The sequence below is a fragment of the Tychonema sp. LEGE 06208 genome (assembly GCF_015207505.1).
In the GTDB taxonomy this organism is placed as follows: domain Bacteria; phylum Cyanobacteriota; class Cyanobacteriia; order Cyanobacteriales; family Microcoleaceae; genus Microcoleus.
The window spans coordinates 1-57671 of sequence record NZ_JADEWT010000017.1 but is presented as its reverse complement, the minus strand read 5'-3'; the positions used below and the strand labels follow the sequence as shown (position 1 = coordinate 57671).

The 57671-nt window shown below is 46.1% G+C and carries 46 protein-coding genes (1 of these 46 running past the window's edge); 21 read left to right on the top strand and 25 right to left on the bottom strand.

What is annotated here, in order from left to right; all coding sequences use genetic code 11:
* Positions 1-528: the 5' portion of a polysaccharide deacetylase family protein gene (locus tag IQ263_RS07090; RefSeq protein ID WP_194066809.1), read on the bottom strand. Its footprint begins 369 nt before the window's first position; 528 of the gene's 897 nt are visible here — the first part of the coding sequence; it begins with the start codon at positions 526-528; its stop codon lies off the left edge, out of view.
* 101 nt (positions 529-629) lie between these two features.
* Here IQ263_RS07090 and IQ263_RS07085 point away from each other — a divergent pair, with 101 nt between their 5' ends.
* Positions 630-1331: a Uma2 family endonuclease gene (locus IQ263_RS07085; protein ID WP_194066808.1), complete on the top strand. Its 702-nt coding sequence runs from the start codon at positions 630-632 to the stop codon at positions 1329-1331.
* Between the two features lie 108 nt (positions 1332-1439).
* Here IQ263_RS07085 and IQ263_RS07080 read toward each other — a convergent pair whose 3' ends face one another.
* The 3 genes from IQ263_RS07080 to IQ263_RS07070 all read right to left on the bottom strand — a co-directional run bounded on the left by IQ263_RS07080 (position 1440) and on the right by IQ263_RS07070 (position 5299).
* Entirely contained in the window at positions 1440-3089 is a 1650-nt protein-coding gene (locus IQ263_RS07080) for a family 10 glycosylhydrolase (RefSeq protein ID WP_194066807.1), read from the bottom strand.
* 381 nt (positions 3090-3470) lie between these two features.
* Positions 3471-3869 (bottom strand): photosystem II protein Psb27, encoded by a 399-nt coding sequence (gene psb27 / locus IQ263_RS07075; RefSeq protein WP_194066806.1) that lies wholly within the window; start codon positions 3867-3869, stop codon positions 3471-3473.
* 197 nt (positions 3870-4066) lie between these two features.
* Positions 4067-5299: a DNA replication/repair protein RecF gene (locus IQ263_RS07070; protein ID WP_194066805.1), complete on the bottom strand. Its 1233-nt coding sequence runs from the start codon at positions 5297-5299 to the stop codon at positions 4067-4069.
* Between the two features lie 17 nt (positions 5300-5316).
* Between IQ263_RS07070 and IQ263_RS29750 the strand changes: the two genes are divergently transcribed.
* Positions 5317-5499, top strand: coding sequence for a hypothetical protein (locus IQ263_RS29750; protein ID WP_339384792.1), 183 nt, complete (start codon positions 5317-5319; stop codon positions 5497-5499).
* 157 nt (positions 5500-5656) lie between these two features.
* On the opposite strand, the gene IQ263_RS07065 is transcribed toward IQ263_RS29750, so the two are convergent.
* Positions 5657-8482: a cation-translocating P-type ATPase gene (locus IQ263_RS07065; RefSeq protein ID WP_194066804.1), complete on the bottom strand. Its 2826-nt coding sequence runs from the start codon at positions 8480-8482 to the stop codon at positions 5657-5659.
* Between the two features lie 1225 nt (positions 8483-9707).
* On the opposite strand from IQ263_RS07065, the gene cpcB reads away from it, so the two are divergent.
* The 5 genes from cpcB (at position 9708) to cpcD (ending at position 13367) form a co-directional block, all read left to right on the top strand.
* Positions 9708-10226: a C-phycocyanin subunit beta gene (gene cpcB / locus IQ263_RS07060; RefSeq protein ID WP_193972088.1), complete on the top strand. Its 519-nt coding sequence runs from the start codon at positions 9708-9710 to the stop codon at positions 10224-10226.
* Positions 10227-10336: 110 nt separating this feature from the next.
* Positions 10337-10825, top strand: coding sequence for a C-phycocyanin subunit alpha (gene cpcA / locus IQ263_RS07055; RefSeq protein ID WP_194061202.1), 489 nt, complete (start codon positions 10337-10339; stop codon positions 10823-10825).
* A gap of 151 nt (positions 10826-10976) precedes the next feature.
* Complete coding sequence (locus IQ263_RS07050; protein WP_194066803.1) at positions 10977-11792, top strand: phycobilisome linker polypeptide; 816 nt, start codon at positions 10977-10979, stop codon at positions 11790-11792.
* A 238-nt stretch (positions 11793-12030) separates the two neighbouring features.
* Entirely contained in the window at positions 12031-12900 is an 870-nt protein-coding gene (locus IQ263_RS07045; RefSeq protein ID WP_194066802.1) for a phycobilisome rod-core linker polypeptide, read from the top strand.
* A 167-nt stretch (positions 12901-13067) separates the two neighbouring features.
* Positions 13068-13367, top strand: a complete 300-nt coding sequence (gene cpcD / locus IQ263_RS07040) for a rod-capping linker protein CpcD (protein WP_194066801.1) — start codon at positions 13068-13070, stop codon at positions 13365-13367.
* A gap of 249 nt (positions 13368-13616) precedes the next feature.
* On the opposite strand, the gene IQ263_RS07035 is transcribed toward cpcD, so the two are convergent.
* Positions 13617-14093 carry an NUDIX hydrolase gene (locus tag IQ263_RS07035; RefSeq protein WP_228049859.1) on the bottom strand — a complete coding sequence of 159 codons (477 nt, stop codon included), beginning with the start codon at positions 14091-14093 and terminating at the stop codon, positions 13617-13619.
* A gap of 360 nt (positions 14094-14453) precedes the next feature.
* The gene (locus tag IQ263_RS07030) at positions 14454-17072 is read right to left on the bottom strand and encodes a M1 family metallopeptidase (RefSeq protein ID WP_194066800.1); all 2619 of its coding nucleotides are present in this window, start codon (positions 17070-17072) and stop codon (positions 14454-14456) included.
* 1 nt (position 17073) lies between these two features.
* Between IQ263_RS07030 and IQ263_RS07025 the strand changes: the two genes are divergently transcribed.
* The 3 genes from IQ263_RS07025 (at position 17074) to IQ263_RS07015 (ending at position 22427) form a co-directional block, all read left to right on the top strand.
* Entirely contained in the window at positions 17074-17301 is a 228-nt protein-coding gene (locus tag IQ263_RS07025) for a hypothetical protein (protein WP_194066799.1), read from the top strand.
* Positions 17298-18380 (top strand): class I fructose-bisphosphate aldolase, encoded by a 1083-nt coding sequence (locus tag IQ263_RS07020; protein ID WP_194066798.1) that lies wholly within the window; start codon positions 17298-17300, stop codon positions 18378-18380. The genes IQ263_RS07025 and IQ263_RS07020 overlap by 4 nt, the downstream gene beginning before the upstream one ends.
* A gap of 681 nt (positions 18381-19061) precedes the next feature.
* Positions 19062-22427 carry a response regulator gene (locus IQ263_RS07015; protein WP_194066797.1) on the top strand — a complete coding sequence of 1122 codons (3366 nt, stop codon included), beginning with the start codon at positions 19062-19064 and terminating at the stop codon, positions 22425-22427.
* A gap of 440 nt (positions 22428-22867) precedes the next feature.
* On the opposite strand, the gene IQ263_RS07010 is transcribed toward IQ263_RS07015, so the two are convergent.
* Entirely contained in the window at positions 22868-23194 is a 327-nt protein-coding gene (locus IQ263_RS07010) for an antibiotic biosynthesis monooxygenase (RefSeq protein WP_194066796.1), read from the bottom strand.
* Between the two features lie 354 nt (positions 23195-23548).
* On the opposite strand from IQ263_RS07010, the gene IQ263_RS07005 reads away from it, so the two are divergent.
* Together IQ263_RS07005 and IQ263_RS07000 are read left to right on the top strand one after the other, a co-directional pair.
* Entirely contained in the window at positions 23549-24019 is a 471-nt protein-coding gene (locus IQ263_RS07005) for a response regulator (RefSeq protein ID WP_194066795.1), read from the top strand.
* A gap of 100 nt (positions 24020-24119) precedes the next feature.
* Positions 24120-24413 (top strand): DUF2103 domain-containing protein, encoded by a 294-nt coding sequence (locus tag IQ263_RS07000; protein ID WP_194066794.1) that lies wholly within the window; start codon positions 24120-24122, stop codon positions 24411-24413.
* On the opposite strand, the gene cpcF is transcribed toward IQ263_RS07000, so the two are convergent.
* The 10 genes from cpcF to petC form a co-directional block, all read right to left on the bottom strand.
* Positions 24402-25028, bottom strand: coding sequence for a C-phycocyanin alpha-cysteine-84 phycocyanobilin lyase subunit CpcF (gene cpcF / locus IQ263_RS06995; protein WP_194066793.1), 627 nt, complete (start codon positions 25026-25028; stop codon positions 24402-24404). The two genes, IQ263_RS07000 and cpcF, sit on opposite strands and share 12 nt — an antisense overlap.
* Before the next feature lie 270 nt (positions 25029-25298).
* Positions 25299-25898 (bottom strand): hypothetical protein, encoded by a 600-nt coding sequence (locus IQ263_RS06990; RefSeq protein ID WP_194066792.1) that lies wholly within the window; start codon positions 25896-25898, stop codon positions 25299-25301.
* Between the two features lie 619 nt (positions 25899-26517).
* A complete protein-coding gene (cpcE, locus tag IQ263_RS06985; protein WP_194066791.1) occupies positions 26518-27348 on the bottom strand; it encodes a C-phycocyanin alpha-cysteine-84 phycocyanobilin lyase subunit CpcE in 831 nt (276 codons plus the stop codon).
* Positions 27349-27448: 100 nt separating this feature from the next.
* On the bottom strand, positions 27449-27598 hold the full coding sequence (locus IQ263_RS06980) for a hypothetical protein (protein WP_194066790.1): 150 nt from the start codon (positions 27596-27598) through the stop codon (positions 27449-27451).
* A gap of 26 nt (positions 27599-27624) precedes the next feature.
* The gene (locus IQ263_RS06975; protein ID WP_194066789.1) at positions 27625-28107 is read right to left on the bottom strand and encodes a hypothetical protein; all 483 of its coding nucleotides are present in this window, start codon (positions 28105-28107) and stop codon (positions 27625-27627) included.
* A gap of 51 nt (positions 28108-28158) precedes the next feature.
* A complete protein-coding gene (locus tag IQ263_RS06970) occupies positions 28159-29211 on the bottom strand; it encodes an NAD(P)/FAD-dependent oxidoreductase (protein ID WP_194066788.1) in 1053 nt (350 codons plus the stop codon).
* 128 nt (positions 29212-29339) lie between these two features.
* Complete coding sequence (gene psbQ, locus IQ263_RS06965) at positions 29340-29789, bottom strand: photosystem II protein PsbQ (protein ID WP_445286304.1); 450 nt, start codon at positions 29787-29789, stop codon at positions 29340-29342.
* Between the two features lie 82 nt (positions 29790-29871).
* The gene (locus IQ263_RS06960; RefSeq protein WP_194066787.1) at positions 29872-30723 is read right to left on the bottom strand and encodes an alpha/beta fold hydrolase; all 852 of its coding nucleotides are present in this window, start codon (positions 30721-30723) and stop codon (positions 29872-29874) included.
* Between the two features lie 232 nt (positions 30724-30955).
* The gene (gene petA / locus IQ263_RS06955; RefSeq protein ID WP_194066786.1) at positions 30956-31945 is read right to left on the bottom strand and encodes a cytochrome f; all 990 of its coding nucleotides are present in this window, start codon (positions 31943-31945) and stop codon (positions 30956-30958) included.
* 237 nt (positions 31946-32182) lie between these two features.
* Positions 32183-32725, bottom strand: coding sequence for a cytochrome b6-f complex iron-sulfur subunit (petC, locus tag IQ263_RS06950; RefSeq protein ID WP_194066785.1), 543 nt, complete (start codon positions 32723-32725; stop codon positions 32183-32185).
* Between the two features lie 206 nt (positions 32726-32931).
* Between petC and IQ263_RS06945 the strand changes: the two genes are divergently transcribed.
* The gene (locus IQ263_RS06945; RefSeq protein WP_194009313.1) at positions 32932-33249 is read left to right on the top strand and encodes a DUF3067 family protein; all 318 of its coding nucleotides are present in this window, start codon (positions 32932-32934) and stop codon (positions 33247-33249) included.
* Between the two features lie 451 nt (positions 33250-33700).
* Positions 33701-34009: a carbon dioxide-concentrating mechanism protein CcmK gene (locus IQ263_RS06940; protein WP_106149684.1), complete on the top strand. Its 309-nt coding sequence runs from the start codon at positions 33701-33703 to the stop codon at positions 34007-34009.
* A 169-nt stretch (positions 34010-34178) separates the two neighbouring features.
* Here the strand turns inward: IQ263_RS06940 and tatC are convergent, their stop codons facing one another.
* From tatC to IQ263_RS06925, 3 genes are all read right to left on the bottom strand, one after another.
* On the bottom strand, positions 34179-34922 hold the full coding sequence (tatC, locus tag IQ263_RS06935) for a twin-arginine translocase subunit TatC (protein WP_228042157.1): 744 nt from the start codon (positions 34920-34922) through the stop codon (positions 34179-34181).
* Between the two features lie 935 nt (positions 34923-35857).
* On the bottom strand, positions 35858-36805 hold the full coding sequence (locus IQ263_RS06930; RefSeq protein ID WP_194066784.1) for an NAD(P)-dependent alcohol dehydrogenase: 948 nt from the start codon (positions 36803-36805) through the stop codon (positions 35858-35860).
* A gap of 179 nt (positions 36806-36984) precedes the next feature.
* On the bottom strand, positions 36985-39159 hold the full coding sequence (locus IQ263_RS06925; protein WP_194066783.1) for an EAL domain-containing protein: 2175 nt from the start codon (positions 39157-39159) through the stop codon (positions 36985-36987).
* Positions 39160-39404: 245 nt separating this feature from the next.
* Here IQ263_RS06925 and IQ263_RS06920 point away from each other — a divergent pair, with 245 nt between their 5' ends.
* Positions 39405-44093: a PAS domain-containing hybrid sensor histidine kinase/response regulator gene (locus IQ263_RS06920; protein WP_194066782.1), complete on the top strand. Its 4689-nt coding sequence runs from the start codon at positions 39405-39407 to the stop codon at positions 44091-44093.
* 245 nt (positions 44094-44338) lie between these two features.
* Here IQ263_RS06920 and IQ263_RS06915 read toward each other — a convergent pair whose 3' ends face one another.
* Entirely contained in the window at positions 44339-44947 is a 609-nt protein-coding gene (locus IQ263_RS06915) for a hypothetical protein (RefSeq protein ID WP_194066781.1), read from the bottom strand.
* A 463-nt stretch (positions 44948-45410) separates the two neighbouring features.
* Between IQ263_RS06915 and IQ263_RS06910 the strand changes: the two genes are divergently transcribed.
* The 4 genes from IQ263_RS06910 (at position 45411) to IQ263_RS06895 (ending at position 50740) form a co-directional block, all read left to right on the top strand.
* Positions 45411-45590 (top strand): Rossmann-fold NAD(P)-binding domain-containing protein, encoded by a 180-nt coding sequence (locus IQ263_RS06910; RefSeq protein ID WP_228049858.1) that lies wholly within the window; start codon positions 45411-45413, stop codon positions 45588-45590.
* 137 nt (positions 45591-45727) lie between these two features.
* Complete coding sequence (locus IQ263_RS06905; RefSeq protein ID WP_194066780.1) at positions 45728-46825, top strand: DJ-1/PfpI/YhbO family deglycase/protease; 1098 nt, start codon at positions 45728-45730, stop codon at positions 46823-46825.
* A 302-nt stretch (positions 46826-47127) separates the two neighbouring features.
* The gene (locus IQ263_RS06900; protein ID WP_194066779.1) at positions 47128-48564 is read left to right on the top strand and encodes an N-acetylmuramoyl-L-alanine amidase; all 1437 of its coding nucleotides are present in this window, start codon (positions 47128-47130) and stop codon (positions 48562-48564) included.
* A gap of 157 nt (positions 48565-48721) precedes the next feature.
* Positions 48722-50740, top strand: a complete 2019-nt coding sequence (locus tag IQ263_RS06895) for a glycoside hydrolase family 10-like protein (protein ID WP_194066778.1) — start codon at positions 48722-48724, stop codon at positions 50738-50740.
* Here IQ263_RS06895 and IQ263_RS06890 read toward each other — a convergent pair whose 3' ends face one another.
* Positions 50741-51106 (bottom strand): GNAT family N-acetyltransferase, encoded by a 366-nt coding sequence (locus IQ263_RS06890; protein ID WP_228049857.1) that lies wholly within the window; start codon positions 51104-51106, stop codon positions 50741-50743.
* A 114-nt stretch (positions 51107-51220) separates the two neighbouring features.
* Between IQ263_RS06890 and IQ263_RS06885 the strand changes: the two genes are divergently transcribed.
* Positions 51221-51358 carry an MFS transporter gene (locus IQ263_RS06885; RefSeq protein ID WP_228049856.1) on the top strand — a complete coding sequence of 46 codons (138 nt, stop codon included), beginning with the start codon at positions 51221-51223 and terminating at the stop codon, positions 51356-51358.
* A 107-nt stretch (positions 51359-51465) separates the two neighbouring features.
* Entirely contained in the window at positions 51466-52170 is a 705-nt protein-coding gene (locus IQ263_RS06880) for a rhomboid family intramembrane serine protease (RefSeq protein WP_194066775.1), read from the top strand.
* A gap of 346 nt (positions 52171-52516) precedes the next feature.
* On the opposite strand, the gene IQ263_RS06875 is transcribed toward IQ263_RS06880, so the two are convergent.
* Together IQ263_RS06875 and IQ263_RS06870 are read right to left on the bottom strand one after the other, a co-directional pair.
* Entirely contained in the window at positions 52517-55513 is a 2997-nt protein-coding gene (locus tag IQ263_RS06875; protein ID WP_194066774.1) for a calcium-binding protein, read from the bottom strand.
* Between the two features lie 34 nt (positions 55514-55547).
* The coding region (locus IQ263_RS06870) for an Ig-like domain-containing protein (protein ID WP_194066773.1) at positions 55548-57671 on the bottom strand (2124 nt) is incomplete at its 5' end.

Here is a 57671-nt window from a genome sequence, read left to right as displayed (position 1 = left end):
TGTATAATCGATTTCATTTGAGGCTGTTTTCTCAGTGACATTATGATAAAAGTGATGCCATGTATGATTGCCGATCGCATTTCCCGCTTTTACGACTTGCTTCGCAATTTCTGGATTTTCTCGCAAATTTACACCCAAACAAAAAAATGTAGCTACCACATTATGTTTCTGCAAAACTGCTAATATTTTCAAAGTTTCCGCAGTTGGCCCATCGTCAAATGTCAGGGCGATAACTTTGGAGTTGCTGATACTTGCTTTATAAACAATCTGGCTGCGAAATTGCGCCGGCGGTGCGAATACTAAAGGTTGTTCGGCGGGTTGCGGAGTTGGAGTTGTGGCGGGAGAAGGCTGTATTTGGGGTTTTGGCGGTTTGAGGAGGTTTGGCGGGAAATTGTCAAAAGGGGGGATTTGGGCGAGGGAATTTGAATGGCCAGTTTGTCGGTTTTTAGGGAACAGGGAAAAAAGGGCGATCGTTCCAATCAATATAATACTTTTAATCGCTAATTTTTTAGTAAATTTGGTATTCATTAACTGTACTATTTGCTGTTAACGATATAACGATAGCTTACAACTTTGTCTAAAATTAGATAAAATTCAAGATAGCAACGCATCATCACAGGAGAAAAGCCATGATTGCTCCGGCAAATCTCAGCCGCATCACGATTCCCCCTCTGGAAAATGGCGATTTGCTTAGCCGCGCAGAATTCGAGCGGCGCTATACAGCCATGCCCGCACTCAAAAAAGCAGAATTGATTGAAGGAATTGTTTATATGGCTTCACCCTTACGCTTTGAACCCCACGCCGAACCCCATGCTCGCCTAATTACTTGTCTTGGCTTCTATGTTGCTTTTACCGCGCATACTCGGATCGGCGATAATCCCACCGTGCGTCTCGATGTGGATAACGAACCTCAACCCGATGCTGTACTGCTAATTGATGCTCAATGTGGCGGCCAAACTTGCCTTAGCGATGATGGCTATATTGAAGGTGCACCCGAATTTGTTGCCGAAATTTCTGCAAGTACCGCTACGATCGATCTGCGGGACAAAAAACGAGTTTACCGCCGCAATGGAGTCAAAGAATATCTCGTTTGGCAAGTCATGAATCGCCGGATAGATTGGTTTTCGTTGCAGGAAGAAGAATATATTTCTTTGCTTCCCGATGCTGAAGGAATTATCCGCAGCCGAGTTTTTCCGGGGTTGTGGCTGGCAGTCTCAGCACTTATAGATGGGGATATGCCAAGTGCAATCGCCACTCTTCAAGCCGGATTAAACAGTGACGCACATCAAGAATTTGTCCAACAGTTAGCCAGCTTTCCAAATCCCGCTTAAATATCCCCTCAATCTCTTAGTCTGCGGAGGCAGACTTCGTTTGTATAGTCGCGGTTTCAACCGCCGAGCGAGCAATCGGGTAATCAACCCAGATTTGATATCATCCCCCTAAAAGCGACAAGTTTGCCGTGCCCTTTCATCCTCCGGTTCTTGCCAACCCCAAGAAAAATGACTCACCGCATTAATTTGCGGCGTTGCCGAACGAATTGCCTGCATTTGAATCTCCAAAGACGGCCGATTTTTCACAGATTTTCCCCAATCTCCGGCAATGGCAGGAATAATTTTTGCTCCCGGAGGCGCTAAACTCACTACCCGCTCCACCTGCGGCACAATACAGCTTACATTCCCGCAATTTCCGTAAGACATCGCGTGGAATTCTACAGCAGCCGGAAAGCTGTCCCAAGGCTGCAATCTCGAATCATATCCCCCTTGATTTATTTTTTTATTGGCATCAGGAAAAAATACCGCTCCTACAGGAATTCCCAGGCTTTGAGCAGGCCGAGTTGCCACCCCAAAAAAATCTAAAATTCCTTGGACTGCGTGAGCAACGCTCAGTTGCCAGAGGTCTTTTTGTAGAATGCCGGTGTCGGGAAGCGGCGGTTTTGGTGTCGGTTTTGGTGTAGGAGTTGCAGCATTTAGCGATTTTGGGGCGGGAGTTTGTGAAGCTACTTTTGATGCGGTATTCTGTCTTCGAGAAGCGGGAGTTGCTACTGGTACAGGTTGCGGAATTCGCCCCTGCCACAGAGGTTCTCGCTCATTCGGATATTGTTTGACTACTGCTTGAACGTCATTAGTATTGATAAATCCTTTAGTCAAATATCGCTGAATTAAATCTCGCCCTTGCTGATTGTTAGCCCGCTGTAAAAGCATTTGCTGCGATGCGGGGCCGTAAATCCACAAGTCTTGAACTTTGGTAGCAACTGAAGCAGGCCCGAAGCCCCGTAGATAGCGAATGTAGTCGAATAACATTCCTTGCGGTCGGCGCTTGACTATTTGATTTACTAATAAAGTATAGTCTTGCCTCGCTTGCGGACTGTAGGGGTCGATAAAGGCTTGATTACCCGGAACTTCTCCGAAGTCGTCGTTAATTGTTGCGTCTTTAATTATTGTTAAACTTGTCTGGTTTTGGCCGTTTAATGCGAGGTTTTGCTGTCTGTCTGGACGCTGAGAATAGGTATAGCCAAAGTTCATGGTAAACAACCATGTGTATACTTTTAAACCTCGCTGTTTGCCTTTGGCGATCGCCTTTTCCAGCAAATCGTATTTTTCGTAGCCGGGATTTCTCAAAACCGAAGGCCAAACAGTCGGATTGTCTGCTACTGGAAGCAGCACTTGACCGTCGTAAAATGCTTCGATATAGACTTCATTGTAGCCTTTATTGACAATGTTGTCTAATACTCGATCGACTTCTCCTGGCCTGACATCGCAGGGATACAAACGCAGCCAAACTGCTTGGGTTTGAGGCCAAGTTTTTTGGCGGCATTGTGCTATTTCCCGCGCGTGTTTGTTCAAAACGGCAAAATATGCTTGCTGGGATTCTGATTTTCCTGACAGGGCGGCGCGGCGCAAGTCTTCTTTTTGATTTACGTCTTCTTTGGATAATTGGCAATAGGCTGATGTTTCGGCAAAGGCTGGTTGATTTTCGATAAATGGCCACACAAGTTGGCTGATGAAGCTACTTGTTAAAACAGCAGTTACCGCACTTAAAAAGCGTCGCTGGTGTTGAAAGTTCGCGAGGCGAGTTGGTGCAATTTTCATGGGATAGTTGAATCGGGTTTTCTAGTTTAAATTGGCTGGCGATCTGCGGATTTGCGATCGCCCCGACGCACATCTACAAATTTTCTACTTTTTTTCTCGTTAACTCCGCCCAAAAACGGGTACAAGCACCCTACTTATAGTATTTCTCAAAAATCGACTGACTTCAACCCTGCAAGCACAGGTACAAATGTGTGAGATTGTCGATCCTTATTTACGAGTTGTCTATCGCGACGCATCCTACGGCTAAATCCAGCAAAAAAAACGCCTGGGTAAAGTCGGCGCTAAAAACAGTTGATATTTTTACTAAAAATTGTTAACAATCAAATGTTAAGGATGAAAGATGAATTATTAAAATTGATCTTTTATCCTTAAATTTTGAAATTAAGCCCCTCTATTGAGAGCAGATTCTACTTGCTGAAATTCAATCTCTAAACGATTTTTCAACTTTTCAGGAACTGGACGATTTGGATAGGAACTATAATGTCCTGCTAAAGAGTTTAAGGCCGTCCGCATTGTCGTGAAAGATGTCAGCTTGGCAAGAGCGGGATCGCGGCGGTATGCAGCAAAAAAATCGTTGATACTTGTGCGAGCACCAGCTTGAGCGGCTGCTTTTTCCGGTGTGCCCTCTGGTAAAGTGAGCGCTGTTCTCAAGCTGCTGACTAATGCTAATGTGTCTTTGCTGTAGTCTCCACTCAGAGTGGCGGGAACATTGGTACAGCCAGCTACACCGATGACAACAACTAATACGAGGGCTAACAGACGGGAAATGTAATGCTTCATAAGGGTTAGAAAAAAGGAAGCGAAAGCGGCAATCAAATTTAACCTTTATCGTATCTCGAATTGAGCTAATAATGTCAAATAATGTCAAATTTTTATTATTTATTGCAGTAATACCATGAAAAGTAAAATTTGTCAATCTCACAGGGATTGATTTATGAATCTCCAATTTAAAATCAATCCGTCAATCAATCTAAAATCTAAAATCGATCGATTTGTCCGGAAGCAACGGAGAGAATTTGGGTTTGTCGCAGCCACTGACTGTCGAAAGCGCCTAAGTGAGTCGTAGTAATTAGAGTTTGAAATCGTTCTTGAATTGTTTCTAAAAGTTGATTTTGGCGGTTTAAATCGAGTTCTGCAAGTACGTCGTCTAGCAATAGTAAAGGTGCTTCGCCTACGACTTCTTCAATAAGCTGCAATTCGGCTAATTTTAATGCTAATACGAGAGTTCGCTGCTGGCCTTGGGATGCGTATTGACGAGCTGGCGTATTGTTAATTGTAAATATAATGTCGTCGCGATGGGGGCCGACTAATGTGGTTCCTTGAAACTGTTCTGCGATCGCCCTTTTTTGAATTTTTTCTAAAAATGCTTGCCGCACTCCTTCGAGATTGTCTTTACCAATTAATTCTGAGCTTACTTCAATATTAGCATCGTATTTCACATCTAAAACTTCTGCTGAACCGCTAATTGAACGGTGCCAATTGCGAGCTAATGGCATCAAACGCTCCAAAATTCGATCGCGCCTGCGGATCACGCGAGCGCCCGCTGTCGCTAACTGTGCATCCCACAAGGCTAATTCTGAAGTGGAAATGGGGGATTGGGAGTTGGGAATTGGCGAGTATTGAATATTTTCCGGTTCGGGATTTTCGAGTTGCAGAAATCGGTTTTTGTCAAAATTTTCGGAAAATTCGGCTTGTCTGATTGCTTTAGAACGTTTTAACAGAGCGTTGCGCTGGCGCAAAATTTGGTTGTACTGCTGCAAAATGTGAGCGTAAATCGGCTCTAGTTGGATAACTAGCCGATCGATCCAATTGCGCCTTCCTTCGGGCCCGCCGCGCACTAAGTCCAAATCCAAACAGGAAAATTGTACTACATTTAAGACGCTCAAAAAGTCTAAATGGCGGCGCAGCGGTTCGCCGTTGAGCTTCAGGCTGCGGCGCGCTCCCGATCGCAGTGTTAAAGATAGGTCGATCGCTCCGGTTTGACGTTCTAGCGTAGCATCAATTTGGGCGATCGGCTTGGAGTCGAGGATTAAATCGCGATCGCGCGATACTCTGTGGCTTTTTAAGGTGGAAAGCAACTCTACAGCTTCTAACAAGTTAGATTTTCCTTGAGCGTTATTTCCTAATAAAATGGTTTTGGGAGCGTCAAACGTTACCTTTTGATCGAAGTAGTTCCGAAACTGCCGTAGGTGCAGCGTTTTCAAATACATAATATTAGTTATTAGTTATTGGTTATTGGTTATTGGTTATTGGTTATTGGTTATTAGTTATTGGTTATTGGTTATTAGTTATTAGTTATTGGTTATTGGTTATTGGTTATTGGTTATTGGTTATTGGTTATTGGTTATTAGTTATTGGTTATTGGTTATTAGTTATTGGTTATTGGTTATGGGTAATACAGTTATCGTAGGGTGCGCCGAAGAGCACCTTACCTATTCAAGGGCGAATTTCTTCAATTGCTTTTTTGCGGAGCGTTGTGTTCGCAATGTATAGTGTTTAGACTCGCGCCAAATGTGAAGGGTCTAACGAATAATGAAACATCGCTCATTATCCGTCAGCCGTTAACACTATTTACGAGTTTTGTTGTACAAGCGCACGAACAGTTTTTCCATTTCAATCCAGACAAACATTAGGGCGCTGAAACCGAAGCAAACCATCAATTCAAAGGGCGATAAATAGTGAGTGCCGAAAAATTCTCTCAGCGGTGGAACGTAAATCAGCATTAATTGCAAAGCAGTAGTAACAATTACAGCTCCCCAAACAAAGATGTTAGTGAAGGGATTTAACTCGATAGTTAGCCTAGTGTTAGAGCGAATGGCGATCGCGTGACCCATTTGCGCCAAACAAAGAGTTGTAAATACCATTGTTTTCCAAGCCTCTGGATTGCCGTGTCCGGGAGCGTGAGTATAGTCATAAGCCCATTTCATCATGCCGATCGTCAAAATTGCAAAAATAATCCCGATCCGAATTATGTAAGAACCCAAACCCCGCGCAAAAATACTTTCTCGCGGGCTGAAAGGAGGCTTGTTCATCACGTTCGGTTCGGCCGGTTCCACGGCCAAAGCTAAAGCGGGAACGCCGTCTGTGACTAAGTTCATCCACAAAATTTGCAGCGGGGTCAGCGGCACTCCTCCCAAACCAATTAATGGTGCGGCCGCAATTGTCAAAACTTCGCCGATGTTGCTACCCAAAATGTACTTGATAAAGCGGCGAATGTTGGTATAAACAACTCGCCCTTCTTCAGCGGCGGCGACAATAGTGGCGAAGTTGTCGTCTAGCAGCACCATATCGCTAGCTTCTTTGCTGACATCGGTGCCGGTAATTCCCATTGCGATGCCGATATCGGCTTGTTTCAATGCGGGTGCGTCGTTAACGCCGTCGCCTGTCATGGCGACAAATTTGCCCCAACTTTGCAAAGCTTGGACTATTCGCAATTTGTGTTCGGGGGAAACGCGGGCGTAAACGCTAATGTGTTCGACTTGCTGTTTGAGTTCTTCTCGGCTGAGTTTTTCTAATTCTTGACCGGTGAGAACTCGATCGCCCTTTTGTGCAATACCTAAATCACTAGCAATTGCCTTTGCTGTCAACTGGTGGTCTCCTGTAATCATCACCACCCGAATCCCTGCATCGCGGCACTTCGCCACAGCTTCGCGCACTTCCGGGCGCGGGGCGTCTAGCATACTGACGAGTCCCAGCCAAATCATGTCTTGTTCGCTGGTTTCGTCAGAATCTTCGGGCGGCAGGTTTTCCCAAATTTTGTAGGCAAATCCGAGGACTCGCAAACCCTCGCTTGCCATGTTGTTGTTTTCGGCGAGGATGCGATCGCGCATTTCCTGATTTAAAGGTTGTACTCGATCGCCGATTATGATGCCTTTACAGCGCTCCAAAGTCAACTCTGGAGAACCTTTGGTAAACATCAAATAATTCGCCTGCTGTCCGTTTTCGGCTGGAAATCCCGAATGTCCCGATCGACCAGGTACTTGGCAAATCACGCTCATCCGCTTGCGTTCGGAAGAAAAAGGAAATTCGGCCGCGCGCTGCAGCAATTGACACTGTTTTTCTTTATAAATGCCTGCTTTTCCCGCTAAAGACAGCAGAGATCCTTCTGTGGGGTCGCCCAAAATCTTCCATTCTTGCTCTTCGTGCTGCAATACTGCGTCGTTGCAAACGGCACAGGCAATTAATAAAGATTCGAGTTCTGGATATTCTTCTAAATTATTAATTTGGGTCGAGGTATGGCGATCGGTAAAATCTCCGATCGGGGCATAGCCGTCGCCTCCAATGCCGATCGTACAGTCGCCCGTAGACACTCGCTGAACGACCATTTTATTTTGAGTCAGAGTACCTGTTTTGTCGGAACAAATGGTAGTCACCGAACCCAAAGTTTCTACAGCAGGAAGTTTGCGAATCAGGGCGTTCCGCTTCACCATCCGCCTAGTTCCGAGTGCCAAAGTAACTGTCACGACTGCTGCGAGTCCTTCGGGAACTACAGCCACAGCCATGCTGAGAGAAACTTCCAACAAATCTTCAAACCTGCTGGTATCGAACCCGATACTACCGTTGTTGAAGGTAATCATGCCGCCGATGACGACAACTGCGACTAAGCCGAGGGCACCGGAGACTAGAACGTTTCCCAACTGTCCCATCCGCTGTTGCAGGGGAGTTGGTTCGCTTTCTACTGACTGAAGCATGGCGGCAATTTTACCCAGTTCAGTCTGCATTCCGGTGTTGGTGACGATCGCCTTGGCGCGCCCTTGAACAACTTCTGTGCCCTGAAAAATTAGGTTTAGCCGATCGCCCAAGGAAGCATCTTCGGGAAGTTCTAGCTCAGCTTGCTTGGTAACTGCCATTGCTTCTCCCGTCAAAGCAGATTCTCTGACTTGCAGATTTGATGCTTCGATCAACCTGCCATCTGCTGCTATTTTTACCCCAGCCTCTAACAGCATCACGTCTCCGGGTACGAGTTCTTTGGCTGCTATTTCCAAAGTTTTGCCGTTCCGCAGGACTCTGACTAGGGGGGAAGCGAGGTTTTTGAGGGCTGCGAGGGCTTTTTCAGCACTTTGTTCTTGGAAATAGCCGAGAATGCCGTTGAGTATGACGATCGCAAAAATGGCGATCGCATCTTTGGGAAAGTTATCCGACTTGATGTCTAAGAATCCAGAAATCACGGCCACACCCATCAGCATCAACAACATGATGTTGGTGAACTGATCGACAAAAATCGACCACGGACTGCGGCCTCCTGTTTCTTCGAGTTCGTTGGGGCCGTATTGCTGCAAGCGTTCTGACACCTGTTGGCTGCTCAAGCCAGCGTCTTTGTTGCTGTTTAGCTGCTGGAGGGTTTTGTCAATTGCTACGGTGTGCCAAGAAGAGGGAGAATTTAAAGAAGACATAAATTACGATCGAGCGTGGGGCATAAAGGTGGTTGCGGCCGGACAGTTACAGTCGATCGATACTGCATAGGTATTGGTTCGAGATAAGAAGCAGGAAGCTAGACACTTCTCTATCTCTGGTCTATCTCAGGCTCTCTCGATCTGTTGGTATATTTACCCAAAAATTGGCTTTAAAGCCCCGTCGTTCTACGACGGCTTTCCCAAAACTTGTGCTCTAATAACTTCAACAATCAAATTATTTGATTGTAGTCGCCATCGGGCATGGGGAGACTTGAAACGGACGGGGAGCGACAGTCAGACGACAATGGTCGCTCAGGTTGCGATGAACCGTCAAGAATCCCCCTCCTTTCTACGGCGGGGAGTATGTCAACGCTGATAGCACTCATCTACCTTACCAAAAAATTGGGTTTAAAGCCCTGTCGTTCTAAGGCTTTCCCAAAACTTGTGATCTAAATAACTGCAACAATCAAATTCTTTGCATTGTTGTAGTCGCCATCGGGCCTAGGGAGACTTGAAACGGACGGGGAGCGACAGTCAGACGACAACAGTCGCTCAGGTTGCGATGAACCGTCAACAATCTCCGTCCTTTCTACGGCGGGGAGTATGTCAACCACCCAATTCTGAGTGGATCTTGGATTTGGCACTTTTTTGGCTGTTTTCCCTATTCCCCCGCCTTGTTTTCGCAAAACTTTAATTTTCTTAACTTTTCTTAATAATAGGCTTTTTCGGGGCAAAGCGCACAATGGCGATCGGGATGCGGGACAATTTTGTGCTGCCCCACGGTAAAAATCAGGGCAATCGAACCAAACCCAGGAGCTATGTATGTAAATTCGCATCTATCTTAGGAGGGAGATTAGCCCGGAGTTGCTCAACATCAATTTACCTTCTCAGAGGGATAAGCTGTTGTAATAATTTGTAATAAACAAATGCCAGAGAGCATTGTATAAATGTCATAAGAAGGTTGAAACGACAGACGCAAGTTAACAAAAACACTGATTAACAAGGTTTGTCGCATCTCATAAAAGGTGTAAAATTTTCTAAGGTTTCTTAAATGTCCGCTGTAATGTCACAATAGTACAGGTAGCGGAAAAGGAGAGAAGGAGCCGATCGGCACAGTAGCCGGCGTCAACCTTCAACCCTTCCAGGTTTAACGGCCTGAACAAATTTAACTTAACGGTTTTATACCGCAACCAAACTCAATTAACTCAAGTAGGAGAGTTCTTTCATGTTTGACGCATTTACAAAAGTGGTTTCCCAAGCAGACGCTCGCGGCGAATTTTTGGCCACCGGCCAACTTGATGCCTTGAGCCAAATGGTTGCAGAAAGCAACAAGCGCATGGATACAGTCAACCGCATCACCAGCAACGCTTCCAGCATTGTTGCTAATGCAGCTCGCTCTTTGTTTGCTGAGCAGCCTCAGTTGATCGCTCCCGGCGGCAACGCTTACACCAGCCGCCGCATGGCAGCTTGCTTGCGCGACATGGAAATCATCTTGCGCTATGTCACCTACGCGATTTTCGCAGGCGACGCCAGCGTCCTCGATGACCGTTGCTTGAACGGCCTTCGCGAAACCTACTTGGCATTGGGAACTCCCGGCGCTTCCGTAGCAACTGGCGTTCAAAAAATGAAAGAAGCCGCTTTGGCGATCGCTAACGATCCAAACGGTGTAACTCGTGGAGATTGCAACTCCCTGATGTCTGAAGTCGGCAGCTACTTCGATCGCGCCGCTTCCGCAGTAGGCTAAACCCCAGCCATTGCAACCCAATCTGTAAAGCAACGATTCGATATATCGATCGGGCTTTTACAAATCGCATTCGTAGAAAAAACCGCAAACACTAGGGAGAAAGCAACACTATGAAGACCCCATTGACTGAAGCAGTCACAGCAGCAGATTCTCAAGGCCGTTTCTTGAGCAGCACCGAAATCCAAACAGCTTTCGGTCGTTTCCGCCAAGCAACCGCTAGCTTAGAAGCAGCCAAAGCTCTGACATCCAACTCTCAGCGCTTGATCGACGGTGCAGCCCAAGCAGTGTACAACAAATTCCCGTACACACAACAAATGCAAGGCCCTAACTACGCTTCTACCCCAACCGGTAAAGCCAAGTGCGCTCGCGACATCGGCTACTACTTGCGGATGGTGACCTACTGCTTAGTTGCAGGTGGCACAGGCCCAATGGATGAGTACCTGATTGCAGGCATCGACGAAATCAACCGGACATTTGAATTGTCCCCTAGCTGGTACGTTGAAGCTCTCAAGTACATCAAAGGCAACCACGGCCTGAGCGGCGACCCCGCAGTGGAAGCTAATTCCTACCTCGACTACGCAATCAACGCCCTGAGCTAGATTTGCGTGATGCCCGGAATTGTAAGCTGCTGTTAGCTAAAGTGTTAGCGGTTGTTTACGATTCCGGGCATCTGCGATCTTAGCCTAGTTTTCCAAATACTTTTTTTTAAGAAGTTTTCAGTTTTTAAACCAAAAAAGGGAGAAGCTAAAGATGGCGGGATTAGGTGCAGCCGAAAGATTGGGAATAAAAGCATTTGAAGAAGCGGGACAGGTAGAACTTCGCCCCCACTGGACGCAAGATGATGCGAAAGCAGTAATTCGCGCAGCTTACAGGCAAGTTTTCGGCAACGAGTATTTAATGTCCAGCGAGCGAGTTACCAGCGCTGAATCTCTGCTGATGCAAGGACAGATTTCAGTTAAAGATTTTGTGCGGTCAATTGCTCAGTCCGAAATTTATCGGAAAAAGTTTTTCTACCCGAACTCGCAAACGCGGTTGATCGAACTAAACTACAAACATTTGTTGGGCCGCGCTCCTTACGACGAGTCGGAAATTGCTTTCCACGTTGATTTGTACAATGCCGAAGGCTACGAAGCTGAAATCAATTCTTATATTGACTCCGTTGAATATCAAGAAAATTTTGGCGAAAGTATAGTGCCTTACTATCGCGGTTTCTCGACTCAAAGAAATCAAAAAACCGTCGGTTTTAACCGGATGTTTCAACTGTACCGCGGCTACGCAAATAGCGATCGCTCGCAAAACCAAACCCAAGCGCGGTTAACTTGGGAAGTCGCGAGAAATACGGCATCGCCGATATACACAGCCTCTAGCGGACAATCTCTAGCTGGTGCGGCCGGTGGCGATCGCGGTAAACTCTATCGAGTCACCGCAATGCAAGGTGCGGCTAAGTTTTCGCCCCAAGTGCGGCGGACTACTACCGAATATCTCGTACCTTACGAACAGCTTTCAAGTCGCTTGCAACAAATCAACAAACGTGGCGGCAAAGTGGTAAGTATTACCACAGCTTAAAGTTTGTAAAGACGTTTTTTTGCAAGCGTCAGGAAACAACTTAGGACTAAGTAAATAGGTAGGACAAATCATACTTGTAGGGGTGGGTTTAGCCAAAATATATGCCAACCGGCAGTTGATTGTGGCAAAACCCGCCCGACTTCTGTGCATCCTACCAATACACATATTAGGCTTAGTCCTAACAATCTCAAGTGCAACGAAGCTTTGAATTTTTGTTATTAATTTAGGAGAAAATCTGGTGGCTATTACGACAGCAGCATCCAGGCTGGGAACATCCGCATTGAGCGATGTGCCGAAGGTAGAATTGCGCCCTAACTACACCAAAGACGACCTGGAAATAGTAATTCGCGCCGTTTACCGTCAGGTGCTGGGCAACGATTATTTGATGAAATCCGAGCGCCTCAAAAGTGCTGAATCTCTCCTGCGAGACGGCAGTTTATCAGTGCGAGAATTTGTGCGCGCAGTGGCAAAATCGGAACTGTACAAAACCAAGTTTTTATACAGCAGCTTTCAAACTAGGACGATCGAACTAAACTACAAACACTTGCTCGGTCGCGCTCCCTACGACGAATCTGAAGTAGTTTACCACTTAGATTTGTACCAAACACAAGGCTACGATGCTGATATCGATTCTTACATCGATTCAGTAGAGTATCAAGAGAACTTCGGCGAAAATATCGTCCCCTACTACCGCGGCTTTAACACGCAGCGCGGGCAAAAAACCGTCGGTTTTACCCGGATGTTCCGCCTGTATCGCGGCTACGCAAACAGCGATACATCTCAACTAGAAGGCAATAACTCTCGCTTAGCAGTTGAACTCGGTACTAACAGCGCTACAGCAGTAGTTGGGCCTTCTGGCGGTAACGAAGGTTGGGCATATCGGCCTTCTGCCAGAAACGTAACTCCCGGCACCGGTTTCGGCGGCGGCGCAGCTTACGGCAAAGAAGGGCGGCTTTTCCGCGTGGAAGTTTCAGGAATTCGCACCGGCGGCTATCCCAGCGTGCGCCGCAGCAGCAAGGCGTTTATCGTACCTGTTGATGATTTGTCCTCGCAAATGCAGAAATTTCAACGCATGGGCGCGAAAATCGCCAGCATTACTCCAATTTAGTCAGTTGGCAGTTGGCAGTTGGCAGTTGGCAGTTGGCAGTAGTCATTAGTCATTAGTCATTAGTCATTAGTCAACAGTCAACAGCTAACAGCTAACAGCTAACAGCTAACAGCTAACAGTCAACAGTCAACAGTCAACAGTCAGAATTACCAATTACCAAGAAGCTTATGTTCGGTCAAATTGTAGCTGGAAAAAGTGGCAATACAGCTTCCGCAGGTCGCTGTTTTCGGTACGAAGTTGTGGGCTTGCGCCAAAGCGATGATACGGAAAATATTGATTATTCGATTCGATCGAGCGGCAGTACATTTATCACCGTGCCGTACAATCGGATGAATCAAGAAATGCAGCGGATTACTCGCATGGGCGGGAAGATTGTAAGCATTCAGCCGCTAAGTGCCATCGCAGAATCGTCCCATGAATCATCGTCTGCAGAATCGTCCCATGAATCATCCTCAGATGATAATTAAGAGCGATTGAAAAGGACGATTAAAAGAGACTGCTGGCGCATCTCAAAAGATTTTTACCTCTCACCACTATTTTTAGTGGTGAGGGACTAAATGTCTAATCGATCGCATACCTAGTTAACTGCCAATAACCAACGGAAATCCTGCCCTCCAGAGTTCAGGGAAAACCCCCGTGAATTCGCCAACAGTCTATTTCAATCGCCGACTTTGATCGAGGGCTTTTTAACGCGGATTTAAGATAATATATGTCAATCACCAGAACTGATTCGGTAAATCTGCAAGAATCAGTTTAAGTTCCGGTTCATTCACCCGCTTAATTGCTTTCGGAATACTTACCCACTGCCGCTTTCTCTTGCTAGCTTCCGGCCAATTTTCCAGAATAGTTTGCACTGGTAGCAAGAATACTTCTACATGACAAGTATGGCCGGACTTTTGATATTTGTAAGTTCCCAACAAATCCGGCAACACTTTACCCAACAAACCTGCTTCTTCCCAAGCTTCCTTCGCTGCAGAATCTTGCGGAGTCATATCAGGTTCAATTAACCCTTTGGGAATTACCCAGCGCTTACCGGTTGAAGAAGTAATCAGCATGACTTCAATTTTTCCGTCTTGAATGCGGTAGGGAATTACTCCCGATTGCTCTACCAATAAAGCGGTTATACTCATAATTTTGGCAATAGTTGTGGGTGCAAAAGCTGCTGCAACTAGATTAATATAGGACTGAGGCATAGGACTAAAGAAACCGCGTGTTTTACCGAATATCCGGGATACAGCGCGTCTTTTCGTAAAAAAACCCAGTTTCTGACCGCCAGTGCATAAGTCCGCTCTGCTCGCTACCAGGAGGAGTGTGGCAGATATTTAAGTTATTAACTTTTCGTTCCTAAACAATAAAAACTGCACGCCTGATTATAGATAATTCACCATTTTAGACAACCGCACAGTAGAGAACAGACATATTTTGCTTTCCCTCTGTTAAAACTAGCAAATGTAGATGCACTCCAGCTAGAAAATAATATTGTAATACTCGCGCGCAGATAAAAGCCGATCGCCCAAATCGACCTCTATCCGCGCCGGTGTGCGGTTTTCCCTCTAATCTTTCTTCGCCTTAGCCTCCAGATTTTCCATCCGACTCCTCAAATCTTGATTCTCCTTCTTCACCTGGTCTAACTCCTCCCGCAACTGCTTCACCGCTGCATCGGAACCAGCATTTTTCTGCACTCTTTGCACAGCTTCATCAGCCATCATACGGACGCGGCCGTCGGGAGTTTGGTCAGCTAAAGAACGCAAAATCCGAATTGCTTTGCGAGTTTCCATCTGTCCTAAAGCCACTACCACCGATACTTGAGTCAAGAAAAACGTCTCCTTAGATAATTCTGCCAATCGGTGCAAAATTCGTTCTAAATTAAGCTTAGTTTGACCTGTTGAAATTGTCCCCAAAGAGCGAATTGCAGCCAAGCGCAAAGCTTGCGGAGTACCGATGGCTGTATATTTCAAAATTAGATTCAGGGCATCTTCAGAAGTTTTCATTTGCGCCAAACCGGCAATAGCACCCGATCGCACAACCTCATTCCAGCCCTGACGCTCTTTCAAAACCAATTTTAACTCTTTGAGTACCTGTTCGTCCGTCGGTTTTTCGTCGGGATTCGCCCCTGCGATCGAGCCCATAGCACTAGCTGCGGCCGCTTCTACATAATAGCTGTCGTCGCCTTTTTCGACGATCGACCTCAGCGCCTTATAAGTTTCGTGAGTCTTGATTTGGCCCAGCGCATTCACCACAGCGCGGCGAACCCTAGCATCTTTATCTTTCAAACCACTTGCTAAACCTTCAAAAGCTTGGTCTAGTTTAATTTCAACTAACTGAGTAGCTACTTCAGCCCGCACCCCCCAAAACCGATCTTTTTTGAGAACTTCTGACAGCGCTTTCACAGCTTCCAGTCCTCCCTTTTTCGCCAAAGCTTTAGCTGCATAAATCCGGGAAACCGGGTCAGGGTCAAACTGCAACTGAGCTTTTAATTCGGCAACTCCATACTCTAAAACAACGGTTTTTAAGTATTTATTTCCGACATCAAAACTAATAAAAGCAGGCTTCTCTTCTAGGGGGAAATAGAAACTTTGCTCGCGTTCGTGCACTCGAACAGTGAAAGTTTTTATATTAGCAGCACTTCCCTCGTCTGCATCTTTTTCCGGCTTATAACCGAAGCCGATCGGAATTTTTAGGTCGAAGACATCTTTGCTATTACCGTTGTCCTTTTTGCTATCTTTGATCTGAGTTTGTGTGACAGTCACTTTGGCTAATTTGCTGTCGCCGTCCCAGGAATAAGCAACTTTGTAATCTGGATGACCGCCGCGATAAACGTACTGATCGAACAAAAACATTAGATTGCGGCCTGTCGCCTTTTCGATCGCCCTTAGCAAATCGATCGTTTCTACAGTTTTGTGAGCGTTATCCCGCACAAAAGTGTGAATTGCTTTGTAAAATAGTTCGTCGCCTAACTCGGCGTGAATCATGTGATACACGCAAGCGCCTTTTTCGTACAAATGGCGATCGTACAATTCGATCGCTTCGCGGTAAACGTGAGTGACAATCGGGCGGCGGTAACGAAAACTGTCTTCAGCTAAATAATTGCGGGCTTCACCTAACATATAATAAGCCGCATCTTCTTTGCCGTATTCTTTGTCAGTCCACAGCACCTCACAATAGGAAGCCATACCTTCCTTGATCCAAGCATGAGACCAGTGTTTAATTACTACTAAATCGCCGAACCATTGGTGAGCTAATTCGTGAGCAACTAAGCTTTCTGTACCGCGATTGTCGAGGCTAGCGCGTTCGTCTAGCAAGCACCTATCTGTTAGCAAAGTTGTCGAAGTATTTTCCATACCGCCGAAGATGAAATCATCGACGCAGACTTGAGCATATTTAGGAAAAGGGTAAGGATAGCCAAATGCTTTAGAGAAAAACTCAATCATTTGGGGCGTTTTGCCCATGCTACGCTTACCGTCGGCTTCGCGGCCTTTTTCGACGTAATAATTAACTGGTTTGCCGTTCCATTCGTCTTTAATTTCGGCAAAATCTCCGACAGCTAAGGTCATTAAATAAGTTGGGTGGATCTGGGTTTGCGACCAGTGATAAATCTTATCGTCGCCCTCATTTTTTGTGCTAATTAATTCGCCGTTAGATATTGCAAAAAGTTGTTTCGGAACTTGTACTCTAATTTCGGAAGTTGCGAGTTGTCCGGGATAGTCGAAACAGGGAAACCAGAAGCGGGAATCTTCGTCTTCGCCTTGAGTCCAAACTTGTGTTGGTTTGTCGGGATAGTGTTTGTCTGACCCGACAAAATAGAGACCCCGCTGGGGTTTTTCGACCGAGTATTCGATCGCGATTGTAATTGGTTCGTATGCTTTTGTTGCTTCGTGCAGTTGAATTTGCAGCACTTCGCCGTCGCTGTCGAAATTTTGTTCGGTTTCGCCAATTTTGACTGATTTAATGTTCAGGTTTACAGCGTCTAAGGTTAATTTGTCAATACCGCTGCGGACTGGATTGATGCGGATGCTGCAAGTGCCGCGAAAACTTTGTTTGGGAATATCCAGCACTAAATCGAGGAAAATATGCTCTACTTGTCCGGGGCGATCGGGGTTGTAGTGGGGTCTGGCACCGGGCATCTCGAAGGATTTGTGACCGTTTTCAGAATCAAAGTAAGTGTGTGACATTATGATGGCAGAGTTGTGTGTCGATCGGCGATCGCAGGCAGCAGCGAGGAAAGCTAAACTGCCAGCTTATTCTAGAGTAGCGCGTCCCGCTGCTGTTGTCTCTAATCTTATTAAAAACTTGGCTGATAATTGCCTGGATCGAAAATATGAATTGTTTGCTACAATATCAGCAAGGCTAATATCTGCAATCATCAGCCTGAAATTGAAATTGAGAGGGCAATCAGCATGACAGCTACAGTATCAGTTCCCAGTGCGATCGCATCTTTGCTGGGCGACGAAGCCGAAGACTTGCTCACCCATCAAGCAAAAGTTTCTAAAGATTTGTTGCACCTGCCAGGCCCGGATTGGGTCGATCGCATTTTCGCTCAAACCGATCGATCTCCGCAAGTCTTGCGATCGCTCCAGCAACTCTATTCTAGCGGACGCTTGGCGAATACCGGCTATTTATCCATCCTACCAGTAGACCAAGGAATCGAACACTCAGCAGCCGCTTCTTTTGCACCAAATCCCATTTATTTTGACAGCGAAAACATCATCAGACTAGCAATTTCTGCAGGCTGCAACGCTGTCGCCACCACCCTAGGAGTGTTAGGCAGCGTATCTCGTAAATACGCCCACAAAATTCCTTTCATTCTCAAACTAAATCACAACGAACTACTGACTTATCCCAATCAAGCCGACCAAATAATGTTTGCTTCCGTCGAACAAGCTTGGAATTTAGGAGCAGTTGCAGTCGGAGCAACAATTTATTTTGGTTCCCCAGCATCGACGCGACAAATCCAAGAAGTCAGTCAAGCTTTTGCCCAAGCTCACGAATACGGAATGGCAACAATTCTGTGGTGCTACCTCCGCAACGATATCTTCAAACAAGACAAAGATTATCACTTAGCAGCGGATTTAACAGCTCAAGCAAATCACCTAGGAGTGACAATTCAAGCTGACATCATCAAGCAAAAATTGCCCGAATGCAACAACGGCTACGCAGCAGTTGCTAAAGCCAGCGGCCACAGTTACGGCAAAACCGACAAGCGCGTTTATTCCGATTTGACAACGGATCACCCGATCGATCTAACACGCTATCAAGTGCTCAACTGTTATGCGGGAAGAATGGGTTTAATCAACTCCGGCGGTGCTTCGGGAAAAAACGATTTTGCCGAAGCCATTCGCACCGCAGTAATCAACAAACGCGCTGGCGGCTGCGGCTTAATTTCCGGCCGCAAAACTTTTCAGCGTCCCTTTGAAGAAGGCGTAAAATTGTTCCACGCCATTCAAGACGTTTATTTGTCGTCCGAAATTGCGATCGCCTAAACATTCACAGCCTATTAAAATTAGGGTGTGCAGCGCACCCGATGCTATCCGGTTCGTAGTGCAGACCCTTTTTGTTGCGATCGTAGATCGAACACGATAGGATATCAAATTCGGTAGCATCGGAATAATTCAGATATATATTCTCGGACTCTGTGTACTCTGTGTTCTCTGCGGTTAAATCATTCCGATGCAACCGAACACGATATAACAGATAATTTATATAGGATTAATAACCGTAGCAACAATTTGTCAAGATGGTATTAAAATACCCCACAGCCTTGTTTAAAACCAAATCATATCTTCATCAAGCCCCTACAATGCACCGATTTTGTTAAAATAACTTATACTAAATTTACCCAAAAAAATCTAAACTTTGCAATTACTAAGTTGTAAATTGTCAATTTTTATTAAATTGCTCGGATCTTAGAGATTTTGTAAGTATAAAATAGAAGGCATAAATTTTTATTTGTGATTCCCTCTACCTTCTAACTCGCTACCAAAATAATAGCATATCTAAAATACAATGCAACTCTAGGTCAACTCTCAACCACAAGCTTAATCATTAATTCTCAATTCTTCCAACTAAAATCCTATAACCCTAACTGTATCTCTTCAAAAATGAATTTTTGTAATAATGGATTATACCCCCTTTAGCCTCACATTTGTCGATCGCGCCCCCTTATGAGTAATAATCCCGGCAAATTCGGCCTCCGTGCCACCCTCGTCGTTCCTTTCGTAATACAAATTTTTGTAGCGGTTGGGCTAGTGGGCTATCTATCCTTCCGCAACGGACAAAAAGCGGTCAACAATGTTGCCAGCCAGTTGCGGCGTGAAGTGGTAGCCCGCGTCCAACTTCACCTAACAAGCTACTTAGCTAAACCTCATTTAATTGAGCAAATTCACATCAATACAATTCGGCAAAAGTTACTCGACCCCACCAATTTTAAGCAAATAGAAGGCTATTTTTGGCAGCAAAGCCAATCCCTTAATCCTAATATTGGAACCATCGCCTTTGCCAATCCAAAAGGAGAATTTGTAGGCGCTAATAAACCAGAAGGCTACACAGTAATAGCGAACGAAACAACTGGTAACGCCATCCGCAGATATGCAGTTGACAATCAAGGCAATCGCATCAAATTAATTCGAGAAAAACCCAATTATGATGCTCGAACTCGCGATTGGTATAAAGCTGCTGTCCGGGCCGGCGGCCCAACTTGGAGCGCCATAGATACTTCCGCTTTAGGTGACAGGCTAGACCTTTCAGCAGTCTACCCCTTCTACAACAGTACAGGAACACTTCAGGGCGTTTTTCTGACCGATATTTCCCTCGGACAAATTAGCGACTTCCTGCACAGTTTCACTGTTGGCAAATCAGGGAAAATTTTCATCGTCGAACGCAGCGGACTTTTAGTTGCTAGCTCCACAATCAACAAACCTTTTACAGTTGCTGCCAGCGGTAAAACCGAGCGTCTTCACGCCGAAAAAATTAGCGACCATTTAACCCGAAAAACAACTCAATATTTATTCGAGCAATTTGGAAATTTAAATAAAATAAATACCCCTCAGCAGATGGAATTTCTGCTCGACGGCGAGAAACATTTTCTGCAAGCTGCCCCTTTTCGAGATGAATTAGGTATTTTAGATTGGTTAGTTATCGTAGTTGTCCCCGAATCAGACTTTACAGCAGAAATTGATGCCAATAACCAAACTACGATCCTGCTATGTATTGTAACTTTAATTGTGGCAATTATTATCGGTATTTTCACCGCTGCCTGGATTGCGAAACCACTGCTTAAACTTTCTCAAGCATCCGCAGAAATTGCCACGGGAAACTTAGAGCAGCACGTCCCGCTCAGCAGGATAGTTGAAATCGGACAACTAGCACATTCATTCAACAGCATGGCAAGACAACTTCAAGAATCTTTTGCCGCCCTAGCAAAGCAAAATGAAGACTTAAAAGACCTTGATCAACTCAAAAATGAATTCCTTGCCAACACATCTCACGAACTCCGCACACCCCTCAACGGCATCATTGGCATCGCTGAATCCCTGATTGACGGAGCAACCGGAGAACTTTCCCAAAGAACTCAAGCTAACCTCACTTTAATTGTCTCCAGCGGTAGGCGTTTGTCTAATTTAGTCAACGATATTCTTGACTTCTCTAAATTGAGGCACAAAAATTTGGAACTGCAACTCAAACCCGTAGACTTACGAGCAGTAACCAATGTAATTTTGACCATGAGTAAACCCCTAGCTGCGGCTAAAAAATTGCAATTAATCAACTCGATTCCTGCGGAATTTCCCGCCGCCTTAGCCGATGAAGAGCGCCTGCAACAGATTTTGCACAACCTTGTGGGTAATGCGATTAAATTCACTTGGTCAGGAACGGTAACAGTGTCAGCAAAAGTGGTTATCGAGCCTCAGCTATCGGCAGTAAATTTCCCAAAATCACAAACTACAAACTCTCTCTTGGCTGTGACAATTTCTGATACCGGAATTGGTATTGCAGAAAATCAATTTGAGAGAATATTTGAATCTTTTGAACAAGCAGAAGGAGCTAGCACCAGAGAATATGGCGGTACAGGATTGGGTCTAGCTGTCACCAAAAAATTGGTTGAATTGCATGGCGGTAAAATTCTGGTTGAGTCTCAACTAGGGAAAGGTTCGCAATTTACATTTACCTTGCCTATTTCCACTGTCGAAACTGAATCCAAGCCGTCTGCTGAGCTTCAAAAAAATCAGATTTACGAGTTAGCAATCCCAATAGTGGTCGAAGAGTTACCGCTGACAATAAATCATGAAAAACAGTTCAAAGTTTTGATTGTTGATGACGAACCCATTAACCGTCAGGTACTCATCAATAACCTTTCCCTGTACAATTACGCCATTACAGAAGCTAGTAACGGACAAGAGGCATTGGCCGTAATGGAAGGCGGTTTTATTCCTGACTTGATTTTGCTAGACTTGATGATGCCGCACATGAACGGTTATGAAGTTTGTCAAAAAATCCGCGAGCAGTTTCCAGCTTATGAACTTCCGATTGTGATGCTGACTGCAAAAAATCAAGTGGCAGATATTGTGGAGGGATTTGAATCGGGAGCTAATGATTATTTATCGAAGCCGATTCAAAAACAAGAAATGCTTTCCCGCATCAGAACGCATATTTCTCTGGCAAAAATAACTTCAGCTTACGGGCGTTTTGTGCCGCGCAATTTTCTCAAATTTTTAGGAAAGGAAAGTATTATTGATGTTCAAATTGGCGACCAAGTACAGCAAGAAATGACGGTAATGTTTTCTGACATTCGCTCATTTACAACTCTGTCAGAAGCGATGACACCTCAAGAAAATTTTCAATTTATTAATTCTTATCTCAGTCAAGTCAGCCCAGTTATTCGGCAGTACCGAGGCTTTATTGATAAATATATTGGCGATGCGATTATGGCGCTGTTTCCTGAGTCAGCTAATGATGCTGTGCAAGCTGCAATTGCGATGCAGAAACAAGTAGCACTGTACAACGAACAGCGGCAACTGGGAGGTGAGGTTCCGATTTTTATAGGTATTGGCTTGCATACAGGCAATTTAATGCTGGGAACCGTTGGCGAATCAGAACGCATGGATACGACGGTGATTGCTGATGCTGTTAATTTGGCCTCTCGTTTGGAAGGCTTAACGAAGCTGTACGGAGTGGGAATTTTGATTAGCGAACATACTCTATCTCGGCTGGAAGGTTTACCAAATTTTAAGTCCCGTTTTCTCGATAGAGTGAGGGTGAAAGGGAAAACTGAATCGGTTGCTGTTTATGAAGTTTATGATGAAGAACTCGGATTGTCTAACCAGTTAAAGACTCAGACTCAGGCAATTTTTGAGGAAGGAATCAGGGCTTACAGTTGTCAAGATTTTGCCCTAGCTCAATCAATATTTGAAGAGATATTAGTTATAAACTATGAGGATAGGGCTGCTCTACTTTACGTAAAACGCTGTCAGCAATATCAACAATATGAAGTGCCGGAAGGATGGGAAGGTGTGGCAGATTTAGATTTTAAGTAATTGCAGTTCCAAAAATGTAATGGAAATGTGAATAAGTCTTGCTACAATGATTAATGTTAGACAAATTTCATAAAGTAGCGCTAGATATTAGCCCCCGCGAGTTCGGGAGGGCTAAGACTTCATCAATAGCACATCTTTACAAAAATGGTATTAGACAAATAATTTTTTATTTGCCTAGCTCCCCGCCGGATGCGGTCGGCCCGTTTTCCTACATAAGATAGACTCTAATTTCTATATAGCCTTTCTGTGCTCTCATAGGAGGTACTATGCGGCATAGGGCATAGGCCTCCTTGGGCATACCTCACAATGCTTGATAACCGCTATATTGATCCGATTACTATCAAGCAAATAATAGTTTAGCAGATTTTGGACTTGACAGCGGAGTAGGGCGAAAAATGCCGATGGGAATGGGAATGATGCGCCAGTTGCCTAATTTTTAATTATGCACTTTTCGGCTTAATTTCACTAACTATTTCGTAAATATCTGTGTCGGGAATTTTGGCGAACAAAGGAGTCATCTGCTTCAATATTTCCTGATATGCTTCGCTTTGATTGGCGGTCATCTCTTCTACACTTTCCCAAAAAATGATGGCAATACCTTTGTCTGTATTGGGCAATTGCAGCAGGTACGCTCCCTTAAAACCTGTAGCATATGTGGCAACGGCTTTTTCAAAAAGTTCTTCTGCTTCTTTGAATTTTCCTGGTTTAAATTCGCCAAGGGCAACGTAGGCAAACTGATGTCGGAGAAAGTCTAAAAATTCTGACATATCCTGTTCCTGAATAAATCGCTATACACCAGGTTATATTTTACCCGATCGCCCGAAATTTGTGAATAAGCTGGTGTGCGCGTCTAGTTTTAACAAATATGTTTCTGGAAACAAGGAGTGGGGCGTTGCTTTGAGCGGTGCCCTAAAAATTTAATCTAAATACCGCAACAGGTTAGTGATTTTTGGAGTGGCGCGCTCATCCCAGCGGCGAATTGATGAGATACTGCACCTAGCTGCGATCGCGCTTTACCCGAAAAAAGCGGTTTTTTGCAATAACCCTATTGAATTTATAAAATTTACCTGCAAAGATTATAAGGTATCAAGACAAATAAAGTAGAGAGGCAACTAAAATAAATGCCAAAAATATTAGTAATTGAAGACAATAACTTTATCCGAGCAACCGTTATAGAACTCTTGCAATTGCACGGTTTTGAAGCTGTAGGCGCAGAAAACGGACAAGTCGGTATCCAGTTAGCGATCGCCCAAATTCCCGATTTAATCTTGTCTGATGTGATGATGCCGGAACTCAACGGTTTGGAAGTTTTCGCGATTTTGCGATCGTACCCTGCAACCGCCAGCATTCCGTTTATTTTTATGACGGGTTCAGAAATAGAAAAAGCGATCGAACTCAAAGCCGATGGCTACCTCAAGAAACCTTGCAGCGCCACAGAAATGTTCCGGGCGATCGCAACTCAACTAGAAAAACCGAAAATTACCAACCCAAAACATCAAAAAGTACAGGACAATTTTGGTAAAGAAAATCTCAGCTTGGGCGCCCGGACTCAAAAATCTCGGTTTGAGATGGCGTCGCTTTGCTTGCAATGACACGTACAGTAACGTTATTGATACATAAATTGAAGGAATTTCAAATTGGTTCGGCCAGGGGGTGGCTTAGACTGGGTATGTTGAATTTGGTACAAAAGTCATGAACCCACAATCTAAAGGCCGCCTAGTTTGGAATCACTCTACCCACCTTCCCGGTTTGATACCAATTTTAGAGCGCCTCACCCTCAAAATGGGCATTCAAACTGTTACGCCGGGGGTCATCAACAAAGTTAAAGGACACATCCCCCGCATGACATTAAGAGTGTCAGTACCCATCCGCGGGGGATTTAAAATCATTGCCAGACAGGGCAAAACCGTACAAGAAGTCTTTATATTAACCACTCTCAGTCAAGGGGACTTGGAAGAGATGATCGCCCAAACCCTAGCCAGGTGACAATTTTTCCTTAGCAAGCACTGCGCGAGCTCTAACTGCTAAAGTTTCATCGCTTTGGGCAATTTCCTCAAGTTGGGCCAAAACTTCCGTTAACCAATCCGGTTGAACAGTTGCAGCAACCGCCAAAGCTTGCAAAGCCCCCGCTGCTGCGTAGCGCACCACCCATTCCGGGTCTCGGGACGCTTGCAGCAGGGTTTTCACTGCGCGAATTTGAGCATCTAAAACTTGTTCTGCGGGCATAAGTTCCCAGCAAATCGTCCCCAAACCCCTAGCCGCCGCCCGCCGCACGCTCAAAGCAAAGTCATTCGCTGCAGCATCGAGCAAAATCTCTAAACCCCTGGGGTCGCCAATTCCCGCCAAAGCCCGAACAGCCCAAGCCCTCGCTCCGTAATTGTAGCCGTCAAGCTGTTCTAGAAGCGGGAGTACGGCGGGTTCTCCGAGTTGAATCAGCCCGTCAACGGCGGCAACTGCGGCGCCGGGGTTGTTGTAGCCGAGGACTGTAATTAAGGTAGGAATTGCTTCTTTGGAAGGAGCCTCCGCCAGTGCTTTGACTGCGTTTAACAAGCCTTCGGAAGAATCTGCTTGTTCGACTGCGCGAATTAGTTCTAATGCCATTGATTTGTAAGCTCTACCGTGATCATTGTAATTGTAGGTTGGGTCGATCGCGCGATCGAACTTTTTGCAGCGTCGGTGAGGCGCGGCGATCGACTTGGAAAGCTTACCCTACTCGAAATAGGACAATCTTGGTTAAAGAGCAATACGGTTCACTTAACATATTTATGCCCCGGAGATCCCCCTAAATCCCCCTTAAAAAGGGGGACTTTGAGGGCATTCTTGTCCCACCCCCTACTCCCCTTTTTAAGGGGTGTGCCAGGGAGATCTGTCTTAAGTGAACCGTATTGGAGTATCAACCAGTTGGTTGTTGAACAGCCAGTTAGCCTCTACATCACTTAATCTTTCTCGTGCATTCAGTTGCTTGAGAATTTGATACAAGGGGCTATCAAGCGAACAATCTGGATATTGAGTTGCTCGGTACTTAGCCTTTAGTGCAGCAAATCGCGCCATCTCTTGAACGATAGCAACTGTTTGAGTAAGCCCCAGTTCTTGCAGATATTTAACTTCTAAGTAAGTTAGGTGATTTTCTGAGTCAAGTTTCCAAAGAATAGGATATAAAGGACTGGATAGCCGTTGCGGATGTCTGGTTACTTTAAATTTAGACTTAAGTTGAGAAAATTTAGCATCTAGTTTTCTTCGTTCTTCAGCTTTACGTTGTGGCTGTTGCTCGATAGCTTCTATTGTTTCCAAAAGCTGATGCTTTCGTAACCAATCCCACTCGAAGCCGGTAATTGCATATTCTAAATCAGCTCTTTGCAGTATGAGATACAGAAGACTAGAGGGAGATGAATCTTCATATTTTGTTGTTTGATACTTGGACTTAAGCGCGGCAAAATGTTGCACCTGGACTTCAAAAGGATCGTTGTTCATGATGAATCCCCCGATTTATACTTCTAGCCGCTACACAATCATCTCCCAGCATTCCGCGATCGCTATTTTCTAAACCAAAACTTTTTTAACTGAGGAGCGATCCAGATGGTAAGGTGATTTTAACACCAGTTATTTTACCAAATCAAGCTACTAAGATCAGTATTTTTACGGAAATTTGAGCAAAATTATTGCCGATCGCCTCATCCCTCATTCCATCAAACCATCCGTCGCCGATTCACCAGGCTAAAACCGCTCAAATAGTTCTCAATTGCCTGAAATACAGAGATGCGGTAGGGAAACAGCATTGCTGTTTCCTGAATTTACTCAAATACAGATATGTGGTAGGGACACAGCACTGCTGTATCCTGAATTTACTCTGCTGTGTCCTGAATTTATACTATGCGTGAAAAATTGTTTCTACGGTTATGAACCCTAGAGAAATTATCGGTCATTGGCATAACTCCTGCCTGGACACGGCAGTGCCGTTTCCCTACAGGTGAAAACCTCTAGTTTCTTATTCTGGACGATTTCTTCAAATTGGTATTACTGTGTCCTGAATCTATGCTAGATAATTGAGAATCGCTAAAGCAATCCTCTTTCAGTTATGAACTAATTTTTGTCAAAGTAAACTATCCATTAAGTTCATAACTTGGATAGCTTCATCGGACAAAGATAGAGAGGTTTGTTGATTTAGGTGATGCTCCAAAACTCCTTTGAGGGCAATCAATTTCATGCTATTTTCTGCTAAAGTTTCAGCAATAGCTGGCGCTGACGGCAAATAGCCGATCGCCCCCAAGTCCATCAAAGCCGATCGCCGCAACTGCAAATTATCCCCATTCAAAGCCCTTACCAAACGATCTCCGTAAATGCGATCGCCAGTCAACTGATACATCGCCCGCGCTGCAGCGTACTGCACCCGCTCCACAGAATGCTCTAAAAAAGGTGCAATTAGCGGTATAGCTTCTGTCGCTCGCAGCGTGCCCAAAGCTTCAATTACCGAGTCGTAAGGCTGCACCAAGTGCGATTTACCAGCCACACGCACGGCCCTGGCCACGCCCCCATCTAAGAGTTTCATCAGCGACGGAATGGAATCGATATCGCCCAGCATTTCTAGAGCTTGAGCCGCCGCTTCCCGCACGTAATAATCCGCGCATTCCAAACACCGAATCAGCGCCGGTAAGGCTTGTTTGTCGCCCAATTTACCCAGCGCCCGCGCCGCATTTCGCAATAGGGAATAATCGCCGATTTTTGTTTGTTCTGACTCTTCCTGCAAAGCATCAATAAGAGCTGCGATCGCCGCCGGTTCTTTGACTCGAAATCTGCCAACCCACCAAGCAGCGTAATACCGGAGACTGTAGTCTTGGGAGTGCAAATTGGCGATCGCCTGTTCTACTGTTAAAGACTCGCCGTCAGCTACACCCGCCGGTGAGTCGGATTCGTCATAATTCATAATGGTTAGTTATTAAGAAAACTCGGAGATGATTTCAAAAGACTGTTGGCGAATTCAAAAAAAAGGTAAAACCGAACATTCCACAATCAGGGCAAAAGAACTATAGCAGTTCGTTCATCAGTTTTGTAATTCTTGTAAGGGAAACCCCCCTGCGCGGCGATCGCGATCGCGTTCCCCAAGGGTAGCTATCCCCTAGGGAACCGTCCTCTTGATGCTGGGGGTAGACAATCTTGGCACTACCCCTACACATACACAAATTCTGCAAGGATTGCTAGATCAAGCGTTAGCTGATAGAAAAGGAATGCTTTCTGCTAAGTTGTCCTTAACTTCAATTCCCTGTTTTCTCGCCCAGAACTGGCTCAAAAAGTGAATTTGCCGCAAGCCGACAATTAAATTTAAACCAGGGACAAAAATCCACCAAACTGTTAAGGGTTCTTTGATTCCTTCTAGGCGGTAAAGTTCGTTAACTGTGTTGTAAAGTTTGAACTGCACGATGTAAATCCAAGCAATTCCCACGAAGGAAAACCAACCAAACCATCCGGGAACGTCGGGGTCAAATATCCGCAAAGCTTGGGGAACGGCTACTCCTAAAACAAAGGGCAGCAAGCAAAGAGTCCCCGACCAACCAGTGCCGTTATAGTGGCGCAATTCTTCTTGGATAATCCATTTATACCAGCCGTAATATAGCAGCAAACTGACTGCAGAAAGCAAAATCACTCGCCACAAGGAGCGGGGTTTTCCTAAAGGTTTGTCGGACATTTTTTGAGGGAATATATGAATGGCTTTATTGATTGTATTAACATTTGTTAATTATTGCAAAATTGCTTCTCGGATCGATCGCGCGGTTGCAGGGGCCAGCAGAACACCGTTGCGGTAGTGGCCGCTGGCGATCAGAACGTGGCTGTTACCCGGAAGCGTCTCGATAATTGGGGCCGGTCGTCTTTCCGGGCGCGGGCGCAATCCTGACCATTTGCTGAGGATTTCAGCTTCGGCTAAGGCGGGACAAAGCGATCTCGCCCTCGCCATCACTTTTTCTAACATATCAGCATTCGCCTGAATTTCCCCGCCGTTTTCGGGAAATTCCACCGTCGCGCCTATCCAAAATTCTTGATTTGCCAAAGGTACAATGTGAACGTCGTCGCAAGTAATTACGGGCCGAAAATCTGGGTTTCCTAAGGAATTTTTTAACCGCAAATGCAGTGCTTGTCCCAACACGGGGCGAATGTCAATTAATTGATTTAAGGATGCAGTGACTGTCGCAGAACCTAAGCCAGCGGATATAATTAGTCGATCGAACTCGCCACTAGCAGCAATCGCGGCCCCTTCAACTTCCACTCCAAACTTAAAAATTACGCCATTGCGTTCAGCAGCATCCACCAAAGCCAAAGTTAGCGCCGTCGGATCGACTTGCCGGTCTTGCGGCGAATAAATCCCAGCAATTATGTTATTGTTGACAGATAAGTGAGGATGGCGATCGCGCACTTGTTGCACATCCCAAAGTTCCAATTTCCAACCTTGAGATTCGCGAATTGCTGCTAGTTTTTCCCATTTACTTAAATCCTCTCCCTCCCCACAAAGCATCAAAATTCCCTGTTTGTTAAAGGGAATTTTTCGCCCCGTAACTGCTTCTAATTCAGGAATTAAAGTTTCGTAGCGCTGAAGGCTGCTTTCCCTCAACTGCCAATTTCTGCCCTTAGTTTTGTGACTGATAACTCCCATCAAAACGCCGAGGGCCGCACCTGTAGAACCCAGTGCCGGCTGTTGTTTGTCGAATACTGTGACTTTGACTTCGGGGAATTTACTTAGTTCAAAGGCGATCGATGCCCCGATAATACCGCAACCAATAATTGCAACGCGAACCATTCAATTTGAGATTTGAGATTTGAGACTTGAGACTTTATATAATTTTTTCGTAGGGCGCGCACCGCACACCCTACAATAACTGCACGCACCATCTCGGTATGCAGCGCCCACCCTACAAACTAAAGCAATTAGTCTTGAGGAATTAGCTGCAAGAAATTCTCGAAATGATTCACCGCTGTTTGATAACTAGCCATAACTTTCGCATAGTCATTCGCTTTAGCAGCGCTGTCAATGTTTACCAAATCAGCAAACAAACTCTTTGTCAAATCAACAGCTTGTTGTTGAGATTTGGGTAACAAAGTGCCTGACACGGCTCTCATGGTGTTACGCAAGTCGCCTAGAGGCCCGTGAATGTAAGTTACGGTATCAATCCAATTTCTGTTTTGAATTAGGTTTCCTAGTTTATCCATGCGCGATCGGAATTCTGTCAGGGTAGGAGCATAGCGCTGAATTTGCTGGATCTGGGCTGCTGTGTAAGTCGTCGGAACTTTTGCTTCGACACTGCTGCAACTAACCAGAAATGCCATCATAAACGCCATCATCAAGGCAAAAAATGAACGGGGACGAGTCATATCGATTTTTGATTTTTGATTTTTGATTTCTCGTTGCGGGCGGGCACGGGGACACCGACCCTAGGCACCGAGAGTTAGGTACAAAATATTATTTTACCTCCTGACGTCGCAGAAAAGTTATCAGAGCTTCGCCAACTTTTTCTGACCAATGTTCTTGGGGATAATGCCCCGCTTGTTCTAGTGTGACTAACTCGGCATTTTTCATGGAACTGACTAATTTTTGAGCGGGTTCAACACTCAGCCAAGGATCGGTCAAACCCCACACAAATAAAGTTGGGCGCGTCCATTGTTGCAAGCCTGATTCAATTTCTGCCATTGACTGCGGTAATTGAATGTTGCGGACTGTATTCATTAGCGATCGCCCCGCATCCGAACTCTTCAAAAACGGGCGGCGGTAAACATCTAAATCGTTGTCTGATATCGTCTTGCGACAACCGCCTTCGAGGGTTCTGTCTACCAAAAGCGGGTCTTGCGTCATCATGTCGCCAATAAAAGGCAGTCCCAACTGCTGCATTTTCCAAGGCAATTTGATATCGGCGGAAACTGGTGTATTTACGATCGCTAAACGTTCTATTTTATCTGGATTTTGCAAAGCGTATTGAATGCCCGCCGAAGCTAAAAATCCTTGGACTACGAGGGAAAATCGGTCTATTTCTAGAGTTTTAATAAAGCCAGCGAGGGCGGTTACAAAAGCATCTGGAGTGTAGGCAAAGTCGCGTTTGTCCGGTTTGGTCGATCGCCCGTAGCCCACCCAATCCGGCGCTAGCGATCGAAATCCCCCTGCCGCCAAATCCGACATGATTACAGTCCAGGTAAAGCTTTGGGACGGCAAACCGTGCAGCAGCAGCACCGGCGGCTTATCACTTTCGTTAACCGGATTTGTTTCCCGATAAAACCATTTTAGCGAGCCTACTTCAACTGTTTTCTCATCTATTGACATTATTTTACTGATTATTTATCAAAGAATAAGGCGGGTATTCCCCGCCCTACTTACCTAATAGTTGGATCTGTACAAGGAAATCTAAATCAATTGTGTAATTCTTGTAGGGAGTCTTGGCCCCGTGGTTGTCCTCCTGGCCTTGGAGGTAGGCAGGGGGACAGTACCCCTACATATTTGTACAAATGATTTAGACGCGCTCTAGAGTACCTTACCCAAATAATTAAAGTCCCGCTTAGAAATTCATTTCAGCAGCTTGAACTTTTTCGACCTGTTTCTTCTTGAGAACCAGCATGATTTGAGCCAGCATGGTTATAGCCACAAAAGCCATCAATCCTTTAACTCGACCTGCACTTTGCAGCACAATTTCCACATCTTTTTGACCGAAGCCGCCCACATTAGGATTGTTCGTCAAAAGTTCGTCGGCTGCAACTGTTTGTCCTTCGGTAACAATCAGTTCTGGGCCAGCAGGAATTGTATCAACAACCGCTGCACCGCCCGCTGGTTGGATTGTCACTTCAAAACCACCATCTTCAAGTGTGGTGATTTTAGAAATTGTGCCAGCTACCGAAGCATTATAAACAGCATTGTTGCTCTTAGCGCCTGTAGGATAAAGCTGACCGCGACCGCGGTTGCCGCCGACATAAATTAGGTATTTGCCGTAGTGAACGGACTTGTCAGTTGCGGGATTTGGCGACAAAACTGGGAATACCAATTCTTTGTATTGTTCACCAGGCAGCGGGCCCACTAAAATAATATTTTCTTGGGTTTCGCTGTAAGGTTGGAAGTAAAGATCGCCGACTTTTTCCTTCATTTCTTCGGGAATTCTGTCAGCGGGAGCAATCTTGAAACCTTCGGGCAACATCACAACTGCGCCTACGTTCAAGCCGCCTTTGCTGCCGTCGCCGACAACTTGCTGCACGTTAGTATCGTAGGGAACTTTGACAATAGCTTCAAAAACTGTGTCAGGCAAAACAGATTGCGGTACTTCAACTTCTGTCGGTTTTGCACCTAGGTGACAGTTAGCGCAAACAATGCGACCGGTGGCTTCGCGGGGAGTAGCGGGTGCTGTTTCCTGGGCCCAGAAAGGATAAGCAAATGCTGCTTGGGGAAGTGCGATGTCACTGGTGAGAAAAAATCCGGCGGCGACGATCGCAATTAAAGCAGTTTTGGCGATCGTCTCGACACTGCGGCGAAATATCGCAGATAAATTAGTTTGTGGCATTAGAGTATTCAATCTCAAAGGTTCAGACAATTTAGTGATTGGTCATTAGTCATCGGTCATTAGTCCTCGGTCATTAGTCATTGGTTATTCGTTACTTGTTATTGGTTATCGGTTATTGGTTATTGGTTACTTGTTATTGGCTATTGGAACTAAGCACTAACTACTAACTACTAACTACTAACTACTAACCACTAACTACTAACTACTAACTGCTGACTGCTGACTGCTGACTAATAGCTATGACCACCAAGGTTCTTCGCCGGTGCGGAAATCTGTTTCTTTCCAAGTGGTCAAAGCAATCTTGTCATCTGCGACAGTGGCGTGGGCTAGGGCCAGAGACAAAGGCGCGGGGCCGCGCACCACTTTGCCCTCACTGTTGTATTGAGAACCGTGGCAAGGACAGATAAACTTGTTTTCACTAGCATTCCAAGGCACGACGCAACCCAAGTGAGTGCAGACTGCATTGATGCCGTAATCGGCGAGAGATTCGTCTTTTTCCACCACCAAATAAGTGGGGTCGCCTTTGAGACCTTGGGCCAAGGTACGATCGCCCGCTGGGTGGGAAGCCAAATATTCGCTAACGATGATGTCGTTACCCAAGGCGTCTTTAGCGGTGACACCGCCACCTGCAGCCCCACTCGACGGAGGAACAAAATATTGGACAACGGGATAGAGTGCGCCCAGTGCCACACCTGTGACTGTACCGAACGTCAACAAATTCATAAATTGGCGACGCCCCATATCGGGGACATCGGGATTTCCAGCAGAAGATTGAGCCATGACCTGCCTTTACGGTTTTAAGTTACGTTTGTTTGTTAGGGAATTTGTACGTGCAGACAACTGGCGTAGTCGCAGCCCATCTGCTCGCACCAACTTCAGGCAGCGAAAATTCCTTTGAATAATGCGCCTTCCAGCCTTTATTAGAGTATTATTACATTTTTTGAACTTTGTCTTTTATTGTTTAAGAGATTCACTCAGGAGCAACCATGACGGGCAAGGATTTACACCAGCTACTCCTAGAAAAATGGGGAAAGTCTTACGATATCAGATTGCGGCGGACGCGGGGCAAGATTTTTGTGCAGGTGATGTGGAAATATTTGGAACAAGCGTCTTTTCCGATGACGGAGGCTGATTATTTCGAGCATTTGGACGCGGTGGCGAATTACCTCAACGGCTGGGGCAGCACGGCACAGGTGAGAGAATACATTGTAACTACTCGCGATCGCCCGCGCTTGGGCAAAGCTGTCAGCATCCCCCTGGATTTGGGCGAAAGAGCCTCGGAGTGGTTGCTTGACGAGTTTTGAATCTGCTAGTTGTGTGTTGACTGTTGACTGTTGACTGTTGACTGTTGGCTGTTGGCTGCTGACTAATGACTAATGACTGCTGACTGCTGACTGTTGGCTGCTGACTGTTGACTAATGACTAATGACTGTTGACTGTTGTCAGTCATATCAAATCCAGCTACAGGGAGCATTTCATTTTTATTTTTGTCGCAAAGCATTTTTTGGGTAGTGCTGTCTCCGCTCCGAAATATTGTACAGTTCCCTCGCGGATCCCACGGCGTTAAAGCAAAACACAGATGCTGCGAGTTAAATCCGAACCATCTTTCAGCGCGATCCCTTCTAGAGCTCGCCAGCCTCGGCCCTTTTCGCGATCCGGGTTTCTAGCCGACCAAAATCATCCGAACCATTTTCTGTCAACACTTTCACATACAATGAACCTCAGATATCTTGTGAAATTTAGGAGAATGTTGTAATGGGTGTTGCAGTTGGAATGGTTGAAGTCTTAGGATTTCCCGCCGCCGTAGAAGTTGCAGACTCAATGGTGAAAGCAGCCCGAGTTACTTTAGTTCGTTATGAAAAGATAACCCGCGCCTACTGGACAATTATAGTTCGAGGAGATATTTCTGAAGTGCAAGCAGCCGTTGCTGCTGGAATTGAATCAGTTAAAAAGGTCGATGGCGGAAAGTTGCTATCCTATCACATAATTGCTCGTCCCCACGAGAATCTCGATTATATTTTGCCGATCGGCTACACACCTGAAGTCGAACAGTTCCGAATGTAGACAAAGTTTTGACAAAACTTTGGTGTGGAGTTTTAACTTTTAGTAATTATAGAGGCGCGGGCGATCGCATCTCTATATTTTTTTGATGGCGAGTCGATCGCATTTATGAGCGAGAAATATTTTCAGTACAACCCGCCCCCAGCCCAAAAAACCAGAAACTTTCGACCCCTCACCGCCCCAAAAGCTTCACAAAACCAACACCGCCAAAATACAAAGCCAGCACCGCACCTCCCAAAAGACTTTGCGTTAAAGGATCGGTAGAAGGCGTTAACACCGCTCCCAAAATAGCCGCTCCCAACACTACATAGCGCCAGCCCGATAGCATTTGCTTGGACGAAACAATGTTCAAAACGCCCAGCAATACTAGGACGATCGGGATTTGAAAAGCTAAGCCGGTGCTGAACATTAACAAGAGCACAAATTTAAAGTATTTGTCGATCGACCACAACTGCTCTACAACATCCGCCCCGTAGCTAACAAAAAAGTTGAGCGCCGCCGGAATCAGAGCAATATAAGCAAATACTAACCCGCCCAAAAATAAGAAACTCGAACCCAAAAACACGGGCCCTAGCAACCGACGTTCTTTGCGAGTCAAGCCGGGGAGTACAAACAGCGCTATCTGGTAAAAAATAAACGGACTTGCAATTAGCAAACCGCTATATCCCGCTACTTCGATAGAAACAAAGAAATACTCGCCGGGAGCTAGTTGCAAAAACTTGACCGGCCCGGCGGGTACTTCTAGCAATTGTACGATAGGTTTAACTGTTAAAAAGCAACCAATAACAGCGATTACTACTGCAATTAGCGAGTAAAAAATTCGCTGCCGCAATTCTTCTAAATGGTCGAACAAAGACATCTCAACTTCGTCGGGAAGTTCGTCGAGATATTCATTTTCTAGGTTACGGGAACCCATAAAACTGTCGGCGATTGGGGCAATGCTATTTTCCAGGCTAACTTCTTCACCTTCTAATTTACTGACACCCACAGAATCATCGGCGATTGATTCAATGCTATTTTCCCGGCCAACTTCTTCACCTTCTAATTTACTAACACCTACAGAATCATCGGCGATTGATTCAATGCTATTTTCCGGGCCAACTTCTTCACCTTCTAAGTTACTAACATCTACCGAATCATCGGCGATTGATTCAATGCTATTTTCCGGGCCAACTTCTTCACCTTCTAATTTACTAACATCTACCGAATCATCGGCGATTGATTCAATGCTATTTTCCGGGCTAACTTCTTCACCTTCTAAGTTACTAACATCTACCGAATCATCGGCGATTGATTCAATGCTATTTTCCGGGCTAACTTCTTCACCTTCTAATTTACTAACATCTACCGAATCATCGGCGATTGATTCAATGCTATTTTCCGGGCTAACTTCTTCACCTTCTAATTTACTAACATCTACCGAATCATCGGCGATTGGTGCAATGCTATTTTCCGGGCTAACTTCTTCGAGGTTGTTGTCGGAATCTTGTTCGGATTTCTCCAAGTCTGAGGGCACAGTCATAGGTATTTGTGATTTTATTTAAGCTTTACGTTTATTAGTCTTGGAGGTAGGTGAGTGCAAAAATTTAGTTTACAGCTTAAGTTCCAATAAGGTTGGGTTGACACTGTTTATTTCCCGGAGATTTCCCTAAATCTCCCGGATAGTCGGGGGACTTTGAGAGCACTCTTGTCCCCCCTTTTTTTAGGGGGCCAGGGATCTCCGGCTTAACCCAAGTGTATTGAGTTAAGCCGGAGATCCCTTTTAACTTTAACGCCAACCGCGCATTTTTTGCTGAACTATTCCCACGTAATACATATAATGTCTGAGTCGTGTCGGTCAAACATAGTTTTTTAACTGTCAATGACGATCGCAATTTTGCCGACAGCGCGGCCGGTTTCGCTGTAAGTGTGGGCTGCGGCTACTTCTGCTAAGCTGTAAGTGCGATCGACAATTGGCCGGGTTTGCTCAGATTCGATTAATTCCCGCAAAAATCCCAAGTCGTCCGGCTTGGGTTTGGCAACAATTAATTGAGCTTTTTTACTCGACAAAAACCAGCTAGTCAACATCGGGAAGAAGTTCTCAAAACTCGGTAAAGTCGAGATATAAACTCCCTCCGATTGCATCACTTTTTCGCATTTAGCAAATGTTTGTTTGCCGACAGCATCCAAGATTATATCATATTTTTGGGGTTGTTTAGTAAAGTCTATTTCTGCATAATCCAGAACAATATCTGCTCCCAAATTCTTGACAAACTCTCTATTTTTAGCGCTGCAAAGTCCCGTTACTTCCGCGTTAAGTGCTTTGGCAAGTTGCACGGCAAAAGTGCCGACTCCGCCAGAAGCGCCGTTAATTAATACTTTTTTGCCGGCTTTGATTTCACCCAAATCTCTCAGCGCTTGCAAAGCAGTTAAACCGGCGATCGGTACTGCGGCAGCTTCTGCATGGGTGATGTTTTTAGGTTTAATTGCTGCTATCGATTCTGGCACGACAGCGTATTCGGCACAAGCACCGCCATTCAGGGGATTTAAAAATGTATAAACTTCGTCTCCCGGTTGAAATTTGGTGACTTCCCGGCCGACTTCTACGACTACTCCCGAAATGTCTGAACCGACAATTCGAGGAAATTTAAATCCTGTCAATAGTTGCAGGTGTCCTTGCCTAATTTTCCAGTCTACGGGATTGACGCTGCTAGCGCGAACTTTGATTAACAATTCGTTGGATTTGGCGATCGGCTTGGACAATTCTCGGTACTGCAATTCTTCGGCTGAACCGTAGCGATCGAACGCAACTGCTTTCATGGCAAATTTTCCGGTTTATTTCCAATAGAACACTCAATCCTTTACAATTACAGCACATTCGATCTAAATGTGACACAGTAAATTGAGCCAGCCTTGTAGCAGCGGGCGATCGACTCTTGGAGGCCGACCGACTGGAAGCAGGCGTGAGGCAATGGGTTCGCTGGCAAGCGTGCGATCGACTAGCGATTAAAATTAATAGGAACAGGGCGGGCGATCCCGTAACCCTGAGCATAATCTACGCCAATCTCCCGCAATTTTTCTAAGATAGTCTCGTCTTCTACAAACTCAGCTATAGTTTCAAGATTCATCGCATGGGCAATACCATTAAAGCCTTTAACCAGCGCTTGAGAAATCAAACAATGATTAATATTCTTGACAAAAGCACCATCAATTTTTAGATAATCAACTGGTAAATTCATCAGATACGCAAAGGAACTCAACCCACTGCCAAAATCATCTAAAGCAAAGCAACAGCCAATCTTTTTGAGTTCGCTCATGAAATATCGGGCTTGCTCAAAGTTCGCGATCGCTGCGGTTTCCGTGATTTCAAAACAAATGGTTTCTGGGGGGACTTGGTAGCGAGGAAATTGTCCGATTAAAAACTTCATAAATTGATTGTTACTAATACTAGCGCCAGAAAGATTGATGCTATATAAGCCATCAGTAAGAACCTGTTCCCCAGATAAATTATGATAATTGGAGAAAAAAGTTTCGATGACCCAACAATCGATCTCAGTTATCAAGCCATAACGCTCGGCGGCGGGAACAAACTCATTGGGAGTCACTATTTCTTCATTTTCGTCTAGCATTCTTAGCAAAATTTCATAATGCTCTACTGAGGGGTTAGAGGTAATAGAGACAATCTTTTGGCAGTAGAGACGAAAATGATTGGTTTCCAACGCTCGGCTGATTTTGGAAATCACCAGTCTCTCACCCCGTTGTTTAATTAGTTCGCCATCATCCACACGATAAACATGAACACAGTTGCGGCCTTTGGCTTTGGCGGCATAACAAGCTGCATCAGCGGCTCCCAAAAGCTGCATCAAATCTTGGCTGGTTTGGTCAATAGCAACAACTCCAATGCTGACCCCGATGATCAAGCTTTTGCTATTCCAAATAAACCGAAACTGATGCACTAGGTCTTTGAGCTTTTCCGCAATCTGAGCTGCTTGAGATAGTGGACATTGAGTGAGCAAAAGACCAAATTCATCACCTCCCAAGCGAGCCAGCGTGTCACTAGCACGGACTCCCTGTTGAATAAGTGCGGTGATTTGGCGCAGTAGCTCATCGCCAGCAATATGACCTGCGGTATCGTTAATGACTTTGAACTGATCTAAATCTAAATAACAGAGAGCGTGCTGGTGATTGCTATCTTTAACAGATGCGATCGCCTCAATTAGCTGCTGTTCAAATCCTCGACGGTTGATTAAACCCGTCAGGGCATCGTGACTGGCTTCCCAATAAAGTTGCTTGGCAAGATGGCGCGATTCGGTAACATCATGAAAGACGATGACTGCCCCGATAATTTGGTTTTGGTGATCGCGAATTGGTGCTGCTGAGTCCTCAATGCCGTACTCCGTCCCATCGCGAGCAATGAGAATAGTATGGTTAGCTAAGCCCACAATTTTACCCTTTGACAGAGCTGTAGTGACAGGATTGTCTACTGGCTTTCTCGTTACTTCATTAACGATTATGAAAACTTCAGACAGAGGCATTCCTTCAGCTTCCTCCGATATCCAGCCTGTTAGTCGCTCAGCCACAGGATTGAAATATCTAATATTACCTTGAGCATCAGTAGTAATGACGCCATCGCCAATCGATTGCAATGTCACCTGAGCCAATTCCTTTTCGGCAAAAAGGGCATTTTCGAGGCGTTGATGTTCCTCGATCTCTTTGATGAGGCGCAAATTGTGTTCTTGGAGGCTTTTGCGGAGTCGTTGGATAGTTAGGTGAGTTTCGACACGCGCCAATACCTCTTCGACTTGAAACGGCTTGGCAATATAATCTACTCCTCCTACGGCCAGTGCTTGCACCTTATTGAAAGTTTCACTGAGCGCACTCAAAAAAATAACTGGAATGTCTGCGGTGCGATCTTCAGATTTTAATTTTCTGCAAACTTCATAGCCATCCATATCTGGCAATTTAATGTCTAGTAAAATTAATTCCGTGGCTGGAGATTTGGCAGCTCTGATAGCCATTGCCCCTGTCATCGCACTACGAACTTTATAACCCTGTGCGATCAAAGTATCCCTGAGAAGACGCAGGTTATCAGGCAGATCGTCAACAATTAAAATATTGCCTCGGTAGTTTGTAGCTCGATCGCTAACCCTATCGCTAGTTCTATTGCCAATCATACTAATTTCCCTAGTTTCCTGCTAGAGGAATATAAGCCTATGCACAAATAGTATAGTTTAATTATTCGGTTAAAAAAGTCACTTTACCCACAAAGAAGTCCTGCGATCCCGGAGATATGGGGCTGGCAAGAGGGCGCAACCATACAAAATCTCCATTGTTCAGGTAGGGGCAGTCCCCCCGTGGTTGCCCTTCTTCGCTTTGCCTAACATCATAAGAACATTGTTTCAACCTAAGCAGCCGATTTATGAACAAGCGCATTTCTCACATGGCAAGCCTATTCGTCATTGCGATCGGATGTCTCGTGCTGTTGGGTTGGCAATTTGACATCTCCCTACTCAAAAGTGGTTTTCCTGGTATGACTTCGACTATGAAAGCAAACACGGCAGTTTGCTTTTTGCTGGCTGGAGTGTCTTTGAGATTGTTGCAGTACCAAAGACTAACCCGACTGCACTATCGAGTCGCTCAAGGGACGGCAGGATTCATCATCATCATCGGTATGCTGACGCTGAGCGAGTATCTCTTTGGTTGGCATCTGGGCATTGATGAGTTGCTTTTCCGGGATGTCGTGTCTTCAGCGACTCCTTATCCGGGGCGAATGGGAGTGAATACTGCCTTGAATTTTGTGCTGATGGGATTAGCACTATTACTGCTAGGGCAAAATCTCCAATGGGGCATTTGGTTGGCACAGATTTGCAGTATTGTTGCGGCTTTAATTTCTCTGCTAGCTTTCTTTGGACACATCTTTGAGGTCAATATTTTCACCCAACTAATCGTAGTTACAACAACTCAAGCCCTAAACACGATTCTGACTTTTTTCATCCTCTATGGAGGAATTTTATGGCTCCGCCCCAAGGAAGGGTTAATGCAAGAAGTCACCAGTTCGCTAGTCGGCGGAGTCATGTTGCGGTGGTTCCTGCCTTGGGCGACGCTCTTTCCAGTGGCAATGAACTGGTTCTCTCTTCAGGGGCAAAAACTAGGCTGGTATAACGCTGAATTTGGCTATGCCTTGCGGTCAATCATCATGGTTCTCACGTTCTCAATTCTCATTTGGGGGACGGCTCGATTTCTTAACCAGATAGATTTCAATCGCCAACAAACCCAAGTAGAGCTTCAAAAACTTAATGAAAGTTTAGAAAATCTTGTGACTGAACGGACAGAATCTGTACGAAAATCGCAGGCTCGTTTTGCTGGAATCCTAGAAATCGCCAATGATGCAATCATTTCAGTCGATCGCACTCAACGCATTACCCTATTCAACCAAGGGGCAGAAAAGATTTTCGGCTATAAAACAGAGGAAGTTTTAGGGCAACCCCTCAGCTTACTGCTGCCAGAGCAATTTAGGACTGCTCACCAGCACCATGTCCAACAGTTTGCTAAATGTTCTGGTGCAGCGCGAAGCATGGGAGAACGAGGTGAGATTTTGGGTCGCCGTCAAGATGGTACGCAGTTTCCGGCTGAAGCCTCAATTTCTAAGCTGGAAATAGCAGACGAAACGGTATTTACGGTTATTCTTCGCGATATTAGCGATCGCAAACAGCGTGAGCAAGAATTACTTCAAACAACGACGCTGCAAAAAGCTATTTTAGATAGTGCCAACTACAGCATCATTTCCACCGCCGTAGATGGCACAATTCTTACCTTTAACAAAGCTGCCGAGCGATGGTTGGGATATAGTGCCGAAGAAGTTGTGGGGAAAATAACACCTGCCATCATTCACGATCCACAGGAAGTCGTGCATCGCGCCCAAGAGCTATCTGTCCAAATGGGAATCTCGATCGAACCGGGATTTGAGGTTTTTGTTGCCAAGGCACGTTTTGGAGAGCCCGACGAGTACGAATGGTCGTACATCCGCAAAGATGGTAGTCGCTTTCCGTTACTGATCTCGGTGACGGCCTTATATGACCCAGAAGGGAATATCACAGGGTTTCTCGGCATTGGAAACGATATTACCCTCCGCAAGCAAGCAGAAGCATCACTGGCATGCTTGGCAGCGATTGTGGAATACTCTGGTGAGGCAATTATTAGCAAGTCCTTAGATGGCATCATTTTAAGCTGGAACCATGCAGCAGAAAAAATCTTTGGCTATAAGGCTGAAGAAATTATAGGACAATCGATCGCCATTCTAGTTCCACCCAATCTTATTTACGAAGAACAGCACATCCTCGAAACGATTCGACAAGGAGAAAAGATTGAAAACTATGAAACTGTGCGTGTACGCAAAGATGGACAACTTATCCACATCTCTTCTACCCTATCACCGCTGAAGGACACAACAGGCAGAATTGTTGCGGCTTCTGTAATTAAACGCGACATCAGCGATCGCAAGCGCGCTGACAACGATCGCCAACAAATTGAGATCGCTTTACGAAACAGTGAAGAGCAATTTCGCCATGCCTTTGAAGATGCCTCGATCGGGATGGCGATTGTTTCCCTTGATGGGCATTGGATTAATGTCAATTCTGCGTTATGTCAGATTATTGGCTACTCCCCAGAAGAGTTATTAGCGTTAACCTTTCAAAACATTACCCATCCTGACGATTTAGAAGCAGATCTTAGTTATGTCCATCAGCTATTAGCAGGCGAGATTTCTACCTACCAAATTGAAAAACGGTATTTCCACAAGCAAGGACATATTGTTTGGATTGTTCTCAATGCCTCACTGGTACAAGATGAGCGGGGAAATCCACTGCATTTTATTTCTCAAATCCAAGACATTACGGCTCGAAAAGAAGTTCAAAAGACACTCGAACTGCAAAGCATTATTATGAATAATATGGCAGGGGGAGTGTGTTTAGTCAAAGCCTCAGACTTGACGATCGTCTACACTAATCCTAAATTTGAGGCGATGTTTGGCTACCTAGAGGGCGAACTCGCAGGTCAACCCGTTGGTGTAATAAATTATGTCGATACACAGGTTACACCCGACGAAACCGTTGAAGATGTTGTGACTCAACTCGATCGGGACGGGGAAGCCAAATATGAAGTCTACAACAAAAAAAAAGATGGCACACTCTTTTGGTGCAGAGTTCATACCTCTAGGTTCGAGCATCCTGAATACGGAACTGTATTTGTTGCCGTTCAGGAGGATGTATCGCAGCTAAAACTTGCTCAGCAAGCCTTACAATCCACCACAAATCGCCTTAACTTTCTCCTGAACTACAGTCCCGTCGTCATTTTTAGCAGTAAAGCTGATGGCGACTATGGCGCAACCTTCATCAGCGAAAACATCAAAGACGTAATGGGCTACGAAACTAAAGCATTTTTAGAAGAGTCTGGATTTTGGATGAATCATCTGCATCCCGATGAAGTAGATCGAGTGCTTAATGGAATAACTAACCTGTTCACAGATGATTTTTATTTTCAGGAATTCCGTCTTCTGCACGCAGATGGGAATTATCGCTGGGTACTCGAGCAACTAAAGCTAATTCGCGATCGTGCGGGCAAACCAATTGAAATCTTGGGATATTTGATTGACATTACAGAACGCAAACAAGCTGAGGTGGAACTTCGGCAGGCAAAAGAAGCAGCAGAAGCAGCAAACCAAGCCAAGAGTATCTTTCTCGCCAATATGAGCCACGAACTCCGCACCCCCCTCAACTCGATTTTGGGATTCACGCAATTGATGAGCGATGAAAGCGCTCTGACTCCTTCTTTCCAAGAACGCTTACAGATTGTCAATCGTAGCGGTAGACATTTGTTGGACTTGATTAACGATATTTTAGATTTATCCAAAATTGAGAGCGGACGGATGACGCTCAATCCTTCTGACTTTGACTTGACAAGTTTACTGACTTCTATTGAAGAAATGCTGCAAATTAAAGTCCAACCCAAAGAATTAGAGCTAATTGTCGAGCGAGAGCCCGAACTTCCTAAATTTGTGCATACCGACGAGAAAAAACTCTATCAAGTCTTGGTCAATCTGCTCGGTAATGCGATTAAGTTTACGAAGCAAGGAAGCATCACCCTACGAGTAAGAGCAGCACAAAGAGACCAAACATCCTGTCACCTATGTTTTGAAGTCGAGGATACAGGTGTGGGAATTTCGCCAACAGAAATCGATAAATTATTTAAGGTATTTGTGCAAGCCGAAGCTGGGAATAATTTAAGTCAAGGCACTGGGCTTGGTTTAGCGATTAGTCAAAAACTCGTCCAACTCATGGGCGGTCAAATTGGCGTTAAAAGCACTTTGAACCGAGGTAGCACTTTTTCCTTTGAGATTCGCGTACAGTTACCTCAAGCAGAATCCTTACCCCCAGCACCGCTCAATCAAAGAGTAATTGGTTTAGCTCCCGGACAACCGACTTACCGCATTCTTGTTGTTGAAGATTTAGAAGAAAATCGCCGCTTATTAGTCGAGATCCTGACCTCAATTGGGTTTGAGGTGAGAGAAGCAACACAGGGAGTTGAGGCAATCTCACTGTGGGAGAGTTGGTTGCCGCACCTGATTTTCATGGATCTGCGAATGCCAATCATGGATGGCTACACAGCTACCAAACTCATTAGAGAACGCCCTAACAACCCAGAAACTGTCATTATTGCTTTAACTGCCAGTGTTTTTGAAGATGAGCGAGAGAACGTTCTCATGTCTGGCTGTAACGACTTTATGAGCAAGCCATTTCAGCAGAGAGAACTTTTTGACAAACTCGCTAAATATTTGGGAGTGCAATATATCTACGAAGTCCTAGGACAAACTCTAAAAAAACCATTGGTTGAAAAGCTGTCTGTAGAAGATCTATCCGTGATGCCCCCTGAGTGGTTAGAACAAATGTATCAAGCCGCTTACTATCTCGATACCGAAGTTCTGAACGAATTAATCGTAGAAATTCCCGAATCTAAAGCAAGTTTGTCCAAGGCACTAACTAATTGTGTTTATAACTTTAATTGTGACCAAATTATGGAGTTAATTCGACCTCTGCTGCCGAATCCACTTTAGCGATCGAGTTTAAGGACAAAAAAGCTACAGCATATTGCATTTATATGCGGTACACACAATCTTGTTGTCAGTAAGGTGCGTCGCCACCGGTCAATCTGCAAGTTCCATTGAACCATAGAACAGCGACGCACCCTACATAACACGTACCGCACAATAATAGCTGGTACTGTACTTAACGAACCTGGAATATGCTGTATATAGCATTCTTTTTGGGAACTGCTATTAATTATTTGACACGTTATTTGTTACTTATTGCACCGATCGCTGGAGTTGTAAACAATGCTACTGAAGCGTCCGTCAACAGTTCCCACTTCCACACAATACCCCGTCCGGTTTTCTACATAATAGGCACTTTTGCCGCCGTCAAAGGTTTGGGTTGTGCGGTAGGTGTAGCCCCGTCGTTGCAATTCTCCCTCTGCTTGCCCCGCTTTAGCTCCCACGAGGTCTTTTAATTTGGGAGGCACGGTACTATAGAGGTTTTCGGGGGTATTACCTTTGTTGGTAGTAGACGCGGAAGAGGGAGCGCGTTCGTTCTGATAGACGTAAACCGATTCGTCGCTAAAACGAAAGATGGTCGCCGGGCCGTCATTTTCTCTCAGAACTGACATCTGGTTTTTATACAGATATTCGTTCTCACCATTGGGTTTGAGTTCATAGGTAATGCCATCTTCCCGTTGAATGCGGATAAAGCCTTGACGCTGAGAGAAGGTGCAATTGACGACTTTCGATGCGCGGTCTTCCCCCCTGGGATAAATGTCACAGCGAGAATTAACGGTTTGAGCTTGGGTTGCTGAGGCGATCGCCAGGGTTGAAAAGGTGACGACAGCAGAGAATAGGGCGTTTTTCAACTTCATTTTTGACCAAATTCCGAGTTTTGGATGGTTAATCAAGTGATAGTGCTTGAATTTCACTAGCCTGGTACTGTAGCAACAGTATTCATATTAAAGCTTATCAAACATCAAATAAACTCGACCAATTTTGTTCCCCATGAAGCCTCTAGTTCGTTTATTCCTCCTCTCCATCACAAGCGAATTTCTTGATGGTACAAGCCCCCGTCTCGATCCGTGGAATCAATCGAAAGCATCTGGAATCTAAAATCCTCAAGCCCCCGACTCGATCCGTGGGGTCAATCCAAAATCTAAAATCTAAAATCTAAAATCGAATGACCGCGATCCCCCTCCTGGGGTGCCATCCAGGGTTATTACTGAGTTCGTCCGCTAATTCGACCCCATCTCAACAGGAACCATTGCCACAACTCAGCTTTTCTGTCAATAATCTGGATTTGTCTGTTAGCCCCAAAAAAGACTCACAGATTGTGTGTGGTGTTCTCGCCTTGTGCAGGAGTATGGGGAAGCTGAAATCGTGCGCGATATTCCGATCGGCAAAATCGCTCCTCCTCAAGATGTTGCCAATGCGATCGCGTTTTTAGCGTCGGGTTTGGCTGCACGCGCTACCTGGACTGCGATCGATATTAACGGAGCCTCTTACGTGCATTGAGAAAAATACTGTAAAATACCTCTCAAGGCTCACGCTCGCACCTTTTTAAAATCACTAAATTATCACTTTAGCAAGACGCTAAAAACATCATAAATGACTTATGTTTAGATAAAAAGATAGTCTGAGGAAAATTGATTATGACAACAGATAACGTCACCCACACAAAACGAGTTGCCATACTCATAGAAAATGGAGTTGAAGATTCCGAATTTCTAGTTCCTTACAACGCCTTAAAACAAGCAGGATTTGAAGTGGTTGTTCTCGGTTCCCGTACTAACGAAAAGTATGCCGGTAAAAATGGTAAAGTTTCCCAGCAAGCTGACGGAACTACTACTGAATCAGTAGCAGGAGAATTCGATGCAGTAGTCATTCCCGGCGGTATGGCTCCCGATAAGATGCGGACTAACCCCAATACAGTGCAATTTGTACGAGAAGCATTTGAACAAGGAAAAATTGTAGCTGCTGTTTGCCACGGCCCGCAACTTTTGATTGAAGCCGACTTGCTAAAAGGCAAAAATGCCACAGGTTTCTTGGCAATAAAAACAGACATGATCAATGCCGGAGCTAACTACATCAACGAAGCTTTAGTAGTTGACGGCAACTTAATTACTTCCAGACAACCGGGAGATTTAGCACTATTTACCACCGCAATTCTGGCTCGCCTCGGTTACGGCGGTAAAGCAGTAGGTTTACCCGAAGAAACTGACAGCAGTGCAGAATGGTGGAAATTAGCTAATGCTTGGGGAGGCTCCACACAAGGCGATATTGCTAAAGGTTTGAATACCGCCCTCGCAGGGGAACGTTATGCTTGCGAAGCGTTTCAAAATTATGCGGAGAAAACCGGAGATAGCGATTTGCGATCGTTCCTTGCAGAAATGGTTCAAAACAAACAGCACCACATCCTCGCTCTGGAAAAGCGCCTGAACGATTTCGGCGAAAAACCCTCAATTCCCGCCCAAATTGCTGATAAATACGCTAAATTAAAAACTTCGCTCCAAGGAACTGATGAAACGTTTTTGTTGCGAACCATTCTGGGCGATTTGCAAACTGGTGTTGTCGATATCCACAACCTGCGGGCCCAGTTTACAGATCCGGTATCAACTGACATTTTTACAGAGATAGAAGCGGATTTGTCTATGTGCGAGCAAGCCTTTGCTAAACTCTTCCGCGCCCGTGCAGTTTCCCAGGACATTAAGCCGCCAAAACCTTCGACTAGCCCCGCTGTTACGATGTAACTAGCCACCGGATAAATAAATTTGTAGTTGTGCCAAGGGGTTAAAACCCCCACCTAGAGCGCAACTACAAATTGGGAGCATCTCATATTTGTAAAAAGACTTCTTTTGACTCCTTCTTTCTTCCTCTTTCCTCCTGTCTCCTGTCTCCTGCCTCCTACCTCCAATTTCTAGCTTGGCTGCAAAAGTGAGATGCTCCCTACAAATTTGCTATGCAATAATAAAATATACGCCTTTGCGGTAAAATAAATCCCAAGACTAAAAAGCAGATGCTAAATTAACTGCAAGGTGGAGAATTTTATAAAATGGGTTCTATCTTTGTTTCAGCAGGACACGGCGGGTTTGAAGGCAGCTTGCGGGATATGGGGGCGATCGCACTTGGCACCACCGAAGCCCAGGAAATGATTCTAACTCGCGACTTATTAGTAGCCGAATTGCGGCAGCGAGGCCTAGAAACTTTTTCGGTGCCCGATACTCTGAGTTTGCTAGAAACTATCGCTTGGATAAACAACCGCAGCCTCGCGGGAGATGTAGCGGTAGAAATTCACGGCGACTCTTTTTCTAATCCCCAAGTTCGCGGTGCCACTGCGTTTTATATTGGCAGCAACCCTAAGCGAAAAGCAGATGCGGATTTAATTTTAAACGGCTATTTACGCAGGTGCCGAGAAATACCAAGCCGCGGCGCAAAAGCAGATACTGAAGCTGGTGTTGGTAGCCTCGGATTTTGTCGGCGCGTCAACATTCCTTCCCTACTGATTGAACTCGGTTTTTTGACCAGCCCCGATGACTTGCGAATTATTCAAACTCGTCGCCGCGATGTCGCCCTCGGACTCGCTGATGGGCTGGAAGCTTGGTTGAAAAATACGAATTTGAAACCCTTGCCAACACCGACACCCGCACCGACACCAGGGCCGACACCAGCGCCGACACCCGCACCAACGCCCGCCCCGACACCCGCACCAACGCCCGCGCCGACACCTATAGTTTATCCCTTAATTAATATCCAAATTAACGGTGGGCCGCACGAAGATAAAGGCATTTTGGTGAACGGAAATTCCTTTGTCCCTTCCGAAGTTCTAGACCTTCTCAACGTCGAACCAGAGGCAGTCGATCGCCGGGTAACGTACAATGGAGTAGTTTTCGTGCGGGCGATCGATTTGCGCGATCGCGATATTTCCGTAACATGGGATCAGTCTACAACATCAGTATTACTGCGATCGCGCCGCGATATCCTCTCAGGCGTAGCAAAAATCATGGGTCGGGGTCTAACTACCGCCCAACAAATGACAGCATTTCTCACCAAAAATAACAGCAAAGCCCCAGTAAACTTTCCGAATTTACCTCAAATTTACGTGCAAGAAGCAGCCGCAGAAGGAGTTAACCACGACGTAGCTTTTGGCCAAATGTGTTTAGAAACAAACTATCTCAAATTTGGCATTGCAGTAAAAGCAGAACAATTTAACTTTGCCGACATGGGAGTCATCAGCCCCACAAATTCCGGCCTCTCATTTCCCGATGTCAGGACAGGAATTAGAGCGCAAATTCAGCACCTAAAAGCTTACGGTAGCATCGAACCTATCGACCAACCTTTAGTCAAAGAAAACGTGCGTTTTCGCTTTGTCAAGCGCGGTGTCGCCCCCACAGTCAACGAACTTGCCGGTCGCTGGAATTCTGACCCATTATACGGAGAAAAAATCATCAATATCATCCGGCTTTTCTACGAAAATGCAGGTTTATTGTAGTCAGTTGACAGTTGACAGTTGATAGTTGTCAACAGTTAATAGTTAACAGTTAACAGTCAACAGTCAACAGTCAACAGTCAACAATGCCCAATCCCTCCGCTTCGCTCCGCCCAATCCCTCCGCTTCGCTCCGCCCAATTCCCGATTATTAAATAACTATGGTTTCTAGCAACATCCAATTTTCCGACATTCAAAATAATTGGGCAAAAATATTTATTGACGGCTTAGTAGAACGGTCAGTAATTAGCGGATTTCCCGATCGCACTTTTCGCCCCAACAGCAACCTAACCCGCGCCCAATTTGCCGCCATTGTCAGCAAAGCCTTTCCCATACCCGACAAACGGCCCTACATTCCCTTTATCGACGTTCCCGCCACTCACTGGGCCGCCGCCGCCATTCAAACAGCATATAAAAGAGGGTTTATTTCCGGCTACCCCGACAACCTGTTCCAACCCGAAAACAGGATTACCAGAGCCGAGGCATTAGTCGCCTTAGTTAGCGGAATATTTGGCTCAAATAGTGTACCAACAAGCAATCTTATCCTATCAAACATCTACCTAGACAGCACAGAAATTCCCAACTATGCCAAAAATGCGATCGTCATAGCCACCCAATCCGAAATAGTCGTAAACTATCCAAATTTAAACTTATTAAATCCCGCCGGAAGCGCCACCAGAGCCGACATTTCAGCCTGGGTTTATCAAGCATTAGTGTATCTCAAAAAAGCGCCAGCAATATACAATCAATATATTATAGTTCTCAGCAAAGTTCCCCGACCCCAAGTTTACGTCAACCACCAGCGAGAATTTCGCGGAGTTTGGATAACATCAGTGTGGAATATTGACTGGCCGTTCAGCAACAAACTCTCAACAGAACAGCAAAAAGCCGAACTGTTAAAAATTCTTGACAGGGTACAAGAAATGAATTTCAATGCAATTATTCTCCAAGTTAGAGCCGCAGGCGACGCCCTTTACGCCTCACAATTAGAACCTTGGAGTTCATGGCTGACAGGAACTCAAGGAAAACCACCAGAACCTTATTATGACCCTTTAATATTTGCCGTTGCAGAAAGCCACAAACGCAACATAGAAGTTCACGCTTGGTTCAATCCCTACCGCGCCAAAGTTTCTTATACCCAAACCCCTCCCAACGTCAGCCCCCACATCTCTGTTACCAATCCCGAATGCGTTTATCAGTGGGGCGACGACTGGTGGATGGATCCGGGAATTGATTTAGTGCTAGAAAAAACTTACAACGTCATTTTAGACGTAGTAAAGCGCTACGATATAGACGGCGTTCACTTCGACGATTATTTCTATCCTTACCCGATTGCCGGCCAAGAATTTCCCGACAGCAAGATTTACAATAGTTATGTTTCCCGAGGCGGAAAAATGAATTTAGGAGATTGGCGTCGGGAAAATGTTAACAAGCTAGTTAAAAGACTAGGAGAAGGAATTCGAGCAGCCAAACCCAACGTTAAATTCGGCATCAGTCCCTTCGGCATATATCGCCCCGGCCAGCCGCCCCAAAGTCGCGGTTTAGATGCCTACGAAACACTTTACGCCGATGCCAAAAAATGGTTAGTATCAGGTTGGGTCGATTATCTCAATCCGCAACTTTATTGGCGCATCGACCAAACAGCTCAAAGCTATCCTGTTTTGCTGCAATGGTGGCTAGAAAATAACCCGCAAAACCGACATATTTATGTGGGAAATAACTTAGGAAAGCTTGACGGTCAGAAGTGGAATGTAGACGAAATCAACAATCAAATTGAGATGACGCGCAACTCCAAACAAAACTTAGCTTTAGGCAATGTTTTCTTCAGCATGAAAGCATTTAGCGACAATCGCCAAAAAATATACGATAATTTCAAATCCACTACATACACGCAACCCGCACTCGTTCCCGTGATGCCTTGGCAAAATGGAACGCGACCAGCCCCTCCCGCATCAGCCGTAGTCCAAAAAGTTGGCAACAGCAATATTTTGCAGTGGAAAAATCCCGCCGATAAAAACATTCGTTCCTGGACGCTTTATCAAAAAAATGGAGATAGCTGGAAGCTGATCAAAATCCTCAATGCAGACACAGTACAAGTAGCCGTAGGAACGGGAATTTATGCTTTGTGCGCGGTGAGTATCATGGCTGTAGAAAGTGTAGGAGTTTTCATAGAAATATAATCACAAGTTTAGCGAAAAATGATGGCATATAATGTTCATACGTTGCTGCAAATAGAAGCGATGGGCATCAAAACGCTGAACTCCTGAATCTAGATGTAACTCTTTGCAATCATGGTGCCTGCCAAATTCTATCAACCACTCAAACAGATTTTGCCCGTAACCTTTTGACCGCACTGTTTCATCAACAACCAAATCATAAACATACAAAAATCGTCCCCACGCCAAACACTCATCAATACAGAACCCTGCTACAGCAAATATTTGAGCATCTCGTTCTAAAAAAGCCAACTGGTAACCATTCTGCTTTTGACGCTGAACTTTCTCCAAAAAATCCTCTTGTTTCAGGTGTGGACGTAATTGAGCCAATATCGGAAAGCATTCAAGGATTTGTGAATCGGATTTTGCCAACAGGATCGACATGAACTAAAATCTATCGAAACTTCACTTCTAGACTATGATACCTAATTTTTGTCCATCCCATTGACAAAAAACTTTCGCCAATTCGAGCGAGTCACAAATGCCGATCGGGCGATCGAAGAAACAGCCCGCACTTTTCACATCGGAGACAAAACCCCCAAAGTTTCCCAAATGATTTACGGCAATCCTGACAACAGATAAATTCAACAGACAACTGACTAATAACTTCTTCCTTGCGATAGAAGAAATATTGCAGGCAAATACGCTATCCTGTTGCCAATATTTTTGATTTTGAGGAAAAAACGGCTGTGGTTCCCTTACGCGACGAAAACCCGATCGGCATCACTCCCTACGTTACCTACGGGCTGATTGCTGCAAACGTATTAGTATTTTTGTACGAACTCTCCTTGGGCGATCGCCAATTAACGCAATTTTTCTACTCTTGGGCGGTAGTTCCTTGCCAGCTAAGCAATATGTGTCGGGTAGCGCTGCCCGTTTCGCCATTTCCCGAATGGACTACGCTAATTAGCTCGCAATTCCTGCACGCAGGCTTTCTCCACATTGCCGGAAATATGTTATTTTTGTGGATTTTTGGCAACAATGTAGAAGACCGTTTAGGACACGTCAAATTTATAATATTTTACCTTACCTGCGGCGTTTTAGCATCACTAACTCAGTGGTTTTTTTCCTCAGCATCAGCCATTCCGTCCCTTGGTGCTAGCGGGGCGATCGCAGGCGTGATGGGAGCTTACATTCTCAAATATCCCCAAGCCAAAGTATTGACATTGCTGCCGTTAGGAATCTTTATCACCACCGTCAGAATCCCCGCTTTCTTCTTTCTCGGATTTTGGTTTGCACAGCAAGCATTGAGCGGGTTGGCTTCCTTAAATGCCCCGGCAAATGTCGGCATGGAATCCGGGGGAGTTGCCTACTGGGCTCACGCCGGCGGCTTTGTTTTCGGCGCTATTCTCGGCCCTTTATTGGGGCTTTTTTCTGAGGACGATCGGATTTAGTTGTTAGTTGTTAGTTGTTAGTTGTTAGTTGGGGCGGTGGATGGTGCGTGCGGGCCCGCAGTTGTTAGTTGTTAGTTGTTAGTTGTTAGTTGCTAGTTGTTAGTTGTTAGTTGCGAGTTGTTAGTTGTTAGTTGTTATTGGAAATTAAGAATTGGGCGGAGCGAAGCGGAGGGATTGGGAATTCGTAGCGAGCAACCAATAACCAATAACCAATAACTAACAACCAATAACCAATAACCAATAACTAACAACCAATAACCAATAACTAACAACCAATAACCAATAACTAACAACCAATAACCAATAACCAATGACCAATGACTAATGACTAATGACTAATGACTTTCTAGATAAAAGTGAAGTCAAATCCCGAAAGAGAAGCAACTCCAGTTACACCATTTAACTTCGCCAAAATCTGAGAATCGTTGCCGGTGACATTATTACCATTGCCGTCATAAATGATGTAAGTATTGCCGCCGGAATCGTAGGCAAACAAGAAAGCGGTTCCTCCCAAAATATTTGCAGAAACAGTTGTCTGCACGTTCAGCAGAACTTGACTGCCATTGCTCAGATTCGGGAATCCGGGGGCAAAATTAAACTGATCCTCGATCGGCACGCCGAGACCGCTAAAATCGGTAATCACATCGTATCCGCCCGTGGCGATCGCAGCATCGATCGCCGCCGAAGAAGCCGCATCAAACACCGGCCCACCATCCGCAGGGCTAGTATACCGGAATTGATTGCTGCCACCACCTCCGCTCATCGTATCTGCCCCCTGCCCTCCGATCAACACGTCATTATCCAAACCGCCATTAATCGTATCGTTGCCGCCTTGCCCGTCAACAGTATCGCTGCCAAGCAAACCGTTCAAATTGTCCGGCAACGAGCCTCCAATCAATTTGTTGGGGCCCGTATCGGCCGGCAAGATGCCAACGGTGACAGTACCTACGCCCGGAAGCGTCCCGAATCCGTCGCTGACGCTGTAGGTGAAAGTAGTGGTACCCGCTACGTTACCCGCGATGAACAGCACTCGATCGCCCTGATTGACAGCTATGCCCTGTTTTGGCGTACCGACATTGATAATGCTCAGCGGGCCTTTTTGCGGGCTCGAATCGTTGGCGAGCACATCGATGAAAGTGGGCACCAAATTATTCGTACTCGTAAAGACGATGCCGTCATCGCCAACAATCGGCGACAGAGTAGTTGGAACAGTTACCGAGGTATCGAAAGAATTGATATTAATTGCGACAGAGGCTGCAGCCGTGCCGCCTTGGTCGTCAGCAACGCTGTAGCTGAAAGAGCCCGCTTGCCCGATCGCATCAGCTTTAGGTTGGAACTGCAAGCCCAGCAATTCCTGAACAGTCAATTTTTGGTTGATAGCCAGCGGACTCGTACCGATAACTACTTGGCCGAAAGTCGGATTGGGAAGTCCAGCTACGCTGACCGCCAGCGCTTGGCCCTCCGGGTCGCTGGGCGCAGAAATGCTCAGAGACAAAGGCAAATTTTGCAAACCAGTCAGCGTCTTACCAGTTTCCACGATCGGCGGCTCATTAGGAGTCGGAGATGTGAAACTCGGCGGCACCGGCCCCCCGCCGAAAGGTGGAGGAGTTGGAGTAGCAGCAGTCGGAGTCGGGACGATGGAAGGACTCGGACTCGGAATTGTCCCGCCCGCAGTCGGAGTCGGAGTCGGACTCGGAACCTGTGTCGGCAATGTCCCCGGCGACGGAGTTGGAGAAGGAGTTGTCCCCGGTGATGGTGATGGAGTCGGACTCGGACTTGTCCCTGGTGTCGGAGTCGGTTCGGGAGTCGGAGTTGGAGTCGGAGTCGGAGTCGGTGCCGGAGTCGGAGTCGGTGCCGGAGTCGGAGTCGGTGCCGGAGTCGGAGTCGTTGCCGGAGTTGGAGAAGGCGTTGTCCCCGTCGGAGTCGGTGCCGGAGTTGGAGAAGGAGTTGTCCCCGTCGGAGTTGGAGAAGGAGTTGTCCCCGAAGGAGTTGGAGAAGGCGTTGTCCCCGAAGGAGTTGGAGAAGGACTTGTCCCCGAAGGAGTTGGAGAAGGACTTGTCCCCGTTCCCGGAGTTGGAGAAGGACTTGTCCCCACAATTGTGAAGGGATTGTCCTCTACGCGGGGTATTTGAGCCGTAGTGAACCGAGATTCATCTAGCGAGTTCGATCGCACATCCACCAACACCGCCAAAAATTCCCCAGTTTGCCTGTCCCGAATAATCGTGTTGCTAGAATTCGAGCCTTGACCCTGAAAGATTTCTAACTGTGTAAAGTTGAGACCTCCAGCCAGACCGATCGAATCTTCCGGCTTAAAATCTCTAATTAAATCAGCATCCCCGATGTCGCGGCCGCCTGTCGTGAGAAACCCGTTGCCACTAGGCGAAGTACCCACCCTAGCGAGAACAAAAATATCCGATCCATCGCCTCCAGTCAGAGTATCAGACCCGCGATCGCCCGCCAGAATATCATCCCCACCACCTCCAGACAGAGAATCATTGTCATCCCCCCCGAAGATCAAGTCATCACCCTCACCGCCATCACCAGTATCATTACCCACACCACCGCTGATGACATCGCCCCCGTCGCCGCCCAACAAAATATCATTACCCCTAGCGCCGATCAGACAGTCATTACCAGTGTCGCCAAAAATAGTGTCACTGCCCTTGTCGCCAAAAATCAGGTCATCCTCGGCACCGCCGCGCAGACAATCATTGCCTTTACCGCCGTACAGCGTGTCGTTACCTTCAGCACCCAAAACAATATCATTGCCCTGGTCGCCAAAAGCTACATCATTACCAACGTCGCCAGAAACCAAATCATCGTCTTTGCCGCCCCGCGCCGTGTCATTGCCGCTGCCGCCTTCAACAATATCTTGACCGGCACCACCATTGAGAGAATCGTCACCATCATCGCCCCTGACGATATCAGCCCCGTCCCGACTCAGAATCGTGTCGTCACCGACACCCCCGGAAATCGTGTCATTGAACAAGCTGCCGACTAAATAGTTATTCCCATCATTTCCGACAACTAAGCCATCGACGAAAACTGGTTCTGGGGGAGGCGTGGGTGCAGTCGGAACTGGCCGCGGCACCGGCGTGACCGAAATCCCCGGGCCCGTCCCGTTCATCGAAGGAGTTGTCCCCGGCGACGGCGTAGGCGATGTCCCCGTCATGGTCGGAGTTGTCCCCATCATCGTCGGAGTTGTCCCCGTCATGGTCGGACTTGTCCCCGTCATGGTCGGAGTTGTCCCCGTCATGGTCGGAGTTGTCCCCGGTGACGGCGAGGGCGACGGCGTAGGTTCCGTCATCGTTTCGACAATAATTGCTGGTACTGCACTCGGCATTGTTTCGACTCCTTGCGACGCTACTCAAAAACTACTAAATAAACTTAAAGTCAGAGGCAGTAATAACTGTGCTCAGAGCTCCCGGCACTGTAGGAATAGTATTCAACACTGCCAAATCGAAAGCTGGGAGACTGTCATCTGCCACATTTGGGTCAAACCCGAGAACGTACTTGTCAAAAGTATTGTTCAAGTACACGAAGAAAGCTCCTGTTTTGCTCGAACCGTTTTGATTTTTCAACACTGCGTTGACAGCTTGAGCGTTGTCAAATTTAGATTCAAACAAAATGACTTCTTGATTGCTGATATTGTCGCCGCCGCTGCCGATATTCCTGACGATAAAACTGGTGAAATCGTTAGTAGTTCCAGAGTTGGTTAGACCGGCAAAATTTGACGACCTGAACAAGAATCTGTCGGTGCCTGTGCCGCCGACATTGAAGTCAGCAATAATATCCACACCTTCACTCGGAACTTCGTAGTAGAAGAAATCATCGCCAGCGCCGCCTGTGAGCAAGTCAGAACCGTTCCCGCCCCCCAAAATGTCATTGCCGGCACCGCCTTCTAGGGTGTCGTTGTCATCGCCGCCCAACACCAAATCGTTGCCGAATGCGCCACTGAGACAGTCGCTGCCGGCACCGCCGTCTACAGTGTCGTCGCCCGCTTCGCCGAACAGGGAGTCGCTGCCGCCCTCTCCCAAAATGTAGTCGTTGCCGATACCTCCGAGTGCGGTGTCGCTGCCTTCTCCGCCCAAAATCGTGTCTTCGCTGTCGCCGCCGGAGATGAAATCGTTATTGATACCGCCGTCGAGCAAGTCTCTGCCGAGGCTGCCGTCGAGGATATCGTCGCCTGCACCGCCGTCAATGGTGTCGTCACCTAAACCACCCAATAAGGTGTCCATGCCGGTGCCTCCAAGTATCGAGTCCTCGCCGGCTTCTCCCAATATTGAGTCATTGCCTGTTCCGCCATCAATGGTGTCGCCGTTGTCGCCGCCCAAGATGATGTCGTTATCATTGCCGCCGAACATCAGGTCGTTGCCCTGTCCGCCGATGAGGGAGTCGATGCCGTCTTCGCCGTCGATGGTGTCGTTGCCGAGTCCGCCGTCGAGGATGTCGTTGCCGATCGAACCTAGCAGTGAGTCGTTACCTCCTTCACCGAATTGGAGGTCGTCGCCGCCCCTGCCGTCGATGATGTCGTTGCCGTCGCCTCCAGAGAGGGTATCGTTGCCCGCCCCGCCGATGATGTAGTCGCTGAGGTTGCTGCCTGTAAAGGTACTTGCTGGGAGTGCGGTGCGATCGACAATATTATCTACCACCGTAATGCTGAAGGATGCAGGCCCGATCGTTGCAGACCCGTCGGAAGCTGTAAACGTGAAACTGTCGCTACTGCCAGCCGCCAGCAAGTTGTATTTGACAATGTTGTTGTTGATATCGTCTTGGCTGAATTTGCCACCGACGTTGAGAAACGTGGTGCCCCTTTGGACAAAACCTCTAGTAGCATCCGGGGCTTTGGTAATCGTGTAAACGATTTCCGACGGCGGGTTGTCGGGATCTGTTACCAACAAATCCGCAGCGGTGATTGTCTGGGTAGGAGCAGCTTTGGCAACCACCACACCGCCGTTAACTACTAACTGCGGCGGGTTGCTGACGTTGATGGTTACTACCGCCTGACTGGTGCCGCCCCTGCCATCTGAGATCGAGTAACTGAAGCTGTCACTACCCGAAAAGCCTGGATTCGGCGTGTATTTGAATACGCCCCCACCAGAGGGAGTCAGGGTTCCTTTGGTTGTTGGAGTAAAAGTGCTGACACTCAGGGGGTTCTTGTCAGGATCGGTGTCGTTGAATAGAACGTTAAGACTGAGTTCTTGACCCGAAACCGTGGTGAAGTTGTCGTTAACTGCTCTGGGAGCCTGATTCGGGAAGGGTGTAGGATTTGGTGTCGGACTCGGTGTCGGACTTGCTGTCGGCGTCGGTGTCGGACTTGCTGTCGGTGTCGGAAACATCGGTGTCGGACTTGCTGTCGGCGTCGGGAACATCGGTGTCGGACTCGGTGTCGGTGTCGGACTTGATGTCGGTGTTGGTGTCGGACTGTCTGTCGGAGTCGGTGTCGGACTTGCTGTCGGAGTCGGTGTCGGAGAAGGACTGGGGGTGGGTAGGGGTAGTGG

Coding starts and splice junctions, on each gene's coding strand:
- IQ263_RS07085 (WP_194066808.1), top strand. CDS start 630: ATGATTGCTCCGGCAAATCTCAGCCGCATCACGATTCCCCCTCTGGAA.
- IQ263_RS07080 (WP_194066807.1), bottom strand. CDS start 3,089: ATGAAAATTGCACCAACTCGCCTCGCGAACTTTCAACACCAGCGACGC.
- psb27 (WP_194066806.1), bottom strand. CDS start 3,869: ATGAAGCATTACATTTCCCGTCTGTTAGCCCTCGTATTAGTTGTTGTC.
- IQ263_RS07070 (WP_194066805.1), bottom strand. CDS start 5,299: ATGTATTTGAAAACGCTGCACCTACGGCAGTTTCGGAACTACTTCGAT.
- IQ263_RS07065 (WP_194066804.1), bottom strand. CDS start 8,482: ATGTCTTCTTTAAATTCTCCCTCTTCTTGGCACACCGTAGCAATTGAC.
- cpcB (WP_193972088.1), top strand. CDS start 9,708: ATGTTTGACGCATTTACAAAAGTGGTTTCCCAAGCAGACGCTCGCGGC.
- cpcA (WP_194061202.1), top strand. CDS start 10,337: ATGAAGACCCCATTGACTGAAGCAGTCACAGCAGCAGATTCTCAAGGC.
- IQ263_RS07050 (WP_194066803.1), top strand. CDS start 10,977: ATGGCGGGATTAGGTGCAGCCGAAAGATTGGGAATAAAAGCATTTGAA.
- cpcD (WP_194066801.1), top strand. CDS start 13,068: ATGTTCGGTCAAATTGTAGCTGGAAAAAGTGGCAATACAGCTTCCGCA.
- IQ263_RS07035 (WP_228049859.1), bottom strand. CDS start 14,093: ATGCCTCAGTCCTATATTAATCTAGTTGCAGCAGCTTTTGCACCCACA.
- IQ263_RS07030 (WP_194066800.1), bottom strand. CDS start 17,072: ATGTCACACACTTACTTTGATTCTGAAAACGGTCACAAATCCTTCGAG.
- IQ263_RS07025 (WP_194066799.1), top strand. CDS start 17,074: ATGATGGCAGAGTTGTGTGTCGATCGGCGATCGCAGGCAGCAGCGAGG.
- IQ263_RS07020 (WP_194066798.1), top strand. CDS start 17,298: ATGACAGCTACAGTATCAGTTCCCAGTGCGATCGCATCTTTGCTGGGC.
- IQ263_RS07015 (WP_194066797.1), top strand. CDS start 19,062: ATGAGTAATAATCCCGGCAAATTCGGCCTCCGTGCCACCCTCGTCGTT.
- IQ263_RS07010 (WP_194066796.1), bottom strand. CDS start 23,194: ATGTCAGAATTTTTAGACTTTCTCCGACATCAGTTTGCCTACGTTGCC.
- IQ263_RS07005 (WP_194066795.1), top strand. CDS start 23,549: ATGCCAAAAATATTAGTAATTGAAGACAATAACTTTATCCGAGCAACC.
- IQ263_RS07000 (WP_194066794.1), top strand. CDS start 24,120: ATGAACCCACAATCTAAAGGCCGCCTAGTTTGGAATCACTCTACCCAC.
- cpcF (WP_194066793.1), bottom strand. CDS start 25,028: ATGGCATTAGAACTAATTCGCGCAGTCGAACAAGCAGATTCTTCCGAA.
- IQ263_RS06990 (WP_194066792.1), bottom strand. CDS start 25,898: ATGAACAACGATCCTTTTGAAGTCCAGGTGCAACATTTTGCCGCGCTT.
- cpcE (WP_194066791.1), bottom strand. CDS start 27,348: ATGAATTATGACGAATCCGACTCACCGGCGGGTGTAGCTGACGGCGAG.
- IQ263_RS06980 (WP_194066790.1), bottom strand. CDS start 27,598: ATGTGTAGGGGTAGTGCCAAGATTGTCTACCCCCAGCATCAAGAGGAC.
- IQ263_RS06975 (WP_194066789.1), bottom strand. CDS start 28,107: ATGTCCGACAAACCTTTAGGAAAACCCCGCTCCTTGTGGCGAGTGATT.
- IQ263_RS06970 (WP_194066788.1), bottom strand. CDS start 29,211: ATGGTTCGCGTTGCAATTATTGGTTGCGGTATTATCGGGGCATCGATC.
- IQ263_RS06960 (WP_194066787.1), bottom strand. CDS start 30,723: ATGTCAATAGATGAGAAAACAGTTGAAGTAGGCTCGCTAAAATGGTTT.
- petA (WP_194066786.1), bottom strand. CDS start 31,945: ATGCCACAAACTAATTTATCTGCGATATTTCGCCGCAGTGTCGAGACG.
- petC (WP_194066785.1), bottom strand. CDS start 32,725: ATGGCTCAATCTTCTGCTGGAAATCCCGATGTCCCCGATATGGGGCGT.
- IQ263_RS06945 (WP_194009313.1), top strand. CDS start 32,932: ATGACGGGCAAGGATTTACACCAGCTACTCCTAGAAAAATGGGGAAAG.
- IQ263_RS06940 (WP_106149684.1), top strand. CDS start 33,701: ATGGGTGTTGCAGTTGGAATGGTTGAAGTCTTAGGATTTCCCGCCGCC.
- tatC (WP_228042157.1), bottom strand. CDS start 34,922: ATGGGTTCCCGTAACCTAGAAAATGAATATCTCGACGAACTTCCCGAC.
- IQ263_RS06930 (WP_194066784.1), bottom strand. CDS start 36,805: ATGAAAGCAGTTGCGTTCGATCGCTACGGTTCAGCCGAAGAATTGCAG.
- IQ263_RS06925 (WP_194066783.1), bottom strand. CDS start 39,159: ATGATTGGCAATAGAACTAGCGATAGGGTTAGCGATCGAGCTACAAAC.
- IQ263_RS06920 (WP_194066782.1), top strand. CDS start 39,405: ATGAACAAGCGCATTTCTCACATGGCAAGCCTATTCGTCATTGCGATC.
- IQ263_RS06915 (WP_194066781.1), bottom strand. CDS start 44,947: ATGAAGTTGAAAAACGCCCTATTCTCTGCTGTCGTCACCTTTTCAACC.
- IQ263_RS06905 (WP_194066780.1), top strand. CDS start 45,728: ATGACAACAGATAACGTCACCCACACAAAACGAGTTGCCATACTCATA.
- IQ263_RS06900 (WP_194066779.1), top strand. CDS start 47,128: ATGGGTTCTATCTTTGTTTCAGCAGGACACGGCGGGTTTGAAGGCAGC.
- IQ263_RS06895 (WP_194066778.1), top strand. CDS start 48,722: ATGGTTTCTAGCAACATCCAATTTTCCGACATTCAAAATAATTGGGCA.
- IQ263_RS06875 (WP_194066774.1), bottom strand. CDS start 55,513: ATGCCGAGTGCAGTACCAGCAATTATTGTCGAAACGATGACGGAACCT.